Origin of the sequence: Roseovarius sp. D0-M9 (assembly GCF_037083805.1) — a bacterium.
Taxonomy (GTDB): Bacteria; Pseudomonadota; Alphaproteobacteria; order Rhodobacterales; family Rhodobacteraceae; genus Roseovarius.
The window spans coordinates 274714-330605 of the sequence record NZ_JBAPKZ010000001.1 but is presented as its reverse complement, the minus strand read 5'-3'; the positions used below and the strand labels follow the sequence as shown (position 1 = coordinate 330605).

59 protein-coding genes (1 of these 59 running past the window's edge) are annotated in these 55892 nt (G+C 63.8%); 18 read left to right on the top strand and 41 right to left on the bottom strand.

What is annotated here, in order from left to right; all coding sequences use genetic code 11:
- The 3 genes in view from purQ to purC are tightly spaced (at most 56 nt apart) and all read right to left on the bottom strand, a layout consistent with a single transcriptional unit that may run on beyond the window.
- Nucleotides 1-576, bottom strand: partial view of a phosphoribosylformylglycinamidine synthase subunit PurQ gene (gene purQ, locus V8352_RS01675; RefSeq protein WP_336422506.1) — the 5' portion only. Its footprint begins 93 nt before the window's first position; 576 of the gene's 669 nt are visible here — the first part of the coding sequence; its start codon is at nt 574-576; the stop codon falls past the left edge of the window.
- The gene (gene purS / locus V8352_RS01670; protein WP_336422505.1) at nt 576-806 is read right to left on the bottom strand and encodes a phosphoribosylformylglycinamidine synthase subunit PurS; all 231 of its coding nucleotides are present in this window, start codon (nt 804-806) and stop codon (nt 576-578) included. Before purS ends, purQ begins: the two co-directional genes overlap by 1 nt.
- Nucleotides 807-862: 56 nt before the next feature.
- Entirely contained in the window at nt 863-1624 is a 762-nt protein-coding gene (gene purC / locus V8352_RS01665) for a phosphoribosylaminoimidazolesuccinocarboxamide synthase (protein ID WP_336422504.1), read from the bottom strand.
- 172 nt (nt 1625-1796) lie between these two features.
- On the opposite strand from purC, the gene V8352_RS01660 reads away from it, so the two are divergent.
- Nucleotides 1797-2111, top strand: a complete 315-nt coding sequence (locus V8352_RS01660; protein ID WP_336422503.1) for a DUF1476 domain-containing protein — start codon at nt 1797-1799, stop codon at nt 2109-2111.
- A gap of 123 nt (nt 2112-2234) precedes the next feature.
- Nucleotides 2235-3245, top strand: coding sequence for a betaine--homocysteine S-methyltransferase (gene bmt, locus V8352_RS01655; RefSeq protein WP_336422502.1), 1011 nt, complete (start codon nt 2235-2237; stop codon nt 3243-3245).
- Nucleotides 3246-3274: 29 nt separating this feature from the next.
- On the opposite strand, the gene V8352_RS01650 is transcribed toward bmt, so the two are convergent.
- Nucleotides 3275-4357 carry a PA0069 family radical SAM protein gene (locus tag V8352_RS01650; RefSeq protein ID WP_336422501.1) on the bottom strand — a complete coding sequence of 361 codons (1083 nt, stop codon included), beginning with the start codon at nt 4355-4357 and terminating at the stop codon, nt 3275-3277.
- A gap of 212 nt (nt 4358-4569) precedes the next feature.
- Between V8352_RS01650 and V8352_RS01645 the strand changes: the two genes are divergently transcribed.
- Together V8352_RS01645 and V8352_RS01640 are read left to right on the top strand one after the other, a co-directional pair.
- Nucleotides 4570-5274, top strand: a complete 705-nt coding sequence (locus tag V8352_RS01645; protein ID WP_336422500.1) for a corrinoid protein — start codon at nt 4570-4572, stop codon at nt 5272-5274.
- Nucleotides 5275-5423: 149 nt separating this feature from the next.
- On the top strand, nt 5424-6116 hold the full coding sequence (locus tag V8352_RS01640; protein ID WP_336422499.1) for a DUF1638 domain-containing protein: 693 nt from the start codon (nt 5424-5426) through the stop codon (nt 6114-6116).
- Between the two features lie 101 nt (nt 6117-6217).
- On the opposite strand, the gene grxD is transcribed toward V8352_RS01640, so the two are convergent.
- The 3 genes from grxD to V8352_RS01625 form a co-directional block, all read right to left on the bottom strand.
- Nucleotides 6218-6661: a Grx4 family monothiol glutaredoxin gene (gene grxD, locus V8352_RS01635; RefSeq protein WP_336422498.1), complete on the bottom strand. Its 444-nt coding sequence runs from the start codon at nt 6659-6661 to the stop codon at nt 6218-6220.
- Nucleotides 6662-6707: 46 nt separating this feature from the next.
- A complete protein-coding gene (locus V8352_RS01630) occupies nt 6708-6944 on the bottom strand; it encodes a BolA family protein (protein WP_336422497.1) in 237 nt (78 codons plus the stop codon).
- Between the two features lie 105 nt (nt 6945-7049).
- Entirely contained in the window at nt 7050-7691 is a 642-nt protein-coding gene (locus tag V8352_RS01625; protein WP_336422496.1) for a hypothetical protein, read from the bottom strand.
- A gap of 143 nt (nt 7692-7834) precedes the next feature.
- Between V8352_RS01625 and V8352_RS01620 the strand changes: the two genes are divergently transcribed.
- Together V8352_RS01620 and V8352_RS01615 are read left to right on the top strand one after the other, a co-directional pair.
- Nucleotides 7835-8800, top strand: a complete 966-nt coding sequence (locus V8352_RS01620; protein WP_336422495.1) for a glycosyltransferase family 2 protein — start codon at nt 7835-7837, stop codon at nt 8798-8800.
- Between the two features lie 209 nt (nt 8801-9009).
- A complete protein-coding gene (locus V8352_RS01615) occupies nt 9010-10638 on the top strand; it encodes a DEAD/DEAH box helicase (protein ID WP_336422494.1) in 1629 nt (542 codons plus the stop codon).
- 108 nt (nt 10639-10746) lie between these two features.
- On the opposite strand, the gene V8352_RS01610 is transcribed toward V8352_RS01615, so the two are convergent.
- The 26 genes from V8352_RS01610 to V8352_RS01485 all read right to left on the bottom strand — a co-directional run bounded on the left by V8352_RS01610 (nt 10747) and on the right by V8352_RS01485 (nt 34058).
- Nucleotides 10747-12414, bottom strand: coding sequence for a ribonuclease J (locus V8352_RS01610; protein ID WP_336422493.1), 1668 nt, complete (start codon nt 12412-12414; stop codon nt 10747-10749).
- Between the two features lie 6 nt (nt 12415-12420).
- Complete coding sequence (locus V8352_RS01605; protein ID WP_336422492.1) at nt 12421-13191, bottom strand: type III pantothenate kinase; 771 nt, start codon at nt 13189-13191, stop codon at nt 12421-12423.
- Nucleotides 13191-13949 carry a biotin--[acetyl-CoA-carboxylase] ligase gene (locus V8352_RS01600; protein ID WP_336422491.1) on the bottom strand — a complete coding sequence of 253 codons (759 nt, stop codon included), beginning with the start codon at nt 13947-13949 and terminating at the stop codon, nt 13191-13193. Before V8352_RS01600 ends, V8352_RS01605 begins: the two co-directional genes overlap by 1 nt.
- 110 nt (nt 13950-14059) lie before the next feature.
- Entirely contained in the window at nt 14060-15505 is a 1446-nt protein-coding gene (gene nuoN, locus V8352_RS01595; RefSeq protein WP_336422490.1) for an NADH-quinone oxidoreductase subunit NuoN, read from the bottom strand.
- Between the two features lie 10 nt (nt 15506-15515).
- Nucleotides 15516-17066, bottom strand: coding sequence for an NADH-quinone oxidoreductase subunit M (locus tag V8352_RS01590; RefSeq protein ID WP_336422489.1), 1551 nt, complete (start codon nt 17064-17066; stop codon nt 15516-15518).
- On the bottom strand, nt 17066-19138 hold the full coding sequence (gene nuoL, locus V8352_RS01585; RefSeq protein WP_336422488.1) for an NADH-quinone oxidoreductase subunit L: 2073 nt from the start codon (nt 19136-19138) through the stop codon (nt 17066-17068). Before nuoL ends, V8352_RS01590 begins: the two co-directional genes overlap by 1 nt.
- 4 nt (nt 19139-19142) lie before the next feature.
- Entirely contained in the window at nt 19143-19448 is a 306-nt protein-coding gene (nuoK, locus tag V8352_RS01580) for an NADH-quinone oxidoreductase subunit NuoK (RefSeq protein WP_076534978.1), read from the bottom strand.
- Nucleotides 19449-19657: 209 nt separating this feature from the next.
- Nucleotides 19658-20266 (bottom strand): NADH-quinone oxidoreductase subunit J, encoded by a 609-nt coding sequence (locus V8352_RS01575; RefSeq protein WP_336422487.1) that lies wholly within the window; start codon nt 20264-20266, stop codon nt 19658-19660.
- Complete coding sequence (locus tag V8352_RS01570; RefSeq protein WP_336422486.1) at nt 20263-20676, bottom strand: carboxymuconolactone decarboxylase family protein; 414 nt, start codon at nt 20674-20676, stop codon at nt 20263-20265. Before V8352_RS01570 ends, V8352_RS01575 begins: the two co-directional genes overlap by 4 nt.
- Nucleotides 20673-21167 carry an NADH-quinone oxidoreductase subunit NuoI gene (gene nuoI, locus V8352_RS01565; protein ID WP_281968130.1) on the bottom strand — a complete coding sequence of 165 codons (495 nt, stop codon included), beginning with the start codon at nt 21165-21167 and terminating at the stop codon, nt 20673-20675. Before nuoI ends, V8352_RS01570 begins: the two co-directional genes overlap by 4 nt.
- 4 nt (nt 21168-21171) lie before the next feature.
- Nucleotides 21172-21900: a methyltransferase domain-containing protein gene (locus V8352_RS01560; protein WP_336422485.1), complete on the bottom strand. Its 729-nt coding sequence runs from the start codon at nt 21898-21900 to the stop codon at nt 21172-21174.
- 79 nt (nt 21901-21979) lie between these two features.
- On the bottom strand, nt 21980-23017 hold the full coding sequence (gene nuoH, locus V8352_RS01555) for an NADH-quinone oxidoreductase subunit NuoH (RefSeq protein ID WP_336422484.1): 1038 nt from the start codon (nt 23015-23017) through the stop codon (nt 21980-21982).
- A 7-nt stretch (nt 23018-23024) separates the two neighbouring features.
- Entirely contained in the window at nt 23025-23432 is a 408-nt protein-coding gene (locus tag V8352_RS01550) for a hypothetical protein (RefSeq protein WP_336422483.1), read from the bottom strand.
- Nucleotides 23432-23800 carry a hypothetical protein gene (locus V8352_RS01545; protein ID WP_336422482.1) on the bottom strand — a complete coding sequence of 123 codons (369 nt, stop codon included), beginning with the start codon at nt 23798-23800 and terminating at the stop codon, nt 23432-23434. Before V8352_RS01545 ends, V8352_RS01550 begins: the two co-directional genes overlap by 1 nt.
- Before the next feature lie 27 nt (nt 23801-23827).
- The gene (gene nuoG / locus V8352_RS01540; RefSeq protein ID WP_336422481.1) at nt 23828-25840 is read right to left on the bottom strand and encodes an NADH-quinone oxidoreductase subunit NuoG; all 2013 of its coding nucleotides are present in this window, start codon (nt 25838-25840) and stop codon (nt 23828-23830) included.
- A gap of 5 nt (nt 25841-25845) precedes the next feature.
- Nucleotides 25846-26247 (bottom strand): DUF5333 domain-containing protein, encoded by a 402-nt coding sequence (locus V8352_RS01535; protein ID WP_336422480.1) that lies wholly within the window; start codon nt 26245-26247, stop codon nt 25846-25848.
- 124 nt (nt 26248-26371) lie between these two features.
- Complete coding sequence (locus V8352_RS01530) at nt 26372-26707, bottom strand: hypothetical protein (protein ID WP_336422479.1); 336 nt, start codon at nt 26705-26707, stop codon at nt 26372-26374.
- 32 nt (nt 26708-26739) lie between these two features.
- On the bottom strand, nt 26740-28038 hold the full coding sequence (gene nuoF / locus V8352_RS01525) for an NADH-quinone oxidoreductase subunit NuoF (protein WP_336422478.1): 1299 nt from the start codon (nt 28036-28038) through the stop codon (nt 26740-26742).
- Between the two features lie 7 nt (nt 28039-28045).
- Entirely contained in the window at nt 28046-28267 is a 222-nt protein-coding gene (locus V8352_RS01520; protein ID WP_336422477.1) for a DUF5337 domain-containing protein, read from the bottom strand.
- 12 nt (nt 28268-28279) lie between these two features.
- Complete coding sequence (locus tag V8352_RS01515; protein ID WP_336422476.1) at nt 28280-29047, bottom strand: endonuclease; 768 nt, start codon at nt 29045-29047, stop codon at nt 28280-28282.
- Nucleotides 29048-29132: 85 nt separating this feature from the next.
- Nucleotides 29133-30356 carry an NADH-quinone oxidoreductase subunit E gene (locus V8352_RS01510; RefSeq protein WP_336422475.1) on the bottom strand — a complete coding sequence of 408 codons (1224 nt, stop codon included), beginning with the start codon at nt 30354-30356 and terminating at the stop codon, nt 29133-29135.
- 71 nt (nt 30357-30427) lie between these two features.
- Nucleotides 30428-31669 (bottom strand): NADH-quinone oxidoreductase subunit D, encoded by a 1242-nt coding sequence (locus tag V8352_RS01505; protein ID WP_336422474.1) that lies wholly within the window; start codon nt 31667-31669, stop codon nt 30428-30430.
- Nucleotides 31669-32289 carry an NADH-quinone oxidoreductase subunit C gene (locus tag V8352_RS01500; RefSeq protein WP_336422473.1) on the bottom strand — a complete coding sequence of 207 codons (621 nt, stop codon included), beginning with the start codon at nt 32287-32289 and terminating at the stop codon, nt 31669-31671. Before V8352_RS01500 ends, V8352_RS01505 begins: the two co-directional genes overlap by 1 nt.
- Nucleotides 32290-32318: 29 nt before the next feature.
- Nucleotides 32319-32852 carry a NuoB/complex I 20 kDa subunit family protein gene (locus V8352_RS01495; protein WP_336422472.1) on the bottom strand — a complete coding sequence of 178 codons (534 nt, stop codon included), beginning with the start codon at nt 32850-32852 and terminating at the stop codon, nt 32319-32321.
- A complete protein-coding gene (locus tag V8352_RS01490) occupies nt 32843-33208 on the bottom strand; it encodes an NADH-quinone oxidoreductase subunit A (RefSeq protein WP_336422471.1) in 366 nt (121 codons plus the stop codon). The genes V8352_RS01495 and V8352_RS01490 overlap by 10 nt, the downstream gene beginning before the upstream one ends.
- A gap of 199 nt (nt 33209-33407) precedes the next feature.
- Nucleotides 33408-34058: a glutathione S-transferase family protein gene (locus V8352_RS01485; protein WP_336422470.1), complete on the bottom strand. Its 651-nt coding sequence runs from the start codon at nt 34056-34058 to the stop codon at nt 33408-33410.
- A 338-nt stretch (nt 34059-34396) separates the two neighbouring features.
- Here V8352_RS01485 and V8352_RS01480 point away from each other — a divergent pair, with 338 nt between their 5' ends.
- Entirely contained in the window at nt 34397-35020 is a 624-nt protein-coding gene (locus tag V8352_RS01480) for an OmpW/AlkL family protein (RefSeq protein ID WP_336422469.1), read from the top strand.
- A 40-nt stretch (nt 35021-35060) separates the two neighbouring features.
- Here the strand turns inward: V8352_RS01480 and V8352_RS01475 are convergent, their stop codons facing one another.
- Nucleotides 35061-35360 (bottom strand): hypothetical protein, encoded by a 300-nt coding sequence (locus V8352_RS01475; RefSeq protein WP_336422468.1) that lies wholly within the window; start codon nt 35358-35360, stop codon nt 35061-35063.
- Between the two features lie 114 nt (nt 35361-35474).
- On the opposite strand from V8352_RS01475, the gene V8352_RS01470 reads away from it, so the two are divergent.
- Both V8352_RS01470 and V8352_RS01465 read left to right on the top strand, forming a co-directional pair.
- Nucleotides 35475-35948: a pyridoxamine 5'-phosphate oxidase family protein gene (locus V8352_RS01470; RefSeq protein ID WP_336422467.1), complete on the top strand. Its 474-nt coding sequence runs from the start codon at nt 35475-35477 to the stop codon at nt 35946-35948.
- 8 nt (nt 35949-35956) lie between these two features.
- A complete protein-coding gene (locus tag V8352_RS01465) occupies nt 35957-36427 on the top strand; it encodes a CreA family protein (RefSeq protein ID WP_336422466.1) in 471 nt (156 codons plus the stop codon).
- Here the strand turns inward: V8352_RS01465 and V8352_RS01460 are convergent.
- Both V8352_RS01460 and V8352_RS01455 read right to left on the bottom strand, forming a co-directional pair.
- Entirely contained in the window at nt 36424-37632 is a 1209-nt protein-coding gene (locus V8352_RS01460; protein ID WP_336422465.1) for a DegT/DnrJ/EryC1/StrS family aminotransferase, read from the bottom strand. The two genes, V8352_RS01465 and V8352_RS01460, sit on opposite strands and share 4 nt — an antisense overlap.
- On the bottom strand, nt 37629-38291 hold the full coding sequence (locus tag V8352_RS01455) for an HAD-IA family hydrolase (RefSeq protein WP_336422464.1): 663 nt from the start codon (nt 38289-38291) through the stop codon (nt 37629-37631). The genes V8352_RS01460 and V8352_RS01455 overlap by 4 nt, the downstream gene beginning before the upstream one ends.
- A gap of 201 nt (nt 38292-38492) precedes the next feature.
- On the opposite strand from V8352_RS01455, the gene glmU reads away from it, so the two are divergent.
- Nucleotides 38493-39848, top strand: coding sequence for a bifunctional UDP-N-acetylglucosamine diphosphorylase/glucosamine-1-phosphate N-acetyltransferase GlmU (gene glmU, locus V8352_RS01450; protein ID WP_336422463.1), 1356 nt, complete (start codon nt 38493-38495; stop codon nt 39846-39848).
- On the top strand, nt 39848-41671 hold the full coding sequence (glmS, locus tag V8352_RS01445) for a glutamine--fructose-6-phosphate transaminase (isomerizing) (RefSeq protein ID WP_336422462.1): 1824 nt from the start codon (nt 39848-39850) through the stop codon (nt 41669-41671). The genes glmU and glmS overlap by 1 nt, the downstream gene beginning before the upstream one ends.
- An 18-nt stretch (nt 41672-41689) precedes the next feature.
- On the opposite strand, the gene V8352_RS01440 is transcribed toward glmS, so the two are convergent.
- Nucleotides 41690-42166 carry a hypothetical protein gene (locus V8352_RS01440; protein ID WP_336422461.1) on the bottom strand — a complete coding sequence of 159 codons (477 nt, stop codon included), beginning with the start codon at nt 42164-42166 and terminating at the stop codon, nt 41690-41692.
- A gap of 141 nt (nt 42167-42307) precedes the next feature.
- Between V8352_RS01440 and moaA the strand changes: the two genes are divergently transcribed.
- Genes moaA through V8352_RS01425 form a run of 3 tightly spaced genes read left to right on the top strand, consistent with a single transcriptional unit; the run spans nt 42308 to nt 45695 of the window.
- A complete protein-coding gene (gene moaA, locus V8352_RS01435) occupies nt 42308-43315 on the top strand; it encodes a GTP 3',8-cyclase MoaA (protein ID WP_336422460.1) in 1008 nt (335 codons plus the stop codon).
- Between the two features lie 10 nt (nt 43316-43325).
- A complete protein-coding gene (locus V8352_RS01430; RefSeq protein ID WP_336422459.1) occupies nt 43326-44615 on the top strand; it encodes a 3-deoxy-D-manno-octulosonic acid transferase in 1290 nt (429 codons plus the stop codon).
- A gap of 33 nt (nt 44616-44648) precedes the next feature.
- On the top strand, nt 44649-45695 hold the full coding sequence (locus V8352_RS01425) for a glycosyltransferase family 4 protein (RefSeq protein WP_336422458.1): 1047 nt from the start codon (nt 44649-44651) through the stop codon (nt 45693-45695).
- Between the two features lie 11 nt (nt 45696-45706).
- Here the strand turns inward: V8352_RS01425 and V8352_RS01420 are convergent, their stop codons facing one another.
- A complete protein-coding gene (locus tag V8352_RS01420; protein WP_336422457.1) occupies nt 45707-46867 on the bottom strand; it encodes a M20 aminoacylase family protein in 1161 nt (386 codons plus the stop codon).
- A gap of 77 nt (nt 46868-46944) precedes the next feature.
- Entirely contained in the window at nt 46945-48522 is a 1578-nt protein-coding gene (gene nikE, locus V8352_RS01415) for an ABC transporter ATP-binding protein (protein ID WP_336422456.1), read from the bottom strand.
- A 219-nt stretch (nt 48523-48741) separates the two neighbouring features.
- Here nikE and V8352_RS01410 point away from each other — a divergent pair, with 219 nt between their 5' ends.
- The 4 genes from V8352_RS01410 (at nt 48742) to V8352_RS01395 (ending at nt 53180) form a co-directional block, all read left to right on the top strand.
- Nucleotides 48742-50496, top strand: a complete 1755-nt coding sequence (locus V8352_RS01410) for a peptide ABC transporter substrate-binding protein (RefSeq protein WP_336422455.1) — start codon at nt 48742-48744, stop codon at nt 50494-50496.
- Nucleotides 50497-50596: 100 nt separating this feature from the next.
- Nucleotides 50597-51619, top strand: coding sequence for an ABC transporter permease (locus tag V8352_RS01405; RefSeq protein WP_336422454.1), 1023 nt, complete (start codon nt 50597-50599; stop codon nt 51617-51619).
- Entirely contained in the window at nt 51612-52460 is an 849-nt protein-coding gene (locus tag V8352_RS01400; RefSeq protein ID WP_336422453.1) for an ABC transporter permease, read from the top strand. Before V8352_RS01405 ends, V8352_RS01400 begins: the two co-directional genes overlap by 8 nt.
- A gap of 120 nt (nt 52461-52580) precedes the next feature.
- The gene (locus V8352_RS01395; protein WP_336422452.1) at nt 52581-53180 is read left to right on the top strand and encodes a flavin reductase family protein; all 600 of its coding nucleotides are present in this window, start codon (nt 52581-52583) and stop codon (nt 53178-53180) included.
- On the opposite strand, the gene V8352_RS01390 is transcribed toward V8352_RS01395, so the two are convergent.
- Together V8352_RS01390 and V8352_RS01385 are read right to left on the bottom strand one after the other, a co-directional pair.
- Entirely contained in the window at nt 53143-54606 is a 1464-nt protein-coding gene (locus V8352_RS01390) for a UdgX family uracil-DNA binding protein (protein ID WP_336422451.1), read from the bottom strand. The genes V8352_RS01395 and V8352_RS01390 overlap by 38 nt on opposite strands.
- A complete protein-coding gene (locus tag V8352_RS01385) occupies nt 54606-55838 on the bottom strand; it encodes a putative DNA modification/repair radical SAM protein (protein WP_336422450.1) in 1233 nt (410 codons plus the stop codon). The genes V8352_RS01390 and V8352_RS01385 overlap by 1 nt, the downstream gene beginning before the upstream one ends.
- Nucleotides 55839-55892: the final 54 nt, after the last annotated feature.

Below are 55892 nucleotides of genomic sequence, written 5' to 3'. Positions count from 1 at the left end.
CATCATGCCCAGCACGCGGCGATTTTCCGACAGGATACCGGCGATGTCCTCCGCCGATCCGTTGGGATTGCCCTCATAGCGAAAGGCAATACGGTCCTCGGCGGCCAGCGCTTTGAGCGTCTCTGGATCGGCGTGATAGTTGCCATCGTGATGCGCGATGGGCACGGTGATCGTCTGGCCCGCAGTATAACCGCTGGTAAACGCGCTGTCGGTGGTGGCGACGGTCAGCGGCACGTTGCGGCAGATGTATTTCAGCCCGGCATTGCGCAGCAAGGTGCCGGGCAGAACGCGCGTCTCGGTCAGGATCTGAAAGCCGTTGCAGACCCCAAGGACATAGCCGCCCTTGTCCGCATGCGCCTTGACCGACTGGCAGATGGGCGAATTGGCCGCAATAGCCCCGCAGCGCAGGTAGTCGCCAAAGGAAAACCCGCCCGGAACGCCGATGACATCGACGCCGGCGGGCATCGACGTATCCTTGTGCCAGACCATGGTGACACGGGCCCCGGCCCTTTCGAAGGCCACGGCCAGATCGCGGTCGCAGTTGGAGCCGGGAAAGACGACAACGGCAGCATGCATCAGAGGATCTCCACCCGGTAGCTTTCGATCACGGTATTGGCCAAGAGGCGCTCGCACATGTCCTTGACGGTCGCCTCTTCGGTGCCGTCTGCCAGATCCAGCTCGATCACCTTGCCTTGGCGCACGGAATTGACGCCATCAAAGCCGAGGCTGCCAAGTGCGTGGCGCACCGCCTCGCCCTGTGGGTCGAGGACGCCGGTTTTGAGCATGATGTGAACGCGGGCTTTCATCGGCAGTATCCTTGGGTCGATGGTGTGTCGGTAATGTGAAAGATCAGGTGATCGGCTCAGTTGATCAACGTGGGCCGCGCCATGGGGGTCGCCCCCTTGGGCAGCACGCCAAGGCGCTTGGCGACCTCGGTATAGGCATCGGTCAGACTGCCCAGATCGCGGCGGAACACGTCTTTGTCCAGCTTCTGGCCCGTCTCGATGTCCCACAGACGGCAGCTATCGGGGCTGATTTCGTCTGCGACGATGAGGCGCTGGAAATCACCATCATAAACGCGGCCGATCTCGATCTTGAAGTCGATCAGCTTGATTCCGACGCCATACATTACGCCCGCCATGAAATCGTTAACGCGCAGCGCAAGGCTCAGCATGTCGTCCAGATCCTGCTGCGACGCCCAGCCAAAGGCGGCTATATGCTCTTCGGTGACCAGCGGATCGCCCAGCTTGTCGTCCTTGAGGCAGTATTCCACGATGGGGCGCGGCAGTTGCTGACCCTCTTCGAGGCCGAGACGCTTGGCCATCGAGCCCGCGGCATAGTTGCGCACGATCACTTCCAGCGGAATGATCTCGACGGCGCGCACCAGTTGCTCGCGCATGTTGAGGCGCTTGAGGAAATGGGTCGGCACGCCGATATTGTTGAGGCCCGTCATGAAGTATTCGCTGAGGATGTTGTTGAGCACCCCCTTGCCCTCGATCACGGCCTTCTTTTCGGCGTTGAACGCAGTGGCGTCGTCCTTGAAATACTGGACGATCGTGCCCGGCTCGGGGCCCTCGTAAAGGGTCTTGGCCTTGCCTTCGTAAATCTTCTTGCGACGTGCCATGATATGCCTGTCCTTGCCAATGGGGCGCACGCCCCGCGCTGTGATGGCCTTTATGTAGAGGATGGCCCGCCTTGCCGCAAGCACGCTGGCCGGGCCTTGCGATCTTGGCGCCATGCGGCCATATCTAATGTGGCGCAGCCCGCGCCACAGCCAAGCAGGAGGGACCAAGCCCATGAACGCTTTCAAGGACCGCGAGAACGCATTCGAGACCAAATACGCACATGACGAAGAAATGAAGTTCAAGGCCGAGGCCCGCTGCAACAAGCTGCTGGGCATTTGGGCCGCCGACCTGATGGGCAAGACCGGCGACGAAGTCGACGCCTACGTGCGCGAGGTCATCAAGGCCGATTTCGAAGAGGCCGGGTTCGAGGACGTGATCCGAAAGGTTGCCGCCGACCTGGGCGACAAGGCCGATCCCGACACCATCCGCGCCAAGCGTGCCGAGTTGATGGCTGCCGCCAAGGCGCAGTTGGTCGCCGAAAACTGAAGACATGGACGGCACGGATCCATGGCAATCCAAGGCGCGCCGCAAAATCATCATGCATGATATGAATTTGCGGCGCAGTCCACGCCATGTCACAAGCGCGCAAAACCAGATTTGGATGATCTCATGAGCAATGCACTTTCCCGGATGATGTCACAGCGCGACTGGATCCTGGCTGATGGCGCCACCGGCACCAACCTTTTCAACATGGGTCTCGAGGCCGGTGACGCGCCCGAGTTCTGGAATGAAACGCACCCGGAGCGGATCACCAAGCTCTACAAGATGGCGGTGGATGCGGGCAGCGACCTCTTTTTGACCAACAGCTTTGGCGGCAATGCCTCGCGGTTGAAACTGCACGGCGCGCAGCACCGCGCGCGCGAGCTGTCGCGCATGTCCGCCGAAATCGGACGCGAAGTGGCTGACAAGGCTGGCCGCGATGTCGTCGTTGCAGGTTCGGTCGGGCCGACGGGCGAGATCATGGCGCCCATGGGCACACTGACCCACGAGATCGCGGTCGAGATGTTTCACGAGCAGGCCGAGGGCCTGAAAGAAGGCGGCGCCGACGTGCTCTGGCTGGAAACCATCTCGGCACCCGAGGAATACAAGGCCGCCGCAGAAGCATTTCGCCTCGCGGACATGCCATGGTGCGGCACGATGAGCTTTGACACCGCCGGGCGCACGATGATGGGCATGACATCCTCCGACATGGCCGACATGGTCGAAACGCTCGATTACAAACCGCTCGCGTTTGGCGCCAATTGCGGTGTGGGTTCGTCTGATCTCTTGCGCACCGTGCTGGGTTTCGTCGCCCAAGGCACAGAGCGCCCTGTGATCGCCAAGGGCAATGCGGGCATTCCGAAGTTCGTCGACGGCCATATCCATTACGACGGCACGCCCGAGCTCATGGCCGAATACGCCTGCCTTGCCCGCGATTCGGGCGCCACGATCATCGGCGGCTGCTGCGGCACCATGCCCGAGCATCTGTCGAAGATGCGCGAAGCGCTCGAGACGCGCCCCAAAGGCCCGCGCCCAACACTCGATCAGATCACCGAGACGCTTGGCGCGTTTTCCTCTGCCATTGACGGCACGGGCGACGATGCCCCTGCCCCGCGCCGCACGCGCCGCCGGGGCGGCTGAGGCGGGGGCACCTTGCCCGCCTCGATATTTCAGAACAATGACAGCTGGTCGCCTGCCCGCACAGGCGGCCTGAAGAGGTCGCAACGCAGATCCGGCAGCTTGCGCGCATAGCCATAGCGTCGCACTGCCGCCTCGAACCGCTGCGCAATCATCTCGGCATAAGGCCCAGTGCCCCGCATGCGCGTGCCGAACGTTGCATCATAATCCTTGCCGCCCTGCATATCCCGGACATGGCCCATGACCCGCGCGGCGCGGTCCGGATAGTGCACCTCCAGCCATTCACGAAACAGCGGTGCCACCTCCAGCGGCAGGCGCAGCATGACCCAACTCGCGGCGATCGCCCCCGAATCGCGCCCCGCCTTCAGCAGTGCCTCCACCTCGTGATCCGTCAGGCCGGGAATGATGGGCGACGTCATGATCCGCGTCTCGATTCCCGCCTCGCTCAGCGTGCGGATCGTCGCCAGCCGCCGCTGCGGCGTAGGCGCGCGCGGCTCAAGCTTGCGCGAAACCTCCGCATCCAGCGTCGTCACCGAAATGCCGACCCGTACCAAACCCTGCCCAGCCATGTCCGACAAGATGTCGATATCCCGCTCGATCAGCGTGCCCTTGGTCACGATGGCGACCGGATGGCGGAAATCGCGCAGCACCTTGAGACACTCACGCATGATCTCATGCTGCTTTTCGATCGGCTGATAAGGGTCGGTGTTGGTGCCGATGGCGATGGTGCGCGGCGTATAGGCGCGATGGCGCAATTCGCGTGCCAGCACGTCGGGCACGTCCGGTCGCGCGATCAGCCGCGTCTCGAAATCAAGGCCCGCCGAAAGGCCCAGCCACGCATGGGTGGGCCGCGCAAAGCAATAGATGCAGCCATGCTCACAGCCGCGATACGGGTTGATCGACCGGTCGAACGGCAAATCTGGCGAGCGGTTATAGCTGATCACCCGGCGCGGCACCTCGATGGCCACCGAAGTGCGCAGCGGCGCTTCGTCCTGCACATCCCAGCCATCGGCCTCATAGCGGCGCGCATGCCGCTCGAACCGGCCCGCATCATTGCGGGTGGCCCCGCGTGCGTGGTGCTCCATGCCAAAGGGGAATGTCTGGTGCTGGCTCATGATGCTTATATAGAACAAAATAAGAACATATGCAAGAACACCATAATGAACATGCGTATTTCGGCCCTTTTCGCCGCCCATCGAACACGTTAGGTCGGTGGTGGCCCGGCCAACGTCGCAATTCGCCAAGTGATCCGGGCGCAAACCGACGAAACGTGGCGCTATAGAAACGCTTCGGGGGCCTGTGCCCCCCCTTGCATGGGGATCCCAGCATGTCCGACGACCAAGACGAAATCATCCTCGCGGATCTCGACGACGACGAGCTTGTCCAGCAGATGTTCGACGACCTCTATGACGGTCTCAAGGAAGAGATCGAGGAGGGCGTGAACATCCTTCTGGCGCGCGGCTGGAGCCCTTACGACATCCTGACCAAGGCCCTCGTGGGCGGCATGACCATCGTCGGCAAGGATTTCCGCGACGGCATCCTCTTTGTTCCCGAAGTGCTGCTGGCCGCGAACGCCATGAAGGGCGGCATGTTCATCCTCAAGCCGCTGCTGGTCGAAACGGGCGCGCCCCGCGTCGGCAAGATGGTGATCGGCACGGTCAAGGGCGACATCCACGACATCGGCAAAAACCTCGTGTCGATGATGATGGAAGGCGCCGGCTTCGAAGTGGTCGATCTGGGCATCAACAACCCGGTGGAAAACTACCTTAACGCGCTTGAGAGCGAAGGCCCTGACATCTTAGGCATGTCTGCCCTGCTGACCACGACGATGCCCTACATGAAGGTCGTGATCGACACGATGGTCGAACAGGGCATCCGCGATGACTATATCGTCCTTGTCGGCGGCGCCCCTCTCAACGAAGAGTTCGGCAAGGCCATCGGCGCCGACGCCTATTGCCGTGATGCCGCCGTCGCAGTCGAGACGGCCAAGGAATTCGTTGCCCGCAAGCATAATCAGAGCATCCGCGCCTGATCCTGCCTGCGCTTTGATTTGCGACACGCGCCGGGCTCATCCGATGGGCCCGGCGCGCCGCCACACCACGACAGTTCGACAGCGCAGTTGCGCAGAACCAAGGCCAACTGCTTCAGAAGCCCCGCGCATCCCTGACGGAGCGGCCCCATATGTCCCATGATCCAGCCAGCGGTCCCCGGCCCCGCCCCACAGCAGAGGTCTTGCCCCCCGACGAGGTGCTGACCGAAAGCGGCCTTGCCGCAGGGACCGCAGAGGGTGGCGAGATCCTGATCATCGCCTGCGGCGCGCTGGCGCGCGAGATCCTCGCGCTGATCCGTCTCAATGGCTGGGATCACATGAGCCTCGCCTGCCTTCCGGCCAAGCTTCACCTATATCCCGAAAAGATCACCGAGGCCGTCGAGGCGGCCGTCACTCGGCAACGGAACCGCTTCAACCAGATCTTCGTCGCCTATGCCGATTGCGGAACGGGCGGGCTGCTTCAGGCGAAATGCGACGCGCTCGGGGTCGAAATGATCGCCGGCCCGCATTGCTACAGCTTTTTCGAGGGCAACGATGCCTTCGCGCGTCACGCCGAAGAGATCACGGCGTTCTACCTCACGGATTTTCTGGTCAAGCAGTTCGACGCCTTCGTCTGGCGCCCCATGGGCCTCGATCGCCACCCGGAGCTGCGCGACATGATCTTCGGCAATTACACCAAGCTGGTCTATCAGGCCCAGACCGAAGATCCCGCCCTCTATGCCAAGGCAGAGGAGTGCGCGCGCCGCCTCGGTCTCGCCTTCGAATACCGCTTTACCGGCTACGGCGACCTGAAAACGGCGCTGGCCGGTGCCGCACGAAAATAGGCGCGCCACATTCGCGGCGCGCCCCTGACTTCATCTTGGCAAAAATACTCACATTCCGGCGATCCGCCACATGCGCGGCGCCCGGCATGCCGGGTCCGGCCTCAGCCGTTGGCTTCACGGATCTTGTCCGCTGCCGCCTTGTCATAGCCGACACCCTGCTGCTCAAGCAGTGTGTCAAGCTCGCCCGACAGGGTCATTTCGGTGATGATGTCACAGCCGCCCACAAACTCGCCCTTGACGTAAAGCTGCGGGATGGTCGGCCAGTCGGAATACTCCTTGATGCCTTGCCGGATATCCTCATCGGCCAGCACGTTCACATCGCTGTACTCGACCCCCATGAAGTTCAGCACACCCGCGACGCGGCTTGAGAAACCGCATTGCGGCTGCTCCTTGGTGCCCTTCATGAACAGCACCACGNTGAAGTTCAGCACACCCGCGACGCGGCTTGAGAAACCGCATTGCGGCTGCTCCTTGGTGCCCTTCATGAACAGCACCACGTCGGATGCCTTGACGGTCTCATCGATACGGGTTTTCGTGTCGCTCATTTGGTGTCCTTTCGGGTAAACTCTGATGTGGCCGCGCGCGCCGCTTTCAGGCAGGCGCGCGTGTGGTCAGTGCCAGCGCGTGCAACTCGCCCGCTGGGCCGTCCATCTTGCCCTTGAGGGCGGCATAGACCGCGCGCTGTTGCTGAACGCGGTTCATTCCGGCAAAGGACGGATCAACGACCTCGGCGGCGAAATGCGCACCATCATCGCCTTGCACGGTCACCTGGGCATCGGGAAATGCCTCGCGGATCATCGCCTCGATATCGGCGGCTTGGATGGCCATCTGCGCGCTCCTCGATCTGGTGCCGCATGTGCGGCCTGCTTGCCCCAAAGATGTAAAGCCCTGCCAAGCCAAGTGCAAGGTGCGCGCAGCGTCGCGGCCCGCCTTTCAGATGTCCTGCCCGCGCTGCAGCAGCCTCTCGATCAGCGGTGCATCCGGCGGGCTGCCTTCTGCGCCGCGTCTGCCAAGGCGCAGCACGCCGCTACTGAAGCTGGTGCCATAACTGCGGGCCAGCGTGACGACCTGCGCCAGGCCCGAGACGAGCTGAGTCTTGTTCAGCCCGTCGAGGGGCCGCACGAAGAGCGACCAGATGAGCCCATCGGAAATCGCGTAGCGCGCGTCGAGGGCGGCGTCGAAATTGGCCTGCAGCATGCGCTGCCTCTGCGGGGCGTCCAGACCCGACGCCACCCGGATCGGCACCATCGCGCGCAGCCGCCCGGCGCTCACGTCGATGGTAAGCAGGACCAGTTGCCCTTCGATGCTGAGCCGCCAGCCGTGTCCCTGCGCAACGGCGCCCGGATCGAGGGCGCAGACCAGCCGCCCGATCCGCTCGGCGCTCATCCCGGAGCCATTTGGCCGCTTCGCGTCGTGCCCGGAATTGTCATGGGCGCCACAAGCTGCCGCTGCACTCGCCGTGCCGATCAAGATCATGGCACACACCAGCGCCCGCTGCACAAATCCCATGACACCTCCAGATACGGCCAGTCCGGATTTTGTCACCTTTGCCTTGGACGCTTCAACGCGCTCCATAAAATTTTACTTAATTATGCTCTTACCTTCTTGTGCAGCAATGTCGGGCAGCGCTGGCTGCTTGCGTGCAGGCGCCCGCCGCGCCATCTTGCGGCAGGCCCGCGCAGCGCGCTGAAACCTTTCAAACGGCGTCGAGGGGCGGCATGACCGAAACGATCAAAGAACCCGGCACGCAGCGGCCCACTTGGGGCCTCGTATCGACGATCAAGGCTCCCGCCGATGTGATCCTGAATTTTGCCGCGTATCATCTCGAGATCGGCGCGCATCGCCTGCACATCTTTCTCGATGAGGATTGTCCTGAGGCACGGCGTATCCTGCGCCGCGATCCGCGCTGCACCGTCACGGTCACAAACGAGGATTACTGGCAGCGCCGCCGCCAGAACCGCCCGGCCAAGCATCAGGCCCGCCAGAGCGCCAATGCCACCCGCGCCTACCGCCGCGACCCCGGTGTCGATTGGCTGGGCCATATAGATGTCGACGAATTTCTTGTGCCGGGCGATCTGCCCCTTGCAGATCAGCTGGCCGCCTTGCCCGGCGCCGTGCGCACCGCGCGCATCCGCCCCATCGAGGCGCTGGCGCAGCCCGGCGGCGGCGCGCCTCAATGGTTCAAGGGCTGCCATCCCCGGCAAAGCCCGCGCAACGCCCAGAGCGAAGAAATCTACCCCACCTATGGCGCATTGCTGAACGGTGGATTTCTCAGCCATGTCGCGGGCAAGATATTTGTGCGCACTGGCCTCGATGACGTCAGTCTGCGCATCCACAATGCGTTCGATGCGGGCGGGCGAATGCCCAATGATGTCGATCTGGACGGTATGCGCTTGTGCCATCTGCATGCCCCCAGTTGGGAGGCGTGGCAAAACGCCTATCGCTATCGGCTCGCCGCAGGGTCCTACCGGCCCGACCTTCGGGGGCCAGCCAGCGTGCCAACTACGATGAACGCGCTCTTTACCGCAATCGAGGCCGATGGCGGCGAGGACGCGCTGCGCCGCTTTTACGACGAGGTCTGCACCGCCACCCCCGAGCTGCGCAGCCGCCTCGCCGCGCACGGTCATTTGCACCGGATCGACCTAGACCTCGACGCCGCCCGAGCGCGGGTTTTTGCGGTTTAACGCCCATCACAAGCGATTGTCGCCGACCGCGCAACGATCAGCGCAAAACCGGCCCATTCGTCGCCATTTGGCCCAGCCGATTGACCATTGCCCCATTCTTGGGATAAATGCGCGGCAAGGGTCCACGCATGTGGAGAACCACGGGGCCACACGGGCCCGGACCCAATCAGACGTACGGGCCAAACAGTGTCCGTAAGCCACGGATATACATGACCAAATTTTCTGATTTGAATCTCAACCCGAAGGTCCTCAAGGCCGTCGAAGAGGCTGGATACACCAGCCCCACCCCTATTCAAGCCGGTGCGATTCCCCCCGCGCTCGCCGGTCGCGACGTTCTGGGCATTGCCCAGACCGGCACTGGCAAGACGGCCAGCTTCACGCTGCCGCTGCTGTCGCTTTTGGCGCGTGGACGCGCCCGCGCCCGGATGCCACGCAGTCTGGTGCTGTGCCCGACACGCGAATTGGCCGCGCAGGTTGCGGAGAATTTCGACACCTATTCCAAGCACCTCAAACTGACCAAGGCCCTTCTGATCGGCGGCGTCAGCTTCAAGGAGCAGGACAAGCTGATCGACAAGGGCGTCGATGTTCTCATCGCCACGCCGGGCCGTCTTCTGGATCATTTCGAGCGGGGAAAGCTTTTGCTGACCGGCGTTCAGATCATGGTCGTCGATGAGGCGGACCGCATGCTCGACATGGGCTTCATCCCCGATATCGAGCGGATCTTCAGCCTGACGCCTTTCACGCGCCAGACCTTCTTCTACAGCGCGACGATGGCGCCCGAGATCGAGCGCATCACCAACACCTTCCTCAGCAATCCCGAGCGGGTCGAGGTCGCGCGCCAGGCCACTGCCAGCGAGACGATCGAGCAGGGCGTAGTGATGTTCAAGGCGTCCCGCCGCGACCGCGAGGCGACGGAAAAGCGCAACATCCTGCGCGTGATGATCGACAACGAGGGCGCGAAATGCAGCAACGCCATCGTGTTCTGCAATCGCAAGATCGACGTGGACGCTGTCGCCAAATCATTGACGAAGCATGGCTATGACGCCGCGCCCATTCATGGCGATCTGGACCAGAGCCAACGCACACGCACGCTCGACGGCTTTCGCGCGGGCGATCTGCGTATCCTCGTTGCCTCGGATGTGGCCGCGCGCGGCCTCGATGTGCCCGCGGTGAGCCATGTGTTCAACTTCGACGTGCCATCCCACCCAGAGGACTACGTTCACCGCATCGGCCGCACGGGCCGCGCGGGCCGCGATGGCAAGGCCATGATGATCTGCGCCCCCAAGGACGAAAAGAACATGGCGGCAATCGAGGCGCTGATCCAGAAGGACATCCCGCGCCTGCCGAACCCTCTGGGCGAGACTGCCGAAGCCGCACCCGCACAGAACGTCGTAGAGGACGCAGCCTCCCCAAGCGACGCCCAAGCTGAGGCGCCGGCCAAGCCCCGCCGCACGCGCAGCCGTCGCAAGCCCGCCAGCGCGCAAACCAGCGCGCCCGAGGTCGAAACACCGGCCGAGAGCCACGGCGCACCCTCCGCAGATGTCGCCCCCGAAACGGCACCTGCCGTCGCGCCTGAGCCAAAGCCCGAGCAAGCTCCCGAGCCGACACCTGAGCAAAAGCCAGAGCCCGCACAAGACGCGCAGAGCGCGCCGCGCGAAGATCAAGGCGACGCCCAGCAGCAGCAGGGCGAAAAGCCCTCCCGCTCGCGCAGCCGTGGGGGCCGTGGCCGCTCGGGAGGCGGTGGCGGCAACGGCAATGGAGGCGACAAGGTCGTCGGCATGGGCGACCATATGCCCAGCTTCATCGCCCTCAGCTTCGAGGATCGCCGCGGCATCTGAAAGCGGCAGAGGCGCCAAGGCCAGTCATGCAAAACGCCCCGGTCACTTGGTGACCGGGGCGTTTTTTCTTGTCTGGCGGCTGGGCTTTTCCCCCTGCTCAGCTCAGGTTCAGGTCAGGCGGCTGACGATCACCGTCACTTCCGGCTTCTTGCCGATCTCATTGTTGGCAGACTGGCGCGTGATACGGGCCAGCTCTTCTTCCAGCTTGTCCTCATCGGCCAGAACCCTCTTGCCCGCGCGGCCAAGGAACTGCCCCAGATCCTCCTCCAGCACGTCGATAAGCGGCGCGTTGGACGTGCCGGTTTCGGCCAGTCCCTTGATCTCGCACCATGGATCGCCAAGGCTCTCGTCATTCTCGTCAAGGATGACATTCACCGTGACATGCCCGTTCATTGCCATGCGGATCCGGTCACGCACCACGCCGTCAAGCGCGCCGATCCGCACCGACCCGTCCAGATAGGTGCGCCCCGTCTCGACGTATTCGGCGACAGTCGGCGTCTTGGCGGTGAGGTCGATCATCATGCCGTTAACAGCCATGACACCGCGAATGCCCTTTTCATTGCAGATCTTCACGTGCTCGCGCAGATGGCGATGCTCGCCATGCATGGGCACGACCATCTGCGGCTTGATCAGGCCATGCATCGTTTCCAGATCGGGCCGGTTGGCATGGCCTGACACGTGATAGCGCCCGCCATCGTCATCGACCACATCGACGCCGATTTCGGAGAATTGGTTCATGATGCGGATGACGCCGCGCTCATTGCCCGGAATCGTCTTGGACGAAAAGAGGAACAGATCCCCTTCCGCCAACTTCATCCCCTGATACTTGCCATTGGCCAACTGCGCACTGGCCGCGCGGCGCTCGCCCTGGCTACCGGTCACGATCAGCATGACATTGTCGCGCGGCAGGCTCTTGGCGTCCTCGGGGCTGACCGTGTTGGGAAACGTCTTGAGCACACCGGTCTCAACCGATGCCTCCACCATGCGGCGCATCGCACGGCCCATCAGGCAGATGCTCCGCCCCGCCCGATCGCCCGCCTCGGCCAGCGTCAGCACACGGGCGACATTGCTGGCAAAGGTGGTCGCGGCGACCATCCCCTTGGCCGAGGCCACCAGCTTCTCGATCTCGGGCCCGACAGTCGACTCCGAGCGGCCTTCATGCGTGCTGAAGACATTGGTGGAATCGCACATCAGTGCCAACACACCGTCCTTGCCGATCTCCTCGAACATCGCGTGATCAAAGGGCTCGCCCACGCCGGGGTTGGTGTCGATCTTGAAGTCGCCGGTATGAACGATGCGCCCCTTGGGCGTGTCGATCACAAGCGCCGAGCTTTCTGGAATCGAATGTGAGATCGGCACAAATCCCACGGTAAAGGGACCACTCTTGACCGTCTCGGGCCAAGGCGTGACGATTTTCACGGCCTTCTCGGGGTGTCCATGCTCGGACATCTTGCGCCGCGCGATGTTGGCGGTAAAGGCGCGCGCATAGATCGGCGCACCCAGCGCGCTGTAGTAATGTGCGATCGCACCCACATGATCCTCATGGGCGTGGGTGACATAGATGGCTTCCAGATCGTTCTTGCGCTTTTCCAGCCAGGAGATGTCCGGCAGGATCAGATCGACCCCGGGCGTGCCGTCCATGTCGGGAAAGGTCAGGCCCAGATCGACAAGGATCAGCTTCTCCTTGCCGGGCCTGCCATAGCCATAGACATAGGCGTTCATACCGATTTCGCCTGCCCCGCCGAGGGGCAGATAGATTACGCGTTCGTTGCTCATGAGGCGTCAGCCTTTCTTGTTGTAGTCGTGAATCACGGTCAAACCGTGCATTGTCAGATCATCTTCGATTTCATCAAACAGATCGGCGCCTTGGGCAAAGAGAGGCGCGAGGCCCCCCGTTCCGATCACTTTCATCGGGCGCGCGTATTCCGCGCGAATTTTTTCGCAAAGGCCGTGAACCAGGCCGATGTACCCCCAGTAAACGCCCGACTGCATGCAGTCGACCGTGTTTGTGCCGATAACACGCGGCGGGGTGGTCACATCCACGTGCGGCAGGGCGGCCGCGGCCATATGCAGCGCCTCAAGGCTCAGGTTGACCCCCGGCGCGATCACACCGCCGACATAGGCGCCATCCTCGGCCACGACGTCGCAGGTCGTGGCAGTGCCGAAATCCACGACGATCAAATCGCCGCCATGGCGCGCGAAGGCACCCGCCGAATTCACCAGACGGTCAGGCCCGACAAGCGTGCCCGGATCGACGCGCGGTAGCACCGGCAGCGCACATTCGGGCTTGCCCACCACCATGGGCCGGCATCCGAAAAAACGGTCGGCAAAGACGCGCAGGTTGAACACCACGCGCGGCACCGTGGACGAGATGATCACATCCGTGATCTCCGCCTCGATGCCGTAATGGTTCACCAAGGTGGAATACCAGGTAAAATAAGCATCCGCCGTGCGCGCGTGATGGGTCGAGGTGCGTAGCGTGCACAAAAACTCCGACCCGTTCCAGATCGCAAAGACGGTGTTGGTATTGCCGCAATCAATTGCCAGCAGCATCACGCGGCCCCCCCGCTGAAAAACACATCCGCCGCTGGAATGGCCTCGCGGCCTTGGGGCGTCGATAGAACCAGATGCCCCTCCGCGTCGATTGTCTCAAATATCCCATGCGTCTCGCCTTGCATCCTGCGGGCCACAATCGGCTGCCCCAGCCGCGCGGCCCGGTCCAGCCAGGCGGCACGGATGGGTGCAAACCCTTCGGCGACAAAGACCGCTTCACGCGCGGCATAGGCTGCAGCCAGATGATAGAGGAAACGCTCGGGCGTGATCTCGGCGCCGGTCTGCGTCCTGAGGTCCACAGGCGCGACGGCCCCGTCCACCTGCGGCGGCACAGCCGCCAGATTGACACCGATGCCGATCACCAGATGCTCCATCCGCGACGCAGTGCTCGACGCCTCCAGCAGGATCCCGGCCAGTTTCCCCCCGGAGAGCAGCACATCATTCGGCCATTTCACCGATAGCGCCGCCCCGGGCACAATCGCGCTCAGCGCATCATGTAGCGCCAGGGACGACACGAAAGACCGCAGCGCCGCCTGCCCCGGCGCCTCTGCGGGCCGCAGCACCAGCGAGGCGGCGAAATTCCCGACAGGATCGCTCCAGACCCGCCCGCGCCGGGCACGGCCCGCCAGTTGCCGGGCGGCAAAGACCCAAGTCGGCCGGGCCAGATCCCGCGCCAGACGCAGGCCCTCGGCGTTGGTGCTGCCCACCTCGCCCAGCATGCGCCGCCCATATCCCTCTGGCCAATCCGGATCTTTCATTGTTCTACAAATACTCCCGCGCAAAGCGCGTGCAGCCCGCACGGGCTGCCTTAAACCAAAGCGACGCGCCCTTGGCGCGTCACCTTTTTGATCAATAGCGCAACTGATCCTCAGTTGACCAGCGTCGCCGCCGCCGCCTGCGCTGCGCCCTCGATCCCGAAGAGGTTGATCCCCGGCAGCCAGGCCAGTCCGATGATCGTGGCAGATACCATCAGGAAACCCCAGAGCACGACAGATCCCGGCGGGTCCAGCGCCTCGCCCTCTTCGCCAAAATACATGAAGAAGACGATGCGCAGGTAATAGAACGCGCCAATAACCGAGCCGACCACGCCAAGGACCGCGAGCCAGACAAGGCCACCCTCATAGGCCGCCCGCAGCACGTAGAACTTGCCGAAGAAACCCAGAAGCGGCGGCACGCCGGCCAGTGAGAAAAGCAGCACCAGCATCGCCAGCGCGCGGCCGGGATGCACCTTGGAATAAAGGTTCAGGCTGCGAATATCGGTGGTCGGCAGGCCGTCCTTTTGCATCGACAGAACAAAGGCGAAGGTGCCCACGTTCATCGTGACGTAGATCGCCATGTAGATCAGCATCGCCTGCACACCGAAGGCCGTGCCCGAGGCCAGCCCCATCAGCGCGAAACCCATATGCGCGATCGACGAATAGGCCATCAGTCGCTTGATATCCGTTTGCCCGATCGCGGCAAGGCTCCCCCAGAAGATCGACAGGACGCTCAGCACCGCGATGATCTGCTGCCAGTCGGGCACGATACCGCCAAAGGCATCGAACACCACCCGCGCAAAGAGGGCCATCGCCGCTACCTTGGGCGCGGTGGCAAAGAAGGCGGTGACCGGCGTCGGCGCGCCCTCATAGACATCGGGCGTCCACATGTGGAACGGCACAGCGCTGACCTTGAACGCGAGGCCCGACATGACAAAGACGAGGCCGAGGAGCAGGCCCAGCGGCGCGCGCCCTTCGGCGGCGTCGATGATACCGGCAAAGCTGGTCGTGCCCGCGTAGCCATAGACAAGCGACGCCCCGTAGAGCAGCAGGCCCGAGCTGAGCGCGCCCAGCACGAAATACTTGAGGCCCGCCTCGGTCGATTTGGCACTGTCCCGTCGCAGGGACGCCACGACATAAAGCGCCAATGACTGAAGCTCGAGCCCCATGTAGAGCGACATCAGATCCCCGGCGCTGACCATTACCATCATGCCGACGGTCCCGAGCGCGATAAGGATGGGATATTCAAAGCGCAGCATACCGCGCCGCGCCATGTAATCCTGTCCCATGACCATCACCGCCGCGGCGCTGATCAGGATCATGATCTTGGCGAAGCGGGAGAAACCGTCGTCGACGAACATGCCCGAAAACGCCACATGCGTCCCGTTGCCGGTCGTCCCGATCCAGAAGGCCATGGCCACGAACAGCGCGGCCGTCAGCCAGATCAGGAGGCCAGCGGCCTTGTCCTTGGTCGTGTAGACAGCGCCCATGAGGGCCAGCATCGCGTAGACCGCGATGACGATCTCGGGCAGGATAACGTTCAGATCAGCCTGGATCATCTGTGGCTCCTCAATTCGCGGCTTCGGCGGTCTGGACGGCGTCGCGGCCACCCTCCGCCAGCGCGGTGTCATATTGCGAAATCAGCGCCTCGGTCGAGGGGCCGATGATGTCGGTCACCAGCGCGGGATAGACGCCCAAAAGCAGGGTCATCACGACCAGCGGAGCAAAGATCGCCCGCTCGCGACCCGTCATGTCACCGATGGACTTGAGGCTTTCCTTGATCAGATCGCCCAGCACGACCCGGCGATAGAGCCAGAGTGCATAGGCCGCCGACAGGATCACCCCCGAGGTCGCGACCAGCGCAACCCAGGTGTTGACCTGAAAGACACCGACCAGCGTCAGGAATTCCCCGACAAAACCCGAGGTGCCCGGCAGGCCGACGTTCGCCATGGTGAAAAAGAGGAAGATCAGCGCATAGGCCGGCATCCGGTTGACGAGACCGCCATAGGCGTCGATCTCGCGCGTGTGCATCCGGTCATAGATCACGCCCACGCAGAGAAAGAGCGCCCCCGAGATGAAGCCGTGGCTGATCATCTGAAAGATAGCACCGTCTATGCCCTGCTGGTTGGCCGCAAAGATGCCCATGGTGACGTAGCCCATATGCGCGACGGACGAATAGGCGATCAGCTTCTTCATGTCCTGCTGCGCGAGCGCGACGAGCGAGGTGTAGACGATGGCAATTGCAGACATCCACAGCACCAGCGGCGTCATCACCTCGGACCCCACGGGGAACATCGGCAGGCTGAACCGCAAGAAGCCATAGCCCCCCATCTTCAGCAGGATCGCGGCCAGCACGACGGACCCGGCGGTCGGCGCCTGCACGTGTGCATCGGGCAGCCACGTGTGCACCGGCCACATCGGCATCTTGACCGCAAAGCTGGCAAAGAACGCAAGGAACATCAGCGTCTGCATGCCGCCCACGATCGAGAAGCCCAGCACGCTGAACGTCTCGCTGTCAAAGCCGTGACGCATAAGGGTCGGAATATCGGTGGTGCCCGCGTCCGAGAACATGGCGACCATAGCAACCAGCATCAGGACCGACCCGAGGAAGGTATAGAGAAAGAACTTGAACGAGGCGTAGATACGCTCCTTGCCGCCCCAGATGCCGATGATCAGGAACATCGGGATCAGCCCCGCCTCGAAGAAGAGGTAGAAAAGGACCAGATCCAGCGCCATGAAGACACCCAGCATCAGCGTCTCGAGGATCAGGAACGCGATCATGTATTCCTTGACCCGCGTCTTGATACCCCAGGAGGCCGCGATGGTCAGCGGCATCATGAAGGTCGTCAGCAGCACGAAAAGAACGCTGATCCCATCGACGCCCATCTTGTATTGCAGGCCGAGAAGCCATTCGCGCTCTTCCACGAACTGAAAGCCGGTGTTCGAGGGATCAAAGTCAAAGAGGATGAACAGCGAGACGAGGAACGTCACGACCGTTGCAGCCAGCGCCACCCATTTGGCATTGCGCTGCGCCGCCGCATCCTCGCCCCGCAGGAAGATGGCGAGGATCGCCGCCGCGATGAGGGGGATAAACGTGGTGATCGACAGAACGTTTTCCATCAGTTTGCCCCTCCGGTGAACGTCATCCATGTGACAAGGACCGCGATCCCGATCACCATGGCGAAGGCATAGGTAAAGATATAGCCGGACTGCGCGCGGCCCGCGAGGCGGGTGAAGAAGGGCACAATACCCATCGCCAGCCCATTGATGCCGCCGTCGATAACGGTGCCATCACCGCGCTTCCACAGAAATCCGCCCAGCTTCTTTGCTGGCTTGACGAAGAGCACGTCGTAAATCTCGTCGAAATACCACTTGTTCAGCAGGAACTGGTAGAGCGGCTCCTGCGCGCGGCGGAAGGTGGCGGGGGTGCCGGGGCTCCAGATGTAGAACCAGAGCGCCGTCAGCAGGCCGAGAACCATTGCGACGAAGGGCGACAGCTTGACCCATGTGGGCACGTAGTGCGCCTCATGCAGGACGGTGTTTTCGGGGCGGATGTAGATTGCGGCCTCGCCCGGCGCACTCTCCATCACGTAGTGCAGCTCGGACGCCTTGGGGCTGCGTTCGGCAACCGCCTCGACCAGCTCTTGCGCAGGCTCGCCATAGGCACCGCCGAAGAATGTCACGACCTCGTTCGTCTTGCCGAAGAAGCTGCCATACCAGATCGCGCCCGCAAGGACCGAGCCGATGGCCAGCACGCCCAGAGGAACAAGCATCACTGTTGGCGACTCATGCGCGTTTTGATGCGTGTGCTTGTCGCCCCGCGCGGTGCCAAAGAAGGTGAGGAACATCAGGCGCCAGCTGTAAAAACTGGTCATCAGCGCGGCGATCACCAGCATCCAGAAGGCATAGCCGCCGTTCGTTCCGGCAAAGGCGCTCTCGATCACAGCGTCCTTGGAGGCGAAGCCAGCAAAGCCGATCCAGCCCGTCAGCGGAATACCAACGCCCGTGATGGCGAGCGTGCCGATCATCATCGCCCAGAAGGTATAGGGCATCTTGTGGCGCAGGCCGCCATAGTTACGCATGTCCTGCTCGTGATGCATTCCGTGGATGACCGAGCCTGCCCCGAGGAACAGCATCGCCTTGAAGAAGGCATGCGTCAGCAGGTGGAACATCGCGACCGAATAGGCGCCAACGCCCGCCGCAACGAACATGTAGCCCAGCTGCGACATGGTCGAATAGGCGATCACGCGCTTGATGTCGTTCTGGACGAGGCCAATCGTGGCCGCGACAAAGGCCGTCGTCGCCCCGAGGAAGGTCACGAACATGAGCGCTTCGGGCGCATACTCCATGATCGGCGACATGCGGCAGATCAGGAACACGCCTGCCGTAACCATCGTCGCCGCGTGGATCAGCGCCGACACCGGGGTCGGACCTTCCATCGCGTCAGGCAACCATGTGTGCAGGCCGAGCTGCGCCGATTTGCCCATCGCGCCGACGAACAGGAGGAAGGCGATCAGGTTGGCCGCGTTCCAGTCGGTCCACAGAAAGCGAATGCTCGTCTCGGCCAACTGCGGTCCCGCCGCAAAGATGTCGTCGAAATTGATCGAGTCGGTCAGCAAGAAGAGCGCCATGATCCCCAACGCAAAGCCGAAGTCGCCCACACGGTTGACCACGAACGCCTTGATCGCGGCGGCATTCGCCGAAGGCTTGCGGTAGTAAAAACCGATCAGCAGGTAGGAGGCGAGACCGACCCCCTCCCAGCCAAAGAACATCTGCGCGAGGTTGTCGGCAGTCACCAGCATCAGCATCGCAAAGGTGAAGAGCGACAGATACGCAAAGAAGCGCGGACGATACGTCTCGCTGTCCTTGAAGTTGTGATCATGGGCCATGTAGCCCATGGAATAAAGGTGCACGAGCGCCGAAACAGTGGTGACCACGATCAGCATGATCGCCGTCAGGCGGTCGAGGCGAATGGACCACGTGGTGTCCAGAACGCCCGACTGGATCCAGTCGAGGATATGGATATGCTGTGTCGTGCCGTCATGCGCGATGAACACGATCCAGCTGAGCAGGCAGGCCAGAAACAGCAGGCCCGTCGAGACCCATTGCGCCCCCTTGTCGCCAATGATGCGCCAGCCAAAGCCCGAAATGATCGCGCCCACCAGGGGGGCGAAAAGGATGATCTTTTCCATTGGCTCAGCCCTTCATCACGTTGACGTCTTCGACCGCGATCGTGCCGCGGTTGCGGAAGAAGCAGACCAGGATCGCAAGGCCGATCGCGGCCTCGGCGGCGGCGACTGTCAGCACCAACAGGGTAAAGACCTGCCCCGCCAAATCGCCCGAAAAGCTTGAAAAGGCGACCAGATTGATGTTCACCGCCAGCAGCATCAACTCGATGGACATGAGCAGGATGATGACGTTCTTGCGGTTCAGAAAGAGCCCGAAGATGCCGATGACGAAAAGCGTCGCCGCCACCGTCAGGTAATGTTCAATTCCGATCATGTCAGTCCCTCAGTCTTTTCCTGTCACGCGCCTCTGAATGTGCGCCTCGACCTCGTCGTCCGGGCTTAGCCGAACACCGAATACCCGCCAAAGATGATGATCAGCACGACAACGAGCACAACAATTGTAGTTCTGGACATGCGTCTAATCCCTTGATCTGTGAGGACGGCGCACAACCCGCGCCGCCCGATATGTTTATCCGGCGCGGCTCAGAGGCCCTGCCCCGGCTTGACGTCCTTCAGCTCCATCGCCTTCTTAGGGTCGCGCCACATCTGATGCAGCACGTTCTGGCGCTTGACATCCACGCGGTGGCGCAGCGTCAGCACGATGGCTCCGATCATGGCAACAAGCAGGATCAGGCCCGCCAGTTGGAAGAGCAGGAAATACTTGTCATAGAGCAGCAGACCCAGCGCGGCGGTGTTGTGAACATCCACCGGGGTCGGCGCGGCTGCCGCAGCTTCGGCACCTGCCGAGGTTTCCCACGCGCCGAAGGCAATGCCGAACTGCATCAGCAGGATCACGGCAATCAGAAGTGCGAGGGGCATATACTTGGCCATCTCGGCCTTCAGCTCGGCGAAATCGACGTCCAGCATCATGACGACGAAGAGGAAAAGGACAGCCACGGCGCCAACATAGACGATGACCAGAAGCATGGCGACGAATTCAGCCCCCAGCAGCACGAAGAGGCCCGCCGAGCTGATGAAGCTGAGGATCAGCCATAGCACCGAGTGCACCGGGTTGCGGCTGATAACGGTGAAAAGCCCGCCAATCAGGGCCGATATCGCAAAGAGATAGAACGCAAACACCATCGCAGTCATGTGTCTTTTCCTTCCTCGGTTTCCCCGTCCATCACTTCGCGCGCGAGGCTCATCGCGCGGTTCGTGGCCGGAACGCCTGCGAACATCGACATGGTCGCGATGGTCTCGGCCACTTCCGCATCCGTCGCGCCAGCCTCGCGGGCGTGGCGCACGGTCAGTCGCACCGCCGTATCGGCCTGTGCGCCCTGCATGGTCAACCCTGCCAGCGTCAGCAGCAGGCGCGTCTTGGCATCAAGCCCCTCGGGGTTCAAGCCCTTGCCGAACGTCATCTCCATCAGATCGCGCGGCATCGTCTGCCACATCGCCTCGAAGGCTTTGGGCGAAAACGCATCCATGGCCGGATTCATGGATTTGGCCATGTCCTGCATCTGGCGCATCATCTGCTCGAAAGGGTTCGGGGTATCGCTCATCTGTAAGGCGCGTCCAGCTCGAGGTTGCGGGCGATCTCGGCCTCCCAGCGATCACCGTTCTCAAGGAGTTTATCCTTGTCGTAGAACAGCTCTTCACGGGTTTCGGTCGAAAATTCGAAGTTCGGGCCCTCGACGATCGCATCGACGGGGCATGCCTCCTGGCAGAAGCCACAATAGATGCATTTCGTCATGTCGATGTCATAGCGCGTGGTGCGGCGGCTGCCGTCGTCACGCGGCTCGGCATCGATCGTGATGGCCTGCGCGGGGCAGATCGCCTCGCAAAGCTTGCAGGCAATGCAGCGCTCTTCGCCATTGGGATAGCGGCGCAGCGCATGCTCGCCCCGGAAACGGGGCGAAAGATAGCCCTTTTCATGCGGATAGTTCAGCGTCGCCTTGGGGGCGAAGAAATACTTCAGGCCCAGTCCCAGGCCCTTCCACACATCGCTCAGCAGGAAGTAACCGGCCGCGCGTCCATAATCGATATTCGCCATTGCGTCAGCTCCTTGCGTCCGTGTTGCCCAAAGACCCACCTGCCTGAGTCTCACCGTCCAGCCGCGTCATACCGGCATTTTCGGCGCCATTCCAGCGGGTCTCGTAATCGCTTTGCAGCGCAAAATCCGGCAGGTGCGAGTCTTCGGTCTTCTCGATCTCGTAATATAGGTAGGTGCGCCCCGGCCCGATCTGATTCTTGAGGCGCAGGCGCACCCCGCTGTCAGCCGGATCATCGAAGGCGACATGGCCAAACCCGTCATCCGGCTCGACAGGGATCGCCCGGCAGTCGATGACATTGCAGTTGCACGCGCGCTTCCAGAAGGTCCAGACCAGCTCGGGATTGAACTGATACATGCCGTGTCCATACCAGCCATTCAGTCCATTGGCCGAAATCAGGCGCCCGCCCGGTTTCAGCATGCGAAAAAGCCCCTCCAGCGCCATCGGCACGTTGAATACATGCTCGACCGTGCCACCGTCAAAGATCAGGTCGAACTTGTTCTCAAGGCTCTTCTTGGGCCTCTTGTTGAGGTCATGCAGCAGGCTCGCGCCCTCGTAGTCGGAAAAATCCATGGTCTCGATGGCGCCGAATCCCAGCTTTTCCATCAAGGTCTCGGCATAGCCATCCTCTTGCAGGAAATCGAAGCGGCGGGCCTCGATGCCGTGATCGGTCAGCGATTTTTCATAAAGCGCACGGTGCCGCGTCTGAATGGGGAACTTCTGACGTCCCAGCATGAGCGAGCGCCCTTCCGGCTTGAACCGGGTAGAGAGCTCGACCAGGCGGTCAAATAGGACGTAGTCGATCCCCAATGGCTCAGCCCCCCATCGCAAACCGCGCCCAGAACGCGCCAAACACTTCGAACTTGGCGAGGAAGGCGATGATGACGACCCAGCCCAGCGACAGCGGCAGGAACACTTTCCAGCCGATGCGCATCAGCTGATCATAGCGGTAGCGCGGCGTGATCGCCTTGACCATGGCGAAGAGGAAGAAGAAGAACGCCATCTTGCCGATCATCCACAGCACGCCGTCCGGCAGGCCGGGAATGGGCGACAGCCAACCGCCAAAGAACAGCAGCGAGGTCAGCGCGCACATCAGGAAGATGGCGATATACTCACCGGCCATGAACAACAGGAAGGGCGTTGCGGAGTATTCCACCTGATAGCCGGCCACCAGCTCCGACTCGGCCTCAGGCAGGTCGAACGGCGGGCGGTTCGTCTCGGCAAGCGCCGAGATGAAGAAGAGGAAGACCATCGGCAGGTGCGGCAACCAATACCAGCCGAAGAAGCCGTACTTCGTATCCTGCGCCGAAACGATATCGCCGAAATTCAGGCTACCCGTCGAGATGATGATACCGACGATGATCAGACCCAGTGAAACCTCATACGAGATCATCTGCGCCGCAGAGCGCAGCGAACCGAGAAACGGATATTTCGAGTTCGACGCCCAGCCGCCCATGATCACGCCGTAGACTTCGAGCGACGAGACAGCAAAGACATAGAGGATCGCGACGTTGATATCCGACAGCACCCAGCCGTCATTCATCGGAATCACCGCCCAGGCGATGACGGCCAGAACAAAGCTGACGATCGGGGCCATGATGAACACGGCCTTGTCCGAACCTGCGGGAATCACAACTTCCTTGATGACGTATTTCAGTGCGTCTGCCACCGATTGCAGCAGGCCAAAGACACCCACGACATTCGGGCCACGACGCATCTGGACAGCGGCCCAGATCTTGCGGTCGCCATAGACGAGGAACAAAAGGCTGACCATCACAAAACCCAGCATGGCAAGGCATTGCGCAAAGATCAGCAGGACGGTCCCCAGCGGGGTGGTAAAGAATTCAGCCATCAGGTCCTCATACCATCGGTATTCCGTTTTCCGCGCAGTCGGCGGCTACGACTTCGGCGTCGATTGTCTTGAGCCCGCGCGGCAGGGCGGGCGAGATCGTATAAACCGCATCAGCGCGCCAGACGCCACCCTCATCCTCGATATTCGTGCGCACATGGCGCGCAAATCCGTATCCGCGGATCAAGGCGTATTGCGCCGCCGCGCATTCGGCATAGCGCGCGACATCGGCGCTGCCCCGCGCGCCAGTCATGGAGACGTGGAAATTCACCAGATCACCGTCCAGAAGGTCGGTCTCGACCCCGCGGTACTCAGGCGCGAAGGGCAAGGACGAACTGCTGCCCGCCTCGCATCCGGCCAAGGCAATGAGCGCGATCACCGGCCAGAGCGCCGCAGTGATGGACCGCGGCCCCCGCATCACGCGCATCCCGGCGTCGGCTTGCGCGCTTCTGCCACGATCCAATCCGTGCCCCGTTGATCCGCGATCAGAGTATAGCGGCACGTCTTGGAATAGGGCACGTAGGTTGTATTCACCGTGGTGAGGCCGCCGCCCCAGCCCCCGGTGCCGATCCCGATGCCGACGCCGATGCGGGGCTGCGGCGCGGGGCGAAAGCCCTCATTGGTGATTTCCCACTGATAGGCGCGGCGCCCGTCCGCCAGCGCAAAGACCTCATCGGGGCTGCCATGGTCCAGCATCGCCGCACTGACGGAGCGACCGACATAACGCTCCATCTGGCCTTGGGGCGCACAAGCCGCCAGCGCCAGCGCGGCGAGGCCGGCTGCCATGATATGACGCCCCGCGCGCATCGCCCGTCACTCCGCCGCCAGCTTGGGTGCCCGGCGGGCCTTTGCCCCTGCGCTCAGCTCGGCCATCAGCTGGCTCGCGCGGGCGACAGGGTTGGTCAGGTAGTGGTCCTTGACGGCGCTGCGGAAGGTCGCCTTGCCCATGTCCTTGGGCGCGATTGGCTGCCATTCGTTCTCGGGCACCTGGTCGATCTGTGCCAGATGCGGCACTTCGGCCACCAGCGCCTGGCGCAGTTGCGGCAGGCTGTCATAGGGCAGAACGCTGTCCATCTCGCCCGAAAGGGCGCGCAGGATGGCCCAGTTTTCCTTGGCCTCGCCGGGGGCGAAATTGGCGCGCAGCGCCAGTTGCGGGCGCCCTTCTGTGTTCACAAAGAGGCCCTGCTCTTCGGTGTAGGCGGCGCCCGGCAGGATCACGTCAGCGCGGTGCGCGCCGCGGTCGCCGTGGCTGCCCTGATAGATGACAAAGGGGCCGTCCTTGATCTCGGTCTCGTCCGATCCGAGGTTATAGATCACCTCGGCGCCCTCCAGCGCGGCCTCGAGGCCGCCTTCGGTGGTGCAGCCTGCGTCCATCGCGCCGACGCGGCCCGCAGCGGTGTGCAGCACCATGAGCAACCCGCCGGTCTTTTCCACCAGCGCCATCGCGTGCGCCAGAACAGCCTCGCCATCGGCCTCTTGCAGTGCGCCCTGCCCCACGATGACAACGGACTTGCCGTCGGATTTCTGGGCGTCCGACGCCAGCTTCTCCAGCGCGGCACGATCCTCGCCCGCGTGGTCGTAGTCATAGGTCAGATCGCAGGCCTCGCCGATCAAGCTGACGGTGGCGCCGCGCAGCCACCCCTTGCGAATGCGCGCATTCAGCACCGGGGCCTCAATGGCGGGGTTCGCGCCGATGATCGTGACGCTGGCGGCGTCATCCAGATCCTCGATCCGCGCTGTGCCGACATAGCCCGAGCGGTTGCCGCTCGGCAGCTTGGCCCCATCGGTGCGGCATTCCACATGGCCGTCCTGCCCCTCGATCAGTTGCTTGAGCGCAAAGGCGGCCTCGACCGGCACCAGATCACCGACGAGGCCGGCCACCTTTTTGCCCTTCATGGCGACGGCGGCGGCACTCAGCGCCTCGGGCCAGGTGGCGGCGCGCAGCTTGCCGTTCTCGCGGATGTAGGGAACATCCAGGCGCTGGCGGCGCAGGCCATCCCAGACAAAGCGCGTCTTGTCGGAAATCCATTCCTCGTTCACGCCGTCATGGTTGCGTGGCAGCATCCGCATGACTTCGCGGCCCTTGGTATCGACCCGGATGTTCGAGCCAAGCGCGTCCATCACGTCGATCGTCTCGGTCTTGGTCAGCTCCCAAGGGCGCGCGGTAAACGCATACGGCTTGGAGACCAGCGCACCGACCGGGCACAAATCAATGATGTTGCCCTGCATGTTGCTGTCCAGCGTCTCGCCCAAATATGACGTGATCTCGGCATCCTCGCCCCGGCCCGTCTGGCCCATCTGGCTGATGCCCGCGACCTCGGTGGTAAAGCGCACGCAGCGGGTGCAGGAAATGCAGCGCGTCATATGCGTCTCGACCAGCGGGCCAAGGTCCAGATCCTCGGTTGCGCGCTTGGGCTCGCGAAAGCGGCTGAAATCCACGCCATAAGCCATCGCCTGATCCTGAAGATCACATTCACCGCCCTGATCGCAGATCGGGCAATCCAGCGGGTGATTGATCAGCAGAAATTCCATCACGCCCTCGCGGGCCTTCTTGACCATGGGGCTGTTGGTGCGCACGACCGGCGGCTCACCGTCCTTGCCGGGGCGCAGATCGCGCACCTGCATGGCACAGCTCGCCGCCGGCTTGGGCGGGCCGCCGACGACCTCCACAAGGCACATCCGGCAGTTTCCGGCGATCGACAGCCGCTCGTGATAGCAAAAGCGTGGAATTTCCACGCCCGCCTCTTCACACGCTTGAATGAGGGTCATCGCCCCATCCACTTCGATCTCGGTCCCGTCGATGTTCACTTTGCGGAGGTTCGTCATGCTGTTCACTTTGCTTTCAGGAATGAGCCGATGCGGCTGCGGTTCTTGATTTCATCTTGGCCGAGGCGGCACAGGCTTGCGGCGTCCAGATTGCTCGCGCCTTTCGACTTGAAATAGGCGTTGCGGCGCTCGCGCATCTTGGCCTGCTCGGCGTCGTCATTGACGTAGGCGTCGATCTGGGCATCGGTATAGCCACGCTTTTGCGCCATGCCCTTGAGCTGATTGACATAAGAGCGCGCGGCCCAGAACTTGCCCGAGATATCACCGCATTCGCGGCGGATCTTGTCGGCCGCGGCGATGGCCAGCAGGCCGGCATTAATATCCTTCTCGGCCCCAAGGTCGGCACGGGCGGCGCTGGCCCCTCCGGCAAGCGACAGGGCAACGAGTGTGGTCAGAATCAGGCGCATGGCGATACTCCTTTCATGCGTGTGTGGGCGCGCGCAACAGCACGCGCCACTCCACCGCAGCTAGGGATGCCGGCCGCAGTTATGCAATAACATGCGCTGAATGCCGCCAGTATCGCCGCCAGTCCTACCATATCACGCAGCTCCCGCGCAAAATCAGACGGCCGTTGTCGATCACCGACGCATTGGCATCGGGGTCATAGCCCTGCTGCCAATTGACGGTGCTGTCGCCAAATGTCTCGATGCAATAGCGTGTCGCCTCAAAGCGTCCCGCTTCGCGCGCGCCCTCGATGCCCTGCCCCGGATCGCGAACCGCGACCACGAAATCTTCGCGGCGGTCGCCGACCTTGTCGAGTTTGGCGGGATAGTAATTCCCGTCAAAGCGCACTCTTTCACCGGACTTGGCGCACGCGCCAAGCGCCAGTGCGGCGCAAAGGGCCATCGTGATCGGTTTCGCGTTCATCTTACCACTCCGAATTTCTGACCGCTGACCGCTCACTCTGCGGCCACGGGGCGCGCGGTCGTGCCGCGCTTATGCTTGATACGGTCTTCGATCTCGTCCCGGAAGTTGCGGATGAGACCCTGAATGGGCCAGGCCGCCGCATCGCCGAGCGCGCAGATCGTATGTCCCTCGACCTGTTTGGTCACGTCGAGCAGCATGTCGATCTCCTCGGGTTCGGCATCGCCGGTGACAAGGCGATCCATCACGCGCATCATCCAGCCCGTGCCCTCGCGGCAGGGGGTGCACTGGCCGCAGCTTTCATGCTTGTAGAATTTCGATAGCCGCCAGATCGCCTTGATGATGTCGGTGCTCTGGTCCATCACGATCACCGCCGCCGTGCCCAGACCCGAGCGCAGATCCTTTTGCAGGTAATCGTAATCCATGATTGCATCGCGCATGTTCTCGCCGCGCACGCAAGGCACGGACGAGCCGCCGGGTATCACCGCCTTGAGGTTGTCCCAGCCGCCCCGGATCCCGCCACAGTGCTTTTCGATCAGTTCCTCGAAAGAGATCGACATGGATTCCTCAACCACGCAGGGATTGTTCACATGACCCGAAATCGCAAAGATCTTGGTGCCCGCGTTGTTTGGGCGGCCAAAGCCCGCAAACCATTCCGCCCCGCGCCGCAAGATCGTCGGCACGACCGCGATGCTTTCGACGTTGTTCACGGTGGTCGGGCAGCCATAAAGGCCCGCGCCCGCCGGGAAAGGCGGCTTCATGCGCGGCATGCCCTTCTTGCCCTCGAGCGATTCCAGCAGCGCCGTCTCTTCGCCGCAGATATAGGCGCCTGCGCCGTGGACCAGATAGATGTCAAAATCATAGCCCGACTTGCAGGCATTGCGCCCCACCAGGCCCGCATCATAAGCCTCGTCGATGGCGATCTGAAGCGCCTCCTTCTCGCGGATGTATTCGCCGCGAATGTAGATGTAGCACGCGTGGGCCTGCATCGCGTAGCTGGCGATCAGACAGCCCTCGATCAGGGTGTGCGGATCATGGCGCATGATCTCGCGGTCCTTGCAGGTGCCCGGCTCGGACTCGTCCGCGTTGACGACGAGATAGGCGGGGCGCCCATCGCTTTCCTTGGGCATGAACGACCACTTGAGCCCGGTCGGGAAGCCCGCACCGCCGCGACCGCGCAGCCCGGAGGCCTTCATCTGGTCGACGATCCAGTCACGGCCGTTTTGCAGGATCTTGGCCGTGCCATCCCAATGGCCGCGCGCCTGCGCGCCCTTGAGCGTGCGATCATGCATCCCGTAAAGGTTGGTAAAGATACGGTCCTGGTCTTTCAGCATTGCGCCGTTACCCCTGATTTTTCTGACGCGCACGCCAGATATTGTAGATCATCCAGACGGCCCAGAGGAATCCCCCGAGAGCCATCAGATCGAACAGTGCCAACTCGCGCTGGCTCAGTCCAAAACTAGTGCCGATCATGGTTGCAGCCACCCACAGGATGGCCGTCGCCGCGATCACCATGGCAGCGCGTCGGCCCGATCGGGCCTGGTCCTTGCCAGTATCACTCATATGCGCCGCGCATCAGGAAAAATCACCCTTGGAGGCGCGTGACGAAAACTCGGTCTCTTGCCCGTTGGCCAGCTGAGCCGCCTGCCCCGTCCAGTCATCGCGGGTGGCACGGCCCTTGAACCCTTGCAGGTTCTCATCAACCCAAGCCACCTCGGCACTCGTCCAGTTCGCGATCTGGTCGTAATGATAAAAGCCCATGCCGTTAAGCAGCTTTTCCAGCTTGGGACCGATACCCTTGATCATCTTGAGATCGTCCGGCTTGCCGCCGCGCGGCGCGGCCAGCACACCGGGCTTGTCGCCGTTGGGCTTACCGTCATTCGCAGGCGCCTCTGCGGGCCCCTCGGGGTCGGCGTTGTCCGAAACCGCTTTTGCTGCCGGTGCCATCTGCTCTCTAGATGGCTCGGGCTTCTCTTTCGGCTCGGCTGGCTCTGATGCCTTAGCGGGCTGCGCAGCAGGCGCGGCCTTGGGCTCTGCAGGCTCGGGCCTTGCCGCGCTGGCGGGCGCCGGATGAGCCTGCGGGGCTGGGGACGGTTTGGCCTCTGGGCGCGCATCGGCTGCCAGACTGGAGGGTTTATGCGGCTTTTTTGGCGTCTTTTCGGTGCAGATCACCTGAGGCAGAACAAACCCTGCGACAAGGAACACCAGCACGCCAACCAGCAGAGCCCACAAGAAGGCCCAGCCCGCGCCAGCAATCAGGATGATGGCCAAGAGAAGGCCCGCGCCAACGGCGATGTACCAACATGTGCTGGCGCATTTCTTGGCAGAATGATCGGTCGTCATCGTTATGTCCTCCTCGAGGCTTGGCGCGCACGGCTAGGATCAGTCGTAAGCATCGCCCTTTTGGGCCCCTTTGGCAAAGGCCCTCTCAGTCACCGGACGCAAGCCTCCTGGCCTGCCCGGCCCAGTCATCACGAGTGGCACGGCCCTTGAAGCCCTCCAGATTCTCATCGACCCAAGCGGTTTCTTCCGGCGTCCATGAGGCGATCTGATCGAAGTGATAGAACCCAAGACGATTGAGCAGCGCCTCGAGCTTTGGGCCGACGCCCTTGATCCGCTTGAGATCGTCCGCCCCTTCTTTGCGCGCAGCTTTGAGCACTTTGGGCTTCTTGCCGGACACCGCGTCATCAGGCGCGCCTGCGGTCTCGCCCACGACCTGCGGTGCGTCGGGTGTCGCCTTGGAGGTCTTGGCCGTCTTCTGGGTCTTTGGCGAAGGCTCGCTCTTGGGCGCGCTGGCCACGGTGCCCTCGTCCGGCTTGCCCTTGGAGGAGGCGGCATCGCCCTTGGCGGCCTTCTCGGTGTCGATCCGGCCGGTTTCCTTGACGATATCAAGGGGCGCGTCCAACACCTTGACGTTCGGCTTGGCGGGCTGGTGCATTGCGCCCCTGTCACGCCAGGGCGCGAGCAAAGGCACCTCGGTGCCGTCGATCCGCTTGATCGTCTCGCCCAGATCGGTGGCCAGCTGCACCGAGGCGTTATGGGCCTTTTGCCCGCTGTCGAAGTCCTTGAGGCTGGTCAGTCCGGACGCGGGTTCGGAGGCAAATCGGCCCTGCTGCGGACCCGGCGTGGGCACTTTGCCAGATGCCAGCTCGTCAATGATCTCGCCCAGCCGCTCGGCGGTCAGATCCTCGTAGTAATCCTTGCCGATTTGGGCCATCGGCGCATTCGCGCAGGCGCCAAGGCACTCGACCTCTTCCCAGCTGAACTTGCCATCTTGGCTCAGAGTATGCGGCTTGTCCGCGATCTTCTCACGGCAGACGGCGACCAGATCCTCAGCCCCGCAGATCATGCAGGACGTGGTGCCACAGACCTGAATATTTGCAACGCTGCCAACAGGATGCAGCTGGAACATGAAGTAAAATGACGCGACCTCGACCGCCCGCATGTAGGCCATGCCCAACATGTCGGCGATGCCCTCGATCGCGGGACGGGTCAGCCAGCCCTCCTGCTCCTGCGCGCGCCAAAGCAGCGGGATGATCGCGCTGGCCTGACGGCCTTCGGGATACTTGGTAATCTGCGCCTCGGCCCACGCCTGATTGGCAGGGGTGAAGGCAAAGCTTGCGGGCTGTTCATGGTGGAGGCGACGAAGCATCTAGGCGCTCTCTTTCGTGCGTATCATGTCAGTGGCCCGCGCGGCGGCGCGGGAGGCAAATGCGGCGGCGCTCATCTGTCGATCTCGCCAAAGACGACATCCATCGTGCCGATGATCGCAGCCACATCGGCCAGTTGATGCCCGCTCGCGATGTAGTCCATCGCCTGCAAGTGCAGGTAGCCGGGGGCGCGCAGCTTGATGCGGTAGGGCTTGTTCGACCCGTCGCTGACCATATAGACGCCGAACTCGCCCTTGGGCGCCTCGACGGCGGCATAAACCTCGCCCTCGGGGACGTGAAAGCCCTCGGTATAGAGTTTGAAGTGATGGATCAGCGCTTCCATCGACGTCTTCATGTCATTGCGCTTGGGCGGGGTCATCTTGCCACGGGCAAGGATATCGCCCTTGCCCTCGGGGGCGCGCAGCTTCTCGATGGCCTGATGGATGATGTGGACCGACTGGCGCATCTCCTCCATGCGGCAGAGATAGCGATCATAGCAGTCGCCATTCTTGCCCACGGGAATCTGGAATTCGAATTCGTCATAGCATTCATAGGGTTGCGCCCGGCGCAAATCCCACGCCATGCCGCTGCCGCGCACCATCACACCTGAAAAGCCCCAATCAAGCGCATCCTGCTCGCTGACGACGCCGATATCGGCGTTACGCTGCTTGAAAATCCGGTTCTCGGTCAAAAGGCCGTCGATATCGTCCATCACATTGGGGAAATGCTTGGCCCATGTCTCGATATCGTCGATCAGATCGTTCGGCAGGTCCTGATGCACGCCGCCGGGCCGGAAATAGGCCGCATGCAAACGCGCGCCGCAGGCCCGCTCGTAAAAGATCATCAGCTTTTCGCGCTCTTCAAAGCCCCAGAGCGGCGGCGTCAGCGCACCCACGTCCATCGCCTGCGTCGTCACGTTCAGCAGATGGCTGAGGATGCGGCCGATCTCGGAATAAAGCACGCGGATCAGGCTGGCGCGGCGCGGCACCTCGATGCCGCAAAGACGCTCGATCGCGAGGCACCAGGCATGTTCCTGATTCATCGGCGCCACGTAATCCAGCCTGTCGAGATATGGTAGGTTCTGCAGATACGTGCGGCTTTCCATCAGCTTCTCGGTGCCGCGATGCAGCAGGCCGATATGCGGGTCGCACCGCTCGACGATCTCGCCGTCCAGCTCTAGCACAAGGCGCAAAACACCGTGTGCAGCAGGGTGTTGCGGGCCGAAGTTGATGTTGAAGTTGCGGATCTGCTGCTCGCCCGATTCAAAATCGCGCGATCCGTCATCATACGTGTTGGTGCGGATATCGCCGTCCATCACTTCGCCCCCTCTTTCTTCCCATCGGTCTTCTCATCGCCGGGCAGGACGTATTCAGCCCCCTCCCACGGCGACATGAAGTCGAACTGGCGGTATTCCTGCACGAGGCTCACAGGCTCATAGACGACGCGCTTCTGATTTTCGTCATAGCGCACCTCGGTATAGCCCGTGGTCGGGAAATCCTTGCGCAGCGGATGGCCGCGAAACCCGTAGTCGGTGAGGATGCGGCGCAGGTCGGGGTGGCCCGAGAAAAGGATGCCGAACATGTCGAACACCTCGCGCTCGAACCAGTTGGCCGACGGGTGGATGTCAGTTATCGAGGGCACCATATCCTCCATCCGGGTGGCGACACGCAGGCGGATACGATGGTTTTGATACATGCTGAGGAAATGATAGACCACGTCGAACCGTTTGGCCCGCTCAGGATAGTCCACCGCAGTGATATCCACCAGCGACGAGAAGCGGCACGTGCTGTCGGTTTTCAGAAATTCGACCAGCCCCTTGATGCTGCTGAGGGCCACATCGACCGTCAGCTCGCCGCGATCCACACTCCAGCCCAGCACGCAATCGGCGCGCTTCGTCTCGATATGGCTGCCCAGTTCCTTGAGCGCTTCGGTCATGTCATTCCCCTTGACGTCATGCGCCCGCCTCAGCGGACGATCGTTCCGGTGCGGCGGATCTTGCGTTGCAGTTGCAGGATGCCATAGAGCAGCGCCTCGGCTGTCGGCGGGCACCCCGGCACATAGATGTCCACGGGCACGATGCGATCGCAGCCGCGCACCACCGAATAACTGTAGTGATAATAGCCGCCGCCATTGGCACAGCTGCCCATCGAGATCACATAACGCGGCTCGGGCATCTGGTCATAGACCTTGCGCAGGGCGGGCGCCATCTTGTTGGTCAGCGTGCCGGCAACGATCATCACGTCCGACTGGCGCGGGCTGGCGCGCGGCGCGACACCAAACCGCTCGGCGTCGTAGCGCGGCATCGACGTATGCATCATCTCGACGGCACAGCACGCAAGGCCGAAGGTCATCCAGTGCAGGCTGCCGGTGCGCGCCCAGTTGATGATGTCCTCGGATGCGGTCAAGAGAAAGCCCTTGTCCTGCAACTCGCGGTTCAGGTCCTGTGTGGCGACCTCGCGGTCGGCACCAGCGTGGTTGGGCGAGGTGGCTACTCCCATTCGAGGGCTCCCTTTTTCCATTCGTAGGCAAAGCCGATGGTCAGAACGCCCAGAAACACCATCATCGACCAGAAGGCCGCCATGCTGATGTCCTGAAACGCCACGGCCCATGGGAACAGCATCGCGATTTCCAGATCGAAGATGATGAAGAGGATCGACACGAGGTAGAACCGCACGTCGAACTTCATCCGCGCATCGTCGAAGGCGTTGAAGCCACATTCATACGCGCTGACCTTTTCAGGGTCGGGATTGCGCCCCGCCAGAACCAGCGAGGCCACGATCAGGATGACACCAAGGCCGATAGCAACGGCCAGAAAGACCAGTATGGGAAGGTATTCCCTCAACATCTCTTCCAAAGGAGGCTCCTTTTCTGCAAGACCGCAGCGCATGCGGGTGCCCATGAGGGCGTGACAGGCTTTGGCACGGTTTACTCCCGCCCCCGATGGGGGTCAACGGGTCGCGGCCATATTAGGGCGCATCGCCGCAGGTGCAGGCAGCGCAAGCGACGGATCCGGGCGACGCCAAAGAAACCAACAGGCGGCAAATGCAGGAATACTACTCATAGAACTCCTGTTCGTACATGCGGCTGCTGGTCTCGCCCGGCAGAGCGTCCAGGTAGCTCTGCCGCTCGGTGATGCGCTCGAACCAGGCCGAGAGCTCGGGAAAGCCGTCCGTGCGCAGGAAATGCCGCGCCATGTAGACCGCCTGCCCCACGCAGATATCAGCCGCCGAATATCCGCCCGTCAGCAGATAGTCGCGATTCTCAACCGGCGTGCTCAGCCGCGCCTCGATCGCCTCATAGCAGTGGCGCAGCCGCGCCAGCTCCGCGCTCTTGGTCGCATCGCTGCCCTCCTCGCCCAGCACGACGTGCTGCAAGGTCAAGGCACCGACATGCTGGCTGACCGTCTCGGCGAAATGCACCCAGACCAGCCAGGCCATCCGGTCCATCGCACCAGGGGCGCGGCCCATCCCGCGTTCGGGAAAGCGCTCGCAGAGGTATTCCACGATCGCGCCGCTCTCGAACATGCGCTCGCCCTCGATTTCCAGCGCGGGCACGCGCCCCGCAGGCGAGCGGGTCAGAAACTCCTCGGTGCCAAGCGAGCCGTCATACGGCATCTCGACCAGTTGGAACGGCTCACCGAGTTCGTTCAGCAGCCAGAGCACCCGCATGGAGCGGCTCTGCGGCACATGATAAAGCGTGATCATAGGATCCTCTTTTCCCTTCTGTCTTGCGCCTGCCCAGCGGCGCGCAATGCGCCTATGAAAACGCCAGAAGCGCCGGCACACCGCGCCAGTCGCGGACAGGCTCAGCACATCTAACCCCGAAACGCCCTGCCGGGATGCACCCGAATGTGTTTTTTCTTGGCGAAACCCCCAAATCCGCCCGATGCCGCGCCGCTTCATGGCCAAGTGGCGCGCATTACAATCGTTATGCTCTGAGCGCATGACAGCCATGCGCAGACAAGCATCGCAGCTTGACCCATGTCAAAACCGCCCCTTCAAGCTTGCGCTAGACCCCTGCCGAGCTTGCAAGGAGAAGAGCCATGACCACCCGCAAAACACTGACCGCAGCCGCCTTCGTGGCTGCACTCGCAGCCCCCGCCGCGCCCGCCCTCGCCCAGAGCAAGGGCGACATGACGGTCGGTATCGGTGTCCACAACGTCAATCCCCAAGGCGGCGCCTCGACCACCGCGGCAGGCCAGATCAGCGTTGGCGACAACACCCGCCCGACCCTGACCTTCGAATACTTCATCGCCGACAAGGTCGGGATCGAGGTGCTCGCGGCATGGCCCTTCGAACATGACATCAGCCTCGCGGGCGCCGGCAAGATCGGCAAGACCAAGCACCTGCCCCCCGTGCTGTCGATCCAGTACCACTTCGTGAATCAAAGCAATGTCACGCCCTTCGTCGGTCTGGGCATCAACTACACCACCTTTTTCGACGATGTCGGCACTGGCGCGCTGGCCGGCGCGCAGCTCGATCTTGAGGATAGCTGGGGCCTTGCCGCACATGCGGGCGTCGATTTCAAGGTGTCCGAGCGCGGCTCGCTGCGCCTTGACATGCGCTACATCGATATCGGCACCGACGTGAAGGTGAATGGCGCCAAGATCGGCAAGGTGGATATCGACCCCTTGGTCATCGGCGCGGCCTACGTCCATCGCTTCTGAGCCTTCCGGGGCCAGATCGACCACGCGCCACATTCGCGGCTCAGCCGGGCGCATCCACATGCGCCACCTCGCCAAAGCGGTCGATGTAATATGTTCGACCTGCGCGCCCCTCGGGTGCGCAGGTCACCACCAGCCACAATGCCTCTGACGTGGCGAGGCGCGCGGTGCAATCCGTCTCGGCCGCGCCCGGCCCGGCCTGCTCGACATAAAGCGCGGCGATGCGGGTGATGACTTCGGTCTCGTCCGAGCGCAGCGCCGCCTTGCGCCCCATCGACAGCCCGATGACCGCCGTCGCAGCGACAAGGCCGATCAGAGGCAGGAAAAACATCCAGCGCTGCACCTTGCCTCCTTCCGCATCTTGCCGGGCCGCCGGGAACTGCCGAGGTGCAAGGAACCGCGCGGCACTGCACATCGTTCCCCTTGCGAATTGAACGACATGCAAGAGGAGACCCGCATGAGCGACCACGACCTGAAAGACACTTTCTGGGACCGTATCGAAAACGTCAATGTCGGCATGCTGTCCGCAACGGGGACCGATCCGCGCCCCATGGCACATCATGTGCGCCGCGATGACGGTGCCCTGTGGTTTCTGACTGCCAGCCACACCGACATTGGCGAGGATGCCGCAGCCGGCAAGGATGCGCGCTATCAGATCGCATCGGGCGACGCCAAGATCTACGCAGTGATTGATGGCGCCCTCTCGATTGAGACCAACCGCGAAAAGCTGGATGAAATCTGGTCTCCCCTCGATGCGGCCTGGTTCGAAGAGGGCAAGGACGACCCCGAGGTCCGCCTCGTCCGCTTCACGCCGAAATCGGCGGAAATCTGGGCGCATGACAGCACGGCCAAGGCGTTCTACGAGATGGCGACATCGGCCATGAGCGATGACAAGGCCAAACCCGGCTCTCATGGCAAGATCCGATTCTGATGGGCCGCATGGCACATGTTCTGGGGGCCGCCGGTTTGGCGGCCTCCTTCGCGTCGCAGGCCATCGCCGAGGAAGTGGGAAATATCGGCGTCGACTGGGCTGGAAATGACATCGTGATCGAGGCGATCGCCGATCCAGATGTCAGTGGCGTCACCTGCCATCTGGCCTATTTCCAGCGCGGCCTGATCGACCGGTTGGCCAATGGCAACTGGTTCGAGGATCCGTCGAACAGCGCGATCGAATGCCAGCAGACCGGCCCGATCACGCTGGGTCAGATCGACCGCAGCCACAGCGGCGAGGATGTCTTTCGTGCCAGCCGCTCGATCATCTTCAAGTCCCTGCGCGTCAAGCGCATCTATGACGAGGCGAACCGCACATTGATCTATGTCGCGCACGCGCGCGAGTTGACCCAAGGATCGGCCAAGGTCTCGATCTCGACCGTGCCGATTGGCCCGGCGACGGGCCGCGCGGCGGATTAGCCTGTCCGTTCACCGATGGACTGCCAGACGGCGCCGACTTCGGCGCAGATGATGCGGGCGATCAGCACGCAATCCTCCAGACTAAAGGTCAATGGCAAGCGCATGTCCAGGATCGCGCGCAGCACCCGGTCGCTGGCGGGCATCCGGGCGCTCGGGGCATAATGCCAGCTGTCATAGCGGCTGGTGAATCCCTCGGGCTCGGCCCCGCCGAACCATTTGAGCTGCACGCCCCGCGCGGCGCAGCGCGCGATCACCTCGCCCACGGCCGCGTCAGGCCAATCGGGCAAGAGGAACTGGATGGAGGAGCCGACGAACGTCTCCTCCTCGGGCCGGTCGATGATGCCAAGGCCCGGCGTGCCGCGCAAACCCTCTTCGACCACGCGGTAGCGCGCCGTCCATGCCGCGCATTGCGCGCCCAGCTTGCGCAGCTGTGGGCGCAGGATCGCCGCGCGCAGGTTGTCCATCCGGCCGGATATGTTCGGCGTCAGGTATTTGGCCCGCGCAAAGGCTGCCTCGGGCGGGCGCGTGCCATGACGCGCATAGAGCATGTAAGAGCCTGACAGCAGGATCGCGCGGGCCGCCACGTCGTCGTCGTCGGTGATGAGCAATCCGCCCTCGCCCGCGTTCATATGCTTGTAGGTCTGCACCGAATAGCATCCGATCAGCCCGTCGCGCCCCGACATGCGGCCGCGCCACGCAGCGCCCATCGTATGCGCGCAATCCTCGATCACCGTGACGCCCGCGTCGCCGCAGATCTGCATGAGCCGGTCCATGTCCGCCAGATGCCCGCGCATATGGCTCAGCATCAGGACACGCGCCTCGCCGGCCTTCGCGGCAAGGTCATCGAGGTCGATGGTCAGCGCTTCGGTCACGCCGACGAACACCGGCACCGCACCAACGCCCGCGATGGCCCCCGGCACGGGGGCGAGCGTAAAGGCATTGGTCAGCACCTTGTCGCCCGGCTGCACCCCGACAGCACGCAGCGCCGCGCCCATCGCATAGCCGCCCGAGGCAACCGCCAGCGCATATCTTGCGCCCGTATAGGCCGCAAACTCACGCTCGAGCGCAGCGACCTCGCCATCGTCGGTGTTATAGCGATGCAGCCGCCCCGAGCGCATGACCGCGACGGCGGCCTCGATCGCCTCCTCCGGAATCGGCTCCTGCTGGGTAAAGCTGCCGGTAAAGACCTCGCCTGCCATGCTCATACCAAGAGCCGCGCGGCAATGGCGGGCAAATCCGCAAAATCATCCAAGAGCGCATCGGGCGAGAGGGCCCGCATATCCGCGCCGTTCGGCCCGAAGGTCACCAGAACCGAGGGCACGCCCGCTGCGCGCGCCGTATCATGGTCGGTGATGGTATCGCCCACCATCAGCGCACGGGCCGGATCGCCGCCCGCCCGCCGCGCGGCTTCGCGCAGCGGCTCGGGGTCAGGCTTGCGCACATGCAGTGTATCGGCGCCGATCAGCGCACCGAAAAGATCCAGCACACCCATCCGGGCCAGCAATTGGCGCGCAAGATACTCGGGCTTGTTGGTGCAGACCGCCACCTTGAAATCCGCCGCGACCAGCGCGGCAACGGCATCGAGCGCACCGGGATAGAACACGGTATGCGTGTTGATCTCGGCCTCATAGGCATCCAGAAGAATTGGATAATAGCGATCAAGCAGTGCTGCATCCGCGCTTTGCCCCATCCGCTCGAGGCCCAAGGTCAGCATTGCACGCCCGCCCTTCAGGGCCGTTCCTGCATCCGCCACGCCCAATTGGTCGCCAGCGCCCATATGGCGAAAGCAATGGTTGGCGGCGGCGACCAGATCACCGCTGGTATCGGCCAACGTGCCGTCGAGATCAAAGATGATGCTGCGCACCCGCGCCCCTCCTGATTTTGCCCGTGCAATTTGCCCGCGCCATTCTGCGTCACGTTCCCCGTGACGTCACCGGCAGCGCTTTTCCGCCCGATCCTGTCACAATCGGCAATCTAGTTTGATCTTGCGTCTCTTGCACCTGCGCCTCAGGCAGATAAAACGACCGGGCCCGCGATACAAAGAAAATCTTGGAGAAACGCCTCTATGAGCACTGCCCTGATCGTCCTTGCCGCAGGTAAAGGCACGCGCATGAAGTCTGACCTGCCCAAGGTGCTGCACCCGATCGCGGGCGCGCCGATGCTGGTTCACGCCTTGCGCGCGGGGGCCACGCTCGACCCTGCGCGCATTGCGGTCGTCACCGGCCACGGCGCCGAATCCGTCGAGGCCGCCGCGCTCGAGCATGACGAGGATATCCGCTGCGTCCGTCAGGAGCAGCAGCTGGGCACCGCCCATGCCGTGGCGCAGGCGCGATCCGCACTGGACGGGCATGACGGCGACGCGCTGGTTCTTTACGGCGACACGCCCTTTATCCAGCCCGAAACGCTGGAGCGGATGATCGAGGCGCGCCGCACCCATGACGTGGTCGTCCTGGGCTTTGAGGCCGCCGATCCGGGACGCTACGGACGCCTCGTCATGCAGGGCGAGACATTGGAGCGAATCGTCGAATTCAAGGATGCATCAGATCAAGAGAAGGCCGTAACTTTCTGTAATTCCGGCGTTATCGCGGCAGATAGCCAGACCCTCTTTCAGCTGATCGACGCGGTCGGCAACGACAACGCCTCCGGCGAATATTACCTGACCGACATCATCGCCATTGCCCGCAACCGAGGGCTTGGCGCGACGGCCATCGCCTGCGATGAGGCCGAGACGCTGGGCGTCAATTCCCGCGCCGAACTGGCCTCTGCCGAGGCGCTGTTCCAGTCTCGCGCGCGCCAGAACGCCTTTGACGACGGTGTCATGATGCAGGCGCCGGCGACGGTCCATTTCGCCTTCGACACTGTCATCGGACCAGACACACAGATCGAGCCGAACGTGGTCTTTGGCCCCGGCGTCACGGTCGAGAACGGGGCGCATATCCGCGCCTTCAGTCACCTTGAGGGATGCCACGTCGCGCGCGGCGCTGTTGTCGGCCCCTACGCCCGCCTGCGCCCCGGCGCAGAACTGGCCGAGGATGTGCGCGTCGGCAATTTCGTCGAGATCAAGAACGCGGTGCTGGAGCAAGGCGCCAAGGTCAATCACCTCACCTATATCGGCGACGCCGATCTTGGCGAGGGCTGCAACATCGGCGCAGGCACGGTGACCTGCAATTATGACGGCGTGATGAAGCATCGCACGGCCATCGGGGCGGGCGCCTTTATCGGGTCGGGCACAATGCTGGTCGCGCCAGTAACTGTCGGCGGCGGCGCGCTGATCGGCTCGGGCTCGGTCATAACGCGCGATGTTCCGGATGGCGCACTCGCCATCAGCCGCGCCCACCAAGAGATCAAGCCGGGCTTTGCCCAGAAGTTCTTCGACGCGTTGAGGAAGAAAAAAGATATGCGAAACAAGGGGTCTTCATAATGTGTGGCATCGTCGGAATACTGGGCAAGCACGAGGTTTCCCCCACGCTGGTCGAGGCCCTCAAGCGGCTGGAATATCGCGGCTATGACAGCGCCGGAATCGCCACCGTCAACGAGGGCACGTTGGACCGCCGCCGCGCGGTCGGCAAGCTGGTCAACCTCAGCGACCTTCTGGTGCACGAGCCGCTGGCAGGTAAGTCGGGCGTCGGGCACACCCGCTGGGCCACGCATGGCGCGCCGACGCTGACCAACACGCACCCGCATCGCGCCGGCCGCGTCGCCGTCGTGCATAATGGCATCATCGAGAATTACCGCGACCTGCGCGCCGATCTGTCCAAGGCGGGCATATCGCACCAGACCGAGACCGATACCGAAACGGTTGCCCTGCTGGCCCAGCACCACCTCGATCAGGGCGCATCGCCCGAAGAGGCCGCGCGCTGCACCCTCGCCCGGCTGGAAGGCGCCTATGCCCTGGCTTTTCTCTTTGACGGCGAGAGCGACCTGATGATCGCCGCGCGCAAGGGCAGCCCACTGGCCATCGGCCATGGCGATGGCGAGGTCTATATCGGCTCGGATGCGATCGCGCTGGCGCCGATGACCGACCGCATCACCTATCTCGAAGAGGGCGATTGCGCGATCCTCACCCGCAGTTCGATCAAGATCACTGACGCGGCAGGGCAGCCGGTGGAACGCGAGGCGCGCACGATCCGCATCGACGCCACGCGGATCGACAAGGCCGGGCACAAGCATTTCATGTCCAAGGAAATCGCCGAGCAGCCGACAGTGATCAGCGATGCGCTTGCCGCCTATATCTCATCCGATGCCGGAAACATTCGCTTGCCGGGAGAAGGCATTGATTTTGCAAATATAGACCGGATCGTCATGGCCTCTTGTGGGACTGCGTATTATGCCTGCCTCACGGCGAAATACTGGTTTGAGCAGTTGGCCGGTATGCCGGTCGAGGTCGATTTCGCCTCCGAATTCCGCTATCGCACGCCGCCCGTGACCGAGGGCACGGCGGCGCTCTTTGTCAGTCAGTCCGGCGAGACGGCTGACACATTGGCGGCCCTGCGCTATTGCGCGGGCAAGGCCAGCACGATCCTCGCGGTCACAAACGTTCCGGAAAGCTCGATCGCGCGGGAAAGCGATCTGAACATGTCCATTCACGCCGGCGTCGAGATCGGTGTCGCCTCGACCAAGGCGTTCACCTGCCAGTTGACGGTCCTGCTGCTTCTTGCCCTCAAGGCCGCCCATGCACGCGGTCGCCTCAGCGACGACGCCCTCAAGGCCAAGCTTGCGGCGCTGCGCGGTCTGCCCGCCGCACTCAATCAGGCGATGAGCATCGAACCCGAGGTGCGAGGCGTGGCGCAGCGGCTGGCCAAATCGCGCGATGCGCTTTTCCTTGGGCGGGGGCTGATGTTTCCAATCGCGCTCGAAGGTGCTCTCAAGCTAAAGGAAATCAGCTATATACATGCCGAAGCTTATGCATCAGGTGAGCTGAAGCACGGCCCCATCGCCCTCATTGACGAGAATATGCCCGTGGTCGTCGTCGCCCCGCGTGATGCGCTCTTCGACAAGACCGTGTCGAACATGCAGGAGGTGATGGCACGCGGCGGCAAAGTGATCCTCGTCACCGACGCAGGCGGCGCAGCCGAAGCCTCGGACGGCGTTTGGCAGACAATCGTCCTGCCGGACATTGACGATGTACTCGCGCCGATCCTTTATGCGTTGCCGATGCAGTTTCTGGCCTATCACACCGCCGTCACCAAGGGCACAGATGTCGATCAGCCGCGCAACCTGGCCAAATCCGTCACCGTCGAATAGGAAGCGGCGCGAGGGCGGTCAGGGGAGCGCAAATACCTGCACCTCGGGCAGCCCCGTCAGGGGCGCCTCGATCACGCGCAAGGCGGCCAGCGACATCCGGCTGCCAGACCCGGGCTCGGCGTCCAGCGGGATCAGATCGACCTTTACCGACTTGCCATTGGCCGGATAGACGACGCGTCCCGGCCCCGCCGCCGTCACCAGCGGCGTTTTCAGCCAGAATCCCGGCTCGCCCGGCGCGCCAAGGCTGGCAATCGTCGTGCCCAATGCGCGCCCCCCGGCGGCGGGCGCGGCGGCGGCGGCCTTGTCTTCTGCGCTGCTGGTATCGAATTGCTCGGCCGTCCGGGCGGTTACAGGCGGGGTGAGCGATTCAGATGGGGCGGCAACCACAGGCTCTGGCTCCGGCTCCGGCTTGGCCGCATCCGGGCGCAACCATTCGGGCGCGTTGGCGCAGCCGGTGAGGACACTCAGGGCGACAAGGCAAAGGATGCGTTTCATACCTGCCAGCCTATGCCGCGCCGCCGGTCCGTTCAATACCTACCGCCCCACCCCGGCGCCGCGCCGCGCATCTGCGCGACCAATGCGTTCCGCGCCACATCGCCCTTGCCCCGGCCTGCGCCGACCCTTACCCTTCGGGGCATGAATACACCTCTTGTCGACCCTTTTCAGCGAACCATCGATTACCTGCGCGTCTCCGTGACGGATCGCTGCGATTTTCGCTGTGTCTATTGCATGTCCGAGAACATGACATTCCTGCCCAAGAAAGAGCTTCTGACGCTGGAAGAGCTGGACCGCATGTGCAGCACCTTCATCGGCCTCGGTGTGCAAAAGCTGCGCATCACTGGCGGTGAGCCGCTCGTGCGGCGCGGGATCATGACGTTCTTTGACGCGATGACGCGCCATCTGGACAGCGGCGCGCTGCGCGAATTGACCCTGACCACAAACGGCTCTCAGTTGGAGCGTTTCGCAACAGACCTCTACGCCGCGGGCGTGCGGCGCATCAATATCTCGCTGGACACTGCAGACGAGCAGAAATTCGCGGACATCACCCGCTGGGGCCGCCTGCCGCAGGTTCTGCGCGGGATCGACGCAGCGCAGGCAGCGGGCCTGCGGGTCAAGATCAACGCCGTCGCGCTCAAGGGCTTCAACGAGGACGAGCTCTTCAGCCTGACAGAATGGTGCGCCAGCCGCGACATGGACCTGACGTGGATCGAGGTGATGCCGATGGGCGATATCGGCAACGAGGACCGTCTGGATCAATACTGGCCGCTCAAGGATCTGCGCGCCCGACTTTCAGAGCAGTACACCATCACCGATCTGCCCGAACGGACGGGCGGGCCCGCGCGCTACGTGCGGCTGGAGGAGACGGGGCAAAAGATCGGATTCATCACGCCGCTTACCCATAACTTCTGCGAAAGCTGCAATCGCGTGCGCCTGACCTGCACGGGCCAGCTCTACATGTGCCTCGGACAGGAGGACATGGCCGATCTGCGCCCGGCCCTGCGCAACCATCCAAGCGACGCCACACCGCTTCAGGAGGCGATTCGCGGCGCAATCGCGCGCAAGCCGAAGGGCCATGATTTCGACTACTCTCGCCAGACCGTCGACGGGCAGATGCCCCGCCACATGAGCCACACGGGCGGCTAAGGCGATGGCAGTGGCAGGGGCGCCCGGCCCGGCGACGCCGCTGGTGCGTATCTATGCGCTGGCCGCACGGGCGCTCATGCCGCTGGCGTATCGGCGCAGCGCGCGCAAACTGGCCGCCGAAGGCATGGACACCACCCGCATCGCCGAGCGTATGGGCCATGCGACGGCCCCCCGCCCCGAGGGAAGGTTGATCTGGTTTCATGCAGCGAGCGTCGGCGAAAGCCTGTCTGTCCTGCGCCTGATCGAGGTGCTGGGAACGCAGCATCCTGCGTTTGAATTTCTCATCACCACGGGCACGGCCACCTCGGCGCGCATCATCGCGGGGCGTATGCCGCCGCGCTGCCGCCACCAGTTCGCGCCGCTCGACAGCCCATCCGCCGTGGCGCGCTTCCTAGGCCATTGGCGCCCCGATGCGGGTGTTTTCGTCGAGAGCGAGCTTTGGCCCAATATGCTGCGCGGGGCTGCGGCGCATGGCATCCCGCTCGCGCTCCTGAACGCGCGGATTTCGGATCGCTCGGCGCGCGGCTGGGCGCGGATCGGGCGCACGGCGCGCTACCTATTGGCCCATTTCGCCATGGTGCATTGCCAGGACGCCCGCACGGCCGAGCATTTGCGCGGTTTGGGCTGCGCGCAGGCGGCGGCGGGCGCAAACCTCAAGGCGATGGCAGGGCCTGTGCCCCATGACGCCGATATGCTCGGCGCGCTCTGCGCGCAGCGCGGCGCCCGGCCTTTGTGGGTCATGGCCTCGACCCATGCCGGCGAGGACGAGATCGCCATAGCCGCGCATCAGGCGGTGCTGAAGCGGCATCCGGGCGCGCTGATGATCCTCGTCCCGCGCCATCCCGAACGCGCAGGCGACATCGCGCGCCTGCTGGCGCAGGCAGGCATGACCCATGAAAGGCGCAGCGCGGGCGCGCCTATCGGCACGGCGCCCGTCTATCTGGCCGATACCTTGGGCGAGATGGGGCTATGGTATCGCCTTGCGCCGCTGGTCTGCGTCGGCGGCACCTTCGTGCCGGTGGGCGGGCATAACCCCTTCGAGGTAGCCCATGGCGGCGCGGCGGTGCTGCACGGGCCGCTTTATGCCAATTTCGCCGAGGGCTATGCCAAGATGGATGCCGCAGGCGCAGCGCGACAGGTCGCGGATGCGGGCGCGCTGGGTGCGGCTGTGGCAGAGCTCTTGGGCGCGCCGGACGATCTGGAGGCGATGCGCACGGGCGCCTCGGCCTTCGCCGCCGCGCAGGAGGATAGCCTCGCTGATCTTGCGACAACGCTAGGCGCGGCGCTTGGCCTGCGCTAGGACGGGAGCGCGCAACGTCGCGGAGCCTGCATCTTGACCGAATTGATCGTCACCAATTTCAATCGCAACTTCACCGGGGTTTCGGCCACGGCGGCGGGCGTGCTGCGCGCGCAGGCGCCGCGCTATGATCTGGCCTTGGCAGGACAGCCCCTGCCCGGTTGCCCCGCACCCGTAACGGTCGCCAAGGCCCGGCGCCTGTCGCGCCGCGCCCCTGAGGGCCGGGATTTCGTGATCTGGCATGTGCGCCGCAACACCGAAATGCGCGCTGCCCTTTGGGCGCGGGACGTGCTGCGCCTGCCGATCCGCATCGTTTTCACCTCTGCCGCGCAGCGGCGCCATTCGGCCCTGCCCCGCTGGCTGATCTCGCGCATGGATGCGGTGATCGCGACGACAGAGCGCGCCGCCGATTTCGTGCCTCATGTGCGCGCCGTCGTGCCCCACGGCGTCGATTGTGCCGCCTACCAGCCCGCACCCGACCGCGCCGCCGCCTGGGCCGCCACAGGCTATCCCGGCCAGCGCGGCATTGCCACGATCGGCCGCATCCGGCCCGAAAAGGGCACTGACCGTTTCATCGACGCCATGCTGCGCCTTCTGCCGGACCAACCGGATGTCACAGCGCTGGTTTTGGGGCGTGCGGGGCGCCGCGACCTTGCATTTTTGCAAGAACTGAAGGCGCGCGTCGCCGCCGCAAACCTGCAAGAGCGCATTATCTTTGCCGGTGAGGTGTCACCCGAGGCGCTGCCCACGCTGCTACACGGTCTGTCTATGGTGGTGCAATTGCCCGTCTATGAAGGCTATGGGATGGCCCCGCTCGAGGGGATGGCGAGCGGCGTTCCCTTCGTTGCGACCGATGCCGGATACTACCGCGATTTCAGCATGGGCGAGACGGCGGGATGGATTGTCCGCGACGCCCCCGAGGCGGCGACCGCGCTGAGCGCCCTTTTGCGCGACCCCAAGCGGCACGCGTCCATGGCGAGCGCGGCACGCGCCGCGGCCACCGCCCGCTTTAGCATCGAGGGTGAGGCCGACGGCATCGGCGCGGTCTACGACATGCTCTGGCGCAGCGAGGCCCACGCCTAGGCTGGGCAAGGCTAGATGGGCATTCGCCGCTCGACGACCTCGGCCCACCAGCTGCAGCCGGCGGGAATGATCTCATCGTTGAAATCATAATCCGAATTGTGAACGGCGGCGGTCTCACCATTACCGACGAGGATGTAGGCGCCTGGACGCTCCTCGAGCATATAGGCGAAATCCTCGCCCCCCATGACCAAAGGCGCCTCGGCGCAGTCGCCCGCGATTCCGCGCGCCACATCCGCGGCGAAATCGGTCTGATCGGGGTGATTGACCATCACCGGATAGCCCGGTCGAAACTCCAGCGCGGCGGTGCCGCCCATGGCCGCGCCCAGATGCTCGCAGATGCCGCGAATCCGCGCCTCGGCCAGATCGCGCATCGCATTGTTCAGCGTGCGCACTGTCCCCTTGAGATGGACCGAGCCGGGAATGACGTTCAGCGCCTTGGTCAACGACTCGATCGAGGTGACCGAAACCACCATCTGCTCGGTCGGATCGGCATTGCGGCTGGCGATCGTCTGCAGCATCGTGACGATATGCGCGGACATGACGATGGGGTCGACGCCTTCATGCGGCTTGGCCGCATGGCCGCCGCGCCCGGTCACCGTGATCTCGAACTCATCGGTCGAGGCAAAGAACCCGCCGGGCCGGATCGCGAACTGGCCCGCAGGCACTCCGGGCCAATTGTGCATGCCATACACTTCCTGAATGCCGAAGCGCTCCATGAGGCCATCCTTGCACATGACGTCGGCGCCGCCACCGCCCTCTTCGGCGGGCTGAAAGATGACGATCGCAGTGCCGTCAAAGTTGCGCGTCTCGGCCAGGTATTGCGCCGCGCCCAGCAGCATCGCGGTATGCCCGTCATGCCCGCAGGCGTGCATCGCGCCGGGCACCGTGCTGCCATAGGCTGCGCCCGTCGTCTCGTGGATCGGCAGCGCATCCATGTCGGCGCGCAGGCCCACCACCTTGCCCGAAGCGCTGGCCCGCCCCCGGATCACGCCGACAACGCCGGTGCGCCCCAGCCCCGTCACCACGTCGTCACAGCCGAAGTCACGCAGCTTTTGCTCGACCAGCGCGCTGGTGCGATGCGTGTCGAACATCAACTCGGGATGGGCATGGATATCGCGGCGCCATGCAGTGATGTCGGCATGGGTCTCGGCAAAGCGGTTCTTGATCGGCATGAAGTGTCTCCTTGGGCGCCGGTCTTATGCGGGCCTCGGGCGCGAAGATGAACCCCAAGGCCTTCGGCGTAAAGGGCCTAATCGCCTTGCGCGACCAATGCGCTGGCAGTGACCAATGCGTGCGTATGGGGATGCCTTGGCGCGGCCAGAATGCGCGCGGCCGGACCCTCTTCGACGATATGGCCTGCCTCCATCACCGCGATCCGGTGGGCAATGCCGCGCGCGGCGCGCAGATCATGCGTGACAAAGAGGATGGCAAGGCCGCGCCGCCTCTGCTCGGCCCGCAAAAGGGCAAGGATCGCCGCCGCCTGAACCGTGTCGAGCGCCGACAGCCCCTCGTCCACCACGAGGATATCCGGATCGAGGATCAGCGCACGGGCGATTGCCGCGCGCTGGCGTTGCCCGCCCGACACCTGATGCGGCAGGCGGTGCATCAGATCGGGCGCGAGGCCGACCTGCGCAAACACCGCTGCTAGGCGTGCATGATCGGCATCGCGCCCATAATTACGCAAAGGATCGCCCACCTGTCGCGCGAGGCTGCGGCGCGGATCGAGGGCGGTGATCGGATCCTGAAAGACCATCTGGATGCGCGCCCGCATCTGCCTCAGCGCGTCGCCGCGCAGCCCTGCGATATCCGTGCCGCCGATCCGCACCTCGCCGCGTTCGGCCCGCTCCAGCCCCAAAGCGGCGCGCGCCAGCGTCGATTTGCCACTGCCCGATGCACCGACCAAGGCCAGTGTTTCGCCCGGCGCAAGCGACAGGCTTGCCTCTTTTATTGCAGGCGCGCGCGCGCCGTAGCGCACGCTCAGCCCGTCGATGGCGAGAATCGGCGCGGGCGCGGGCGCTGCCTCCGGCGGCGAATGGGGGGAATGCACCGCCGAGATCAGCGCGCGCGTCGCGGCATGGCGCGGCGCGGCCAGCACGTTCTCTACCGCCCCCTCCTCGACAATGCGGCCCCCGTCCATCACCGCGACGCGCCCGCCGATGCGGCGCACCGCGTCCATGTCATGTGTCACCGTCAGCAGCGCCATTCCGGTCTCGCGCCGCAAATTGCCCAGCAGATCAAGGATGCCCGCCCGCAGCGGCGCATCGAGCGCGGTCGTCGGCTCGTCCGCGATCAACAGACGCGGCCCGCAGGCAAGCGCGACCGCGATACACGCCCGTTGCCGCATACCGCCCGAAAGCTGATGTGGATACGCCTCAAAGCAGCCCTCCGGGTCCGGCAGGCCCACACGCGCCAGCAAATCGAGCGCACGCTGGCGCGCCGCGCGCGGCGGTGTGCCCAAGTGCACGCGCATCCCCTCGCCCACCTGCACGCCAATGCGCATCACCGGATCGAGCGATGCGCCCGGATCCTGAAAAATCACTCCGATCTCGCGCCCCAGAAGTGCGCGCAACCTGCGCTGCGGCAGCGCCAGCAGATCCACCTGCGCACCCTGCCCCGCCCGCCAGAGGGCACGGCCCGTCACCTGCGCACCCGCCGGCGCCAGCCCGATCAGTGCCGCGATCAACGCCGATTTGCCCGCGCCCGACGCGCCGATGATGCTGAGCCCCTCGCCCGGCCCGACCGACAGGGAAGCCTGCGCGACGGCATCGAAGGGCGCACCGGGATAGCGCACCGAAAGACCGCAGATGTCCAGAAGTGGCAGGATCACGCTCCTCCTCGGGGTGACGGGATCCGCGTGCCATTTACCGGCATGTCGCGACACCTGCGTATATATCCAGCATATGCAAAGAGTTTATCATGCTTTTCAAAAATTCACGCTGGTCCCGATGTCATTCACACGCGTAACTTTGGTAAAGAGAGTTTAACATACGGAAACACCATTGCGATCGTCCTTGCCAGACTTTCGCACCCGCAAAGGAGATTTGCCATGTTCGCCCGATCCGCCGCTGCGCTGAGATGTGCCGCTCTGCTTGCAGGGCTTAGCGGCGGCGCTATGAGTGGGCAAGCCATCGCCGGGCAACATGACACCGCGGCGGATGCGCCCTTGCGCGGGCAGGATGGCATGGTGCGTGTGGTCTATTGGCAGGCACCCTCGACATTGAATCCCTACCTCTCGGGCGGCGTCAAGGATGTCGAGGCCGCCTCGCCGGTGCTGGAGCCGCTCGCGCGGCTGACGCCCGAGGGCGAGATGATTCCGTGGCTGGTCACGCAGATCCCATCGCTGGCAAATGGCGATGTCGCCGAAGACATGCAGAGCATAACGTGGCGGCTCAAACCGGGCCTCACATGGTCCGACGGCACCGATGTCACCTCGGCCGATATCGCCTTTACCCATCGCTATTGCACCGCCCCCGGCGCGGGCTGTGCGCAGGCCGACAAGTTTCGCGATGTGGCGCGGGTCGAGACGCCCGATGCGCTGACCGCCGTGCTGCATTTTACCGGGCCCAAGCCCTATCCTTATGCCGCCTTCGTCGGGCCGCAGACACCGCTCTTGCAGGCGGCGCAATTCGCCGATTGCCTCGGGGCGGACGCGGCAAGCTGCACCGAGGCGAATTTCGCCCCCATCGGCACCGGGCCTTTCAAGGTGACGGAGTTTCGGCCGAATGACGCCATCCTCTTTGAGGCGAATGATCGCTACCGGGTGCCGGGCCAGCCCGCCTTCGCCGAGATGCTGATCAAGGGCGGCGGCGACGCAAGCTCCGCTGGCCGCGCCGTGCTGGAGACGGGCGAGTTTGACTACGCATGGAACCTGCAACTGTCCCCCGACGTGCTGATGGACATGGCCGCGCAGGGCAACGGCCAGATCGTGACCGCGTTTTCGACACTGGTCGAGCGGCTGGCCTTCAACCTGCGCGAACCTCAGGCCAATCCCGACATAAGCACCGATCCCGCATCCGCGCCGCACCCCGCGCTGGCGGATGTGTCCGTGCGCCGCGCTTTGGCGCTGGCCCTTGACCGGGGTGTCATGGCCGAGATCGGCTATGGCCCCACGGGGCGGGTCGCGTGCAACATCCTGCCCGGCCCGCCGATCTATGCCTCGGACGCCAATGCGGGCTGCGAGACGCAGGACATCGACGCGGCGCGCGCGCTTCTCGATCAGGCCGGCTGGATCGACAGCGACGGCGATGGCGTGCGCGAACGCGGGGGCGAGAAGCTGTCCTTCGTGTTCCAGACCTCGACCAACGCCGTCCGGCAGGACTTTCAGGCATTGGCCAAGGAATGGTGGCGCCAGATCGGTGCCCAGACCGAGTTGCGCAGCGTCGACGCCTCGGTCTTCTTCGGCCGCGGCTCGGGCAGCCGCGACACGCTTCAGAAATTCAACGCCGATATCCAGATGTATGCGGGGGCGTCGGATGGCCCCGACCCCGAGGCGTATCTGGCCGGATGGTCCTGCGAAAATGCACCCACGGCCGAAAACGGCTGGCGCGGGAACAACGTCGGCCATTGGTGCGATCCGGCTTATGACGCGCTGTTGGAGCGTCTGTCAGGCACGAACGGCACGGCGGACCGCGCGGCACTGGCCCGCACACTGAATGACATGCTGGTGCAGCAGCATGTGGTTGTGCCGTTGATCGACCGGGGCCGCGTGTCGGCCCACGCCAATTCGCTGGGCGGCGTGCGGATCAATGCCTGGGACAGCGAGCTTTGGAACATCGCCGAATGGCACCGGCTGCCCGGTTAGAGCCGGCCCCCTAAAAGGCACGTTGCGCCACGCATTGCCAGCCGCCCGGCGCACGCCCTAGACTGGTCATTGCCCTACCCATTTCAAGGCCATGCACGCCATGCGATCCCACGTTCTCAGCCGCCTCGCCATGGCCGTGCCCACGCTCCTCGTGATCTGGGCCGTGATCTTTGCGCTGCTCGAGGTGGCGCCCGGCGATCCCATGTCGCAATTGCCCGCCACGATCCCGGCAGATGTGCGCGAGGCCATGCGCGAGGCGCTCGGCATTGGGCAATCTGCGCCGGTGCGCTTTGGCAAATGGCTCTACCAGATGCTGGTGATCGAGCCTTGCGTCGCGCTCGACGGCCTGCTCGGCACGGCGCGGACCGAAGGCCAGGCGCGCATCCTCAGCTGGCAGACGCGCGGCCCCGTCATGACGCTGATCGCGCAGCGCCTGCCCCAGACGGCGCTGGTGGTGGGCAGCGCCTATGTCTTGGGCATCTGCGCCGCAGTCATGCTCGGCGTTGCCTCGGCCCGGCGGCGGGGCGGCGCGCTCGACCGGATCGGCACGGCGGTGGCGGCCCTTGGCTTTGCGCTGCCACCCTTCTTCACGGCGGCGGTGCTGATCTACGTCTTTGCGGTCCAGCTGGGCTGGGCGCCAACAGTCTATGACACCACCCTGCGCGTCACTGACTGGGACAGCCTCGGCGCCATGCTTGGACAGATGGCGCTGCCCATCGCGGTCCTCAGCCTCCAGACCACGGCCCAGATCACCCGCTATATGCGCGCGGCCATGCTGGACACGCTGGGGCACGAGCACATCCGCGCCGCGCGCGCCAAGGGCCTGCCGGAGGCGCGCGTGATCTGGCGGCGCGCCCTGCCCAATTCGCTCATCCCGGTCGTGCCGGTCATCGCACTCGGCGCGCCGCAAATCTTTGCCGGCGCCATCATCACCGAGGCTATTTTTGGCGTGAACGGCATCGGGCAGCTGCTGATCACCTCGCTCAAGGCGACCGACCTGCCGGTGGTTCAGACGGTCACGGCCCTGATCGCGGTCTTTATCGTGCTGGCCAATCTTGGCTCGGATCTCGCGCTCAGATGGCTCGACCCCAGGCTGGGCGACGCAGAGCTGCGCAATGCATGAGCGCCGCAGCCTCATTGCGGGCGCGGCCCTTCTCGCTGCGATTGCAGGCTTTGTCCTCTTGGGCCCGCTTTTGTGGCCGGTGCCGCCCGACGCGCTGGATCTGAGCGTCCGCAATCAGGGCGCAAGCCTCGCCCATCCGCTTGGCACGGATCAACTGGGCCGCGACATGCTGGCGCAGGTGATGGCGGGCGGGCGGCTTTCGCTCATGGTCGGGCTGGCGGCGATGATGCTGTCGCTTGGCCTTGGCACGGCCATCGGCCTCTCCGCCGGACTCTCGCGGCGCCTGAACGGGCCGCTGATGCGGCTGACGGACCTTTTCCTTGCCTTGCCGCTCCTTCCGCTGCTGCTGATCGCCGCCACGCTCTTTCGCGGGCCGCTGGCGGCCCGCTTCGGCGCCGAAGCGGGGCTTTTTCTGCTCATCACCATCGCAATCGGGGCGACCATGTGGATGGCTCCGGCGCGAATCCTGCGGGGCGAAGTCGCGGCATTGAACCAGTGCGACTTCATCCGCGCCGCGCGCAGCACCGGGACACGCCTGCCGCAGCTGATCTGGCGCCATATCCTGCCGGCCATCGCCGGCCCGCTGGGTGTCTCGGCGGCGCTCGGCATCGCGTCGGCCATCCTCATGGAAAGCGCGCTCAGCTTTCTTGGCCTTGGATTTCCGCCCGACATGCCCAGCTGGGGGCGTCTGTTGCATGACGGCACCGCCCACCTTGGCAGTCATCCCACCCGCGCGCTGGCACCCGGCGCACTGATCACGGCAACGGCGCTTGCCGCTACGCTAATTGGGGATGGCTTGCGCGATCTGGCCGACCCGCATCAGCGCAGGCCGCGCCCCTGAGGCATCGCGCGGTTTTATCTTGTAAAAAAGGTGTCACCGGGCACCTTGCTGCCCGGTGCACCTCGACACTGGCGGCATGTCGGCTAAGGTGCCGCGAAAATATCCCAAAAGGAGACCTCGATGCATTACGGCGACGACCGGCCCGATACGATAAAATACAATCCGCTCAAGGCCATCATCACGCCGCGCCCGATCGGCTGGATCGGCACGCTCGATCCCGGCGGGCTGCCCAATCTTGCGCCCTATTCCTTCTTCAACGCCATCGGCTCGGACCCCGATATGGTCATGTTCTCAAGCGAGGGGGCAAAACATTCGGCAATCTACGCGCGCGAGCAAGGCGAATTCACTTTCTCGCTTGCGACCGAGGCACTGGCCAAGCAGATGAACATCTCGTCCAGCCCCGAACCCTCGGGCGTCAACGAGTTCGAGCTGGCGAACCTCGAGCAGGGCACGCCAGAGGTCATCCGCACGCCCTTTGTCGCCGCCAGCCCGGCGGCGCTGGAATGTGTCACGCTCGAAGTGCGCCAGCTGAGTGATCGGCACGGCACGCTTCTGGACCGCTACATGGTGATCGGCGAAGTCGTTCAGACGCATATCCGCGACGAATTCATCAAGGACGGGCGCTTTGACACGGTCGCGGCGCGCCCCATCGCGCGGATGGGCTACGCCGATTACACAACCGTCACGAGCGCTTGGGAGATGGGCCGCCCAAAGACATAGGCGCCAACCCTGCGGCTTGGGCCATATCGGCGCGGAAATCGTCGGTGGCGCGGGCGCGCGCCGCCTCATTCGGCTGCCGCAAGAGGTATGAAGGGTGCAGCGTCAGCAGCACGTCTCGGCCCGCCAGCCCCCGCTCGATCCGGCCGCGCCGCGCCGTGATGCGCGCGCCCGATCCGGTCAGGGCCAGCGCCGCCGTCGCGCCCATGGCGAGGATCAGATCGGGCTGCGTGCGCGCGATCTCGGCATCCAGCCACCATTTGCAGTGCGCGACCTCGCCCGCGTCCGGGCGCTGGTGGATCCGGCGGCGTCCACGCGGGATATGCTTGAAATGCTTGACGGCGTTGGTCAGATACGCCGCCTCGCGGTCCAGCCCTGCCTGCCCGGCGAGGCGCGTGAAAAGCTGTCCGGCAGGCCCGACAAAGGGCCGGCCTGCCAGATCCTCCTGATCGCCCGGCTGCTCGCCCACGATCATCAGGCGGGCATCCTCAGGCCCTTCACCGCAGACGGCTTGGGTCGCGTGGCAATGCAAAGGGCAGCGCGTGCAGGCACGAATATCGGCCTCAAGGCCGGCGCCGCCGTCTGTCCACGCAGATTTATGCGCCGCCAGCTGCGCCTGCGCGCGGGCGGCGCGGACCGGTGGCAGCGTGGGCGCGGCGGCGGCCATTGCGCGGGCACGGGCGGGTGCCCCCGCGATCATGTCGGGAATCGCGGCAGCCTCGGGCAGGTTCTTCCAGTATTTGCGCGGCATCTCGGACGTCATGGCACTGACCTTGAGCCGCGCCGGATTGAAGATGCTGCGGAAATAGGTCAGCCACAGCTCTTCGCTGGCATCTTCGGGCAAGTGCGGCGGGTCCTGCCCCGGCTCCAGCCGCACATCTGCGCCATCATAGATCGCGGTGACATCCGGCGTCACGATCCGCCAGTTCATATCGGCAAAGCGGTCCCGAAAGAAAGCTGCGTTCATCTCGAGCGTGTAATGCGTCGGCTCGAACCATGCGGCAAAGCTGCGCCGGTTCGTGCCCGGCGCCGTGATCTCGCGAAAACGGACGAAGGCGCGCATCTTGTGCCGGCAGCGATGCACTGCCTTCTCCATCTGGCGCAGCTTGGCCAGGTCCGGGTCGGCCCGGTTGGACATGAGATGCGGCGCGGCGCGCAGCCGCCACAAAAGCGCATAGAGCCGCGCGTATCGTTGCGGATCGCTGTGAAAACAGACGCTGTTTGCCAGCGCGACAAAGCTGCGCGGCACGGTGATGTCCCCCGTCGGCACCAGCGCCGAGACCTCAGTGCCGAAAAGATCCGGGGCCTCTTGCTGCCCTTCGGCGTTCCAAAGCACATCGCCGGGCGGCACGCCCGCCGCCAGAAGGCCGCGCGCCGCCTCGCGCCACGCCCCCGCCGCGCCGATCAGCGGGACGCTGACCTGCCGCATCAAAAAAGGCTCATCTGTTCTGGCGGCGGGGCAAAGCGCGCGCGCAGGTTGGCCGAATCCGTCAGCGTGCCGGGCGTCCAGCCGCCCGCAGTCACGAAGGCGCCCGCCTTCTTCATCGACGCCCCCATGCGGGTGATATCCTCGTAGCGCAGGTGGCGATAGCGCCGGGTCGTCAGGATCCGGTTCACCGTCTTGACGCCAAATCCCGGCACCCGCAGCAGCAATTCGCGGCTGGCGCGGTTGACGTCCAGCGGGAACAGGCCCCGGTGTTGCAGCGCCCATGCCAGCTTGGGGTCGATCTCGAGGTCCAGATTGCCATCCGGCGTCACCGATGTGATTTCATCCACCTCAAAGCCGTAAAAGCGCAGCAGCCAGTCAGCCTGATAGAGGCGATGCTCGCGCTGAAGCGGCGGGCTAATCAGGGGCAGCTTGGCCGAGGAATCGGGAATGGGCGAGAAGGCGGAATAGTAGACGCGCCGCAGCCCATAGCCGGAATAAAGCCGGGTGGATTGACCCAGAATGGTCGCATCGGTCGATGCATCCGCGCCGATGATGACTTGGGTCGATTGCCCGGCCGGGGCAAATTTTGGCGGGCGCTTGCCCGTGTGGCTTTGGTCTTTGGCCAGCTCGCGGCGCTGGCGCACATCGGCCATGGCACGGCGGATCTGGCTAGGGTTTTTCTCGGGTGCGTAGGTCTGCACGGCGGCGTCGGTTGGCAATTCCACGTTTATCGACAGGCGGTCCGAGAGCAGCCCCGCCTCGGCGATCAATTCGGGGGCGGCGTCCGGGATGGTCTTGAGGTGGATATATCCCTTGAAATGCTCCTCATGGCGCAGCTTGCGCGCGATCTGAACCATGTCCGACATCGTCGCATCCGGCGAGCGGATCACACCAGACGACAGGAACAGCCCCTCGATGTAGTTGCGGCGATAGAACTCGATGGTCAGCTTGACGACCTCGTCCACGGAAAATCGCGCGCGCGGCACGTTGGAGGACACGCGGTTGATACAATAGCTACAATCGTAGATGCAGAAATTGGTCATCAGGATCTTCAGCAGGCTGATGCAGCGCCCGTCCGGCGCGTAGCTGTGGCAGATCCCGCTGCCGGTATTCGACCCCAGACCGCCCGCGCGCGCATTGCGTTTGGTGCCGCCCGACGACGCGCAAGAGGCGTCGTATTTGGCGGCATCGCTTAGGATCGCGAGTTTTTCATCCAGGGTTTGGCGAGTCATATGTTCTTTATATGTTCTCGCACCCCGTCAGGCAATGGTGGTGCGTCGATACGC

Bases quoted from the DNA above. Each gene is read 5' to 3' on its own strand.
- V8352_RS01390 (WP_336422451.1), bottom strand. From the start codon at position 54,606: ATGCGGCAGGTCAGCGTCCCGCTGATCGGCGCGGCGGGGGCGTGGCGC.
- V8352_RS01545 (WP_336422482.1), bottom strand. From the start codon at position 23,800: ATGGCAGCCGGCCTCGCCGCGCTGGCGCTGGCGGCTTGTGCGCCCCAA.
- V8352_RS01385 (WP_336422450.1), bottom strand. From the start codon at position 55,838: ATGACTCGCCAAACCCTGGATGAAAAACTCGCGATCCTAAGCGATGCC.
- V8352_RS01530 (WP_336422479.1), bottom strand. From the start codon at position 26,707: ATGAACGCGAAACCGATCACGATGGCCCTTTGCGCCGCACTGGCGCTT.
- nuoF (WP_336422478.1), bottom strand. From the start codon at position 28,038: ATGCTGAAAGACCAGGACCGTATCTTTACCAACCTTTACGGGATGCAT.
- V8352_RS01610 (WP_336422493.1), bottom strand. From the start codon at position 12,414: ATGAGCAACGAACGCGTAATCTATCTGCCCCTCGGCGGGGCAGGCGAA.
- nuoN (WP_336422490.1), bottom strand. From the start codon at position 15,505: ATGATCCAGGCTGATCTGAACGTTATCCTGCCCGAGATCGTCATCGCG.
- V8352_RS01570 (WP_336422486.1), bottom strand. From the start codon at position 20,676: ATGAGCGATACCCCGAACCCTTTCGAGCAGATGATGCGCCAGATGCAG.
- V8352_RS01625 (WP_336422496.1), bottom strand. From the start codon at position 7,691: ATGGAGCGCGTTGAAGCGTCCAAGGCAAAGGTGACAAAATCCGGACTG.
- V8352_RS01485 (WP_336422470.1), bottom strand. From the start codon at position 34,058: ATGATCACGCTTTATCATGTGCCGCAGAGCCGCTCCATGCGGGTGCTC.
- V8352_RS01405 (WP_336422454.1), top strand. From the start codon at position 50,597: ATGCGATCCCACGTTCTCAGCCGCCTCGCCATGGCCGTGCCCACGCTC.
- V8352_RS01465 (WP_336422466.1), top strand. From the start codon at position 35,957: ATGGCACATGTTCTGGGGGCCGCCGGTTTGGCGGCCTCCTTCGCGTCG.
- V8352_RS01500 (WP_336422473.1), bottom strand. From the start codon at position 32,289: ATGACCGAAGCGCTCAAGGAACTGGGCAGCCATATCGAGACGAAGCGC.
- purS (WP_336422505.1), bottom strand. From the start codon at position 806: ATGAAAGCCCGCGTTCACATCATGCTCAAAACCGGCGTCCTCGACCCA.
- V8352_RS01560 (WP_336422485.1), bottom strand. From the start codon at position 21,900: ATGCTGGGACGTCAGAAGTTCCCCATTCAGACGCGGCACCGTGCGCTT.
- bmt (WP_336422502.1), top strand. From the start codon at position 2,235: ATGAGCAATGCACTTTCCCGGATGATGTCACAGCGCGACTGGATCCTG.
- V8352_RS01630 (WP_336422497.1), bottom strand. From the start codon at position 6,944: ATGGCCATCCAAGCCGCCGATATCGAGGCGATGATCCGCGAGGCATTT.
- V8352_RS01400 (WP_336422453.1), top strand. From the start codon at position 51,612: ATGCATGAGCGCCGCAGCCTCATTGCGGGCGCGGCCCTTCTCGCTGCG.
- V8352_RS01395 (WP_336422452.1), top strand. From the start codon at position 52,581: ATGCATTACGGCGACGACCGGCCCGATACGATAAAATACAATCCGCTC.
- nuoI (WP_281968130.1), bottom strand. From the start codon at position 21,167: ATGGCGAATATCGATTATGGACGCGCGGCCGGTTACTTCCTGCTGAGC.
- V8352_RS01550 (WP_336422483.1), bottom strand. From the start codon at position 23,432: ATGCGGGGGCCGCGGTCCATCACTGCGGCGCTCTGGCCGGTGATCGCG.
- V8352_RS01615 (WP_336422494.1), top strand. From the start codon at position 9,010: ATGACCAAATTTTCTGATTTGAATCTCAACCCGAAGGTCCTCAAGGCC.
- glmU (WP_336422463.1), top strand. From the start codon at position 38,493: ATGAGCACTGCCCTGATCGTCCTTGCCGCAGGTAAAGGCACGCGCATG.
- V8352_RS01575 (WP_336422487.1), bottom strand. From the start codon at position 20,266: ATGACTGCGATGGTGTTTGCGTTCTATCTCTTTGCGATATCGGCCCTG.
- V8352_RS01470 (WP_336422467.1), top strand. From the start codon at position 35,475: ATGAGCGACCACGACCTGAAAGACACTTTCTGGGACCGTATCGAAAAC.
- V8352_RS01620 (WP_336422495.1), top strand. From the start codon at position 7,835: ATGACCGAAACGATCAAAGAACCCGGCACGCAGCGGCCCACTTGGGGC.
- V8352_RS01645 (WP_336422500.1), top strand. From the start codon at position 4,570: ATGTCCGACGACCAAGACGAAATCATCCTCGCGGATCTCGACGACGAC.
- nuoL (WP_336422488.1), bottom strand. From the start codon at position 19,138: ATGGAAAAGATCATCCTTTTCGCCCCCCTGGTGGGCGCGATCATTTCG.
- purC (WP_336422504.1), bottom strand. From the start codon at position 1,624: ATGGCACGTCGCAAGAAGATTTACGAAGGCAAGGCCAAGACCCTTTAC.
- V8352_RS01650 (WP_336422501.1), bottom strand. From the start codon at position 4,357: ATGAGCCAGCACCAGACATTCCCCTTTGGCATGGAGCACCACGCACGC.
- nuoG (WP_336422481.1), bottom strand. From the start codon at position 25,840: ATGACGAACCTCCGCAAAGTGAACATCGACGGGACCGAGATCGAAGTG.
- nuoH (WP_336422484.1), bottom strand. From the start codon at position 23,017: ATGGCTGAATTCTTTACCACCCCGCTGGGGACCGTCCTGCTGATCTTT.
- V8352_RS01510 (WP_336422475.1), bottom strand. From the start codon at position 30,356: ATGCTTCGTCGCCTCCACCATGAACAGCCCGCAAGCTTTGCCTTCACC.
- V8352_RS01480 (WP_336422469.1), top strand. From the start codon at position 34,397: ATGACCACCCGCAAAACACTGACCGCAGCCGCCTTCGTGGCTGCACTC.
- V8352_RS01440 (WP_336422461.1), bottom strand. From the start codon at position 42,166: ATGAAACGCATCCTTTGCCTTGTCGCCCTGAGTGTCCTCACCGGCTGC.
- V8352_RS01515 (WP_336422476.1), bottom strand. From the start codon at position 29,047: ATGACGACCGATCATTCTGCCAAGAAATGCGCCAGCACATGTTGGTAC.
- moaA (WP_336422460.1), top strand. From the start codon at position 42,308: ATGAATACACCTCTTGTCGACCCTTTTCAGCGAACCATCGATTACCTG.
- V8352_RS01505 (WP_336422474.1), bottom strand. From the start codon at position 31,669: ATGGACGGCGATATCCGCACCAACACGTATGATGACGGATCGCGCGAT.
- V8352_RS01535 (WP_336422480.1), bottom strand. From the start codon at position 26,247: ATGCGCCTGATTCTGACCACACTCGTTGCCCTGTCGCTTGCCGGAGGG.
- V8352_RS01420 (WP_336422457.1), bottom strand. From the start codon at position 46,867: ATGCCGATCAAGAACCGCTTTGCCGAGACCCATGCCGACATCACTGCA.
- V8352_RS01590 (WP_336422489.1), bottom strand. From the start codon at position 17,066: ATGGAAAACGTTCTGTCGATCACCACGTTTATCCCCCTCATCGCGGCG.
- V8352_RS01495 (WP_336422472.1), bottom strand. From the start codon at position 32,852: ATGGGAGTAGCCACCTCGCCCAACCACGCTGGTGCCGACCGCGAGGTC.
- V8352_RS01600 (WP_336422491.1), bottom strand. From the start codon at position 13,949: ATGAAAGATCCGGATTGGCCAGAGGGATATGGGCGGCGCATGCTGGGC.
- V8352_RS01520 (WP_336422477.1), bottom strand. From the start codon at position 28,267: ATGAGTGATACTGGCAAGGACCAGGCCCGATCGGGCCGACGCGCTGCC.
- glmS (WP_336422462.1), top strand. From the start codon at position 39,848: ATGTGTGGCATCGTCGGAATACTGGGCAAGCACGAGGTTTCCCCCACG.
- V8352_RS01410 (WP_336422455.1), top strand. From the start codon at position 48,742: ATGTTCGCCCGATCCGCCGCTGCGCTGAGATGTGCCGCTCTGCTTGCA.
- V8352_RS01640 (WP_336422499.1), top strand. From the start codon at position 5,424: ATGTCCCATGATCCAGCCAGCGGTCCCCGGCCCCGCCCCACAGCAGAG.
- nuoK (WP_076534978.1), bottom strand. From the start codon at position 19,448: ATGATCGGAATTGAACATTACCTGACGGTGGCGGCGACGCTTTTCGTC.
- V8352_RS01660 (WP_336422503.1), top strand. From the start codon at position 1,797: ATGAACGCTTTCAAGGACCGCGAGAACGCATTCGAGACCAAATACGCA.
- V8352_RS01605 (WP_336422492.1), bottom strand. From the start codon at position 13,191: ATGCTGCTGGCAATTGATTGCGGCAATACCAACACCGTCTTTGCGATC.
- V8352_RS01460 (WP_336422465.1), bottom strand. From the start codon at position 37,632: ATGAGCATGGCAGGCGAGGTCTTTACCGGCAGCTTTACCCAGCAGGAG.